This is a genomic window from Oscillibacter sp. 1-3, from assembly GCF_000403435.2.
Lineage (GTDB): Bacteria > Bacillota > Clostridia > Oscillospirales > Oscillospiraceae > Oscillibacter.
In genome coordinates, this window is the sequence record NZ_KE159703.1 from 846889 (window position 1) to 904559 (window position 57671).

The 57671-nt window shown below is 58.5% G+C and carries 55 protein-coding genes and 1 pseudogene (1 of these 56 running past the window's edge); 51 read left to right on the forward strand and 5 right to left on the reverse strand.

The window, feature by feature from the left end; translation table 11 throughout:
• Positions 1-3: 3 nt before the first annotated feature.
• The 13 genes from murJ to C816_RS04150 all read left to right on the forward strand — a co-directional run bounded on the left by murJ (position 4) and on the right by C816_RS04150 (position 18058).
• Positions 4-1542: a murein biosynthesis integral membrane protein MurJ gene (gene murJ / locus C816_RS04110; protein ID WP_016321153.1), complete on the forward strand. Its 1539-nt coding sequence runs from the start codon at positions 4-6 to the stop codon at positions 1540-1542.
• 121 nt (positions 1543-1663) lie between these two features.
• Entirely contained in the window at positions 1664-2710 is a 1047-nt protein-coding gene (locus C816_RS04115) for a sugar phosphate nucleotidyltransferase (RefSeq protein ID WP_016321154.1), read from the forward strand.
• Between the two features lie 424 nt (positions 2711-3134).
• Positions 3135-3767, forward strand: coding sequence for an acetyltransferase (locus tag C816_RS22395; RefSeq protein WP_016321155.1), 633 nt, complete (start codon positions 3135-3137; stop codon positions 3765-3767).
• Between the two features lie 6 nt (positions 3768-3773).
• A complete protein-coding gene (neuB, locus tag C816_RS04120) occupies positions 3774-4769 on the forward strand; it encodes an N-acetylneuraminate synthase (protein WP_016321156.1) in 996 nt (331 codons plus the stop codon).
• Positions 4770-4785: 16 nt separating this feature from the next.
• Entirely contained in the window at positions 4786-5961 is a 1176-nt protein-coding gene (neuC, locus tag C816_RS04125; protein WP_016321157.1) for a UDP-N-acetylglucosamine 2-epimerase, read from the forward strand.
• 3 nt (positions 5962-5964) lie between these two features.
• Positions 5965-6651 (forward strand): acylneuraminate cytidylyltransferase family protein, encoded by a 687-nt coding sequence (locus C816_RS04130; RefSeq protein ID WP_016321158.1) that lies wholly within the window; start codon positions 5965-5967, stop codon positions 6649-6651.
• Positions 6652-7235: 584 nt separating this feature from the next.
• Positions 7236-9044 (forward strand): polysaccharide biosynthesis protein, encoded by a 1809-nt coding sequence (locus tag C816_RS04135; RefSeq protein WP_196803609.1) that lies wholly within the window; start codon positions 7236-7238, stop codon positions 9042-9044.
• A 712-nt stretch (positions 9045-9756) separates the two neighbouring features.
• Positions 9757-9894, forward strand: a complete 138-nt coding sequence (locus tag C816_RS24715; protein ID WP_242832106.1) for a hypothetical protein — start codon at positions 9757-9759, stop codon at positions 9892-9894.
• A gap of 12 nt (positions 9895-9906) precedes the next feature.
• Positions 9907-10053: a TraX family protein gene (locus C816_RS25550; protein WP_371254350.1), complete on the forward strand. Its 147-nt coding sequence runs from the start codon at positions 9907-9909 to the stop codon at positions 10051-10053.
• On the forward strand, positions 10046-10168 hold the full coding sequence (locus C816_RS25300) for a hypothetical protein (RefSeq protein ID WP_256378380.1): 123 nt from the start codon (positions 10046-10048) through the stop codon (positions 10166-10168). The genes C816_RS25550 and C816_RS25300 overlap by 8 nt, the downstream gene beginning before the upstream one ends.
• A 624-nt stretch (positions 10169-10792) precedes the next feature.
• Complete coding sequence (locus C816_RS04140; RefSeq protein ID WP_016321160.1) at positions 10793-14098, forward strand: PD-(D/E)XK nuclease family protein; 3306 nt, start codon at positions 10793-10795, stop codon at positions 14096-14098.
• Position 14099: 1 nt separating this feature from the next.
• Complete coding sequence (gene addA / locus C816_RS04145) at positions 14100-17660, forward strand: helicase-exonuclease AddAB subunit AddA (protein ID WP_016321161.1); 3561 nt, start codon at positions 14100-14102, stop codon at positions 17658-17660.
• A 2-nt stretch (positions 17661-17662) separates the two neighbouring features.
• Positions 17663-18058, forward strand: a complete 396-nt coding sequence (locus tag C816_RS04150) for an SRPBCC family protein (protein WP_016321162.1) — start codon at positions 17663-17665, stop codon at positions 18056-18058.
• Positions 18059-18180: 122 nt separating this feature from the next.
• Here the strand turns inward: C816_RS04150 and C816_RS04155 are convergent, their stop codons facing one another.
• A complete protein-coding gene (locus C816_RS04155) occupies positions 18181-19491 on the reverse strand; it encodes an alpha-amylase family glycosyl hydrolase (protein ID WP_016321163.1) in 1311 nt (436 codons plus the stop codon).
• 234 nt (positions 19492-19725) lie between these two features.
• On the opposite strand from C816_RS04155, the gene rpmE reads away from it, so the two are divergent.
• The 6 genes from rpmE (at position 19726) to C816_RS04185 (ending at position 23462) form a co-directional block, all read left to right on the forward strand.
• The gene (gene rpmE, locus C816_RS04160) at positions 19726-19929 is read left to right on the forward strand and encodes a 50S ribosomal protein L31 (protein WP_016321164.1); all 204 of its coding nucleotides are present in this window, start codon (positions 19726-19728) and stop codon (positions 19927-19929) included.
• A 257-nt stretch (positions 19930-20186) separates the two neighbouring features.
• Positions 20187-20702 carry a flavin reductase family protein gene (locus C816_RS04165; RefSeq protein WP_016321165.1) on the forward strand — a complete coding sequence of 172 codons (516 nt, stop codon included), beginning with the start codon at positions 20187-20189 and terminating at the stop codon, positions 20700-20702.
• Between the two features lie 122 nt (positions 20703-20824).
• Positions 20825-22096, forward strand: a complete 1272-nt coding sequence (gene hflX, locus C816_RS04170; RefSeq protein ID WP_016321166.1) for a GTPase HflX — start codon at positions 20825-20827, stop codon at positions 22094-22096.
• Positions 22097-22149: 53 nt separating this feature from the next.
• Positions 22150-22380 (forward strand): hypothetical protein, encoded by a 231-nt coding sequence (locus C816_RS04175; protein ID WP_040654604.1) that lies wholly within the window; start codon positions 22150-22152, stop codon positions 22378-22380.
• A gap of 213 nt (positions 22381-22593) precedes the next feature.
• Positions 22594-22830 carry a helix-turn-helix domain-containing protein gene (locus C816_RS04180; RefSeq protein ID WP_016321168.1) on the forward strand — a complete coding sequence of 79 codons (237 nt, stop codon included), beginning with the start codon at positions 22594-22596 and terminating at the stop codon, positions 22828-22830.
• Positions 22827-23462 (forward strand): YigZ family protein, encoded by a 636-nt coding sequence (locus C816_RS04185; RefSeq protein ID WP_016321169.1) that lies wholly within the window; start codon positions 22827-22829, stop codon positions 23460-23462. The genes C816_RS04180 and C816_RS04185 overlap by 4 nt, the downstream gene beginning before the upstream one ends.
• Positions 23463-23494: 32 nt before the next feature.
• On the opposite strand, the gene C816_RS04190 is transcribed toward C816_RS04185, so the two are convergent.
• On the reverse strand, positions 23495-23722 hold the full coding sequence (locus C816_RS04190) for a heavy-metal-associated domain-containing protein (protein WP_016321170.1): 228 nt from the start codon (positions 23720-23722) through the stop codon (positions 23495-23497).
• Between the two features lie 304 nt (positions 23723-24026).
• On the opposite strand from C816_RS04190, the pseudogene C816_RS04195 reads away from it, so the two are divergent.
• From C816_RS04195 to C816_RS04245, 12 genes and pseudogenes are all read left to right on the forward strand, one after another.
• Positions 24027-24200 (forward strand): annotated as a pseudogene (locus C816_RS04195) (alpha/beta-type small acid-soluble spore protein); the annotation flags it as partial.
• A gap of 282 nt (positions 24201-24482) precedes the next feature.
• On the forward strand, positions 24483-25961 hold the full coding sequence (locus tag C816_RS04200) for an ATP-binding protein (RefSeq protein ID WP_016321172.1): 1479 nt from the start codon (positions 24483-24485) through the stop codon (positions 25959-25961).
• Between the two features lie 32 nt (positions 25962-25993).
• Complete coding sequence (locus C816_RS04205; protein ID WP_016321173.1) at positions 25994-27490, forward strand: class I SAM-dependent DNA methyltransferase; 1497 nt, start codon at positions 25994-25996, stop codon at positions 27488-27490.
• A complete protein-coding gene (locus tag C816_RS22410; RefSeq protein WP_155978926.1) occupies positions 27490-27705 on the forward strand; it encodes a restriction endonuclease subunit S in 216 nt (71 codons plus the stop codon). Before C816_RS04205 ends, C816_RS22410 begins: the two co-directional genes overlap by 1 nt.
• The gene (locus C816_RS22415) at positions 27657-27923 is read left to right on the forward strand and encodes a hypothetical protein (protein WP_242832107.1); all 267 of its coding nucleotides are present in this window, start codon (positions 27657-27659) and stop codon (positions 27921-27923) included. Before C816_RS22410 ends, C816_RS22415 begins: the two co-directional genes overlap by 49 nt.
• Before the next feature lie 280 nt (positions 27924-28203).
• Complete coding sequence (locus tag C816_RS04215; protein ID WP_016321175.1) at positions 28204-28515, forward strand: HU family DNA-binding protein; 312 nt, start codon at positions 28204-28206, stop codon at positions 28513-28515.
• Positions 28516-28569: 54 nt separating this feature from the next.
• Positions 28570-29193 (forward strand): TetR/AcrR family transcriptional regulator, encoded by a 624-nt coding sequence (locus C816_RS04220; RefSeq protein ID WP_016321176.1) that lies wholly within the window; start codon positions 28570-28572, stop codon positions 29191-29193.
• A 188-nt stretch (positions 29194-29381) separates the two neighbouring features.
• Positions 29382-30242: a tyrosine-type recombinase/integrase gene (locus C816_RS04225; protein ID WP_016321177.1), complete on the forward strand. Its 861-nt coding sequence runs from the start codon at positions 29382-29384 to the stop codon at positions 30240-30242.
• A 275-nt stretch (positions 30243-30517) separates the two neighbouring features.
• Positions 30518-31438 (forward strand): diguanylate cyclase, encoded by a 921-nt coding sequence (locus C816_RS04230; protein ID WP_016321178.1) that lies wholly within the window; start codon positions 30518-30520, stop codon positions 31436-31438.
• A gap of 183 nt (positions 31439-31621) precedes the next feature.
• Positions 31622-32176 carry a PilZ domain-containing protein gene (locus C816_RS04235; RefSeq protein ID WP_242832108.1) on the forward strand — a complete coding sequence of 185 codons (555 nt, stop codon included), beginning with the start codon at positions 31622-31624 and terminating at the stop codon, positions 32174-32176.
• 31 nt (positions 32177-32207) lie between these two features.
• Positions 32208-32501, forward strand: a complete 294-nt coding sequence (locus C816_RS04240; protein ID WP_016321180.1) for a hypothetical protein — start codon at positions 32208-32210, stop codon at positions 32499-32501.
• A gap of 138 nt (positions 32502-32639) precedes the next feature.
• Positions 32640-33185 carry a type I restriction-modification enzyme R subunit C-terminal domain-containing protein gene (locus C816_RS04245; RefSeq protein ID WP_371254351.1) on the forward strand — a complete coding sequence of 182 codons (546 nt, stop codon included), beginning with the start codon at positions 32640-32642 and terminating at the stop codon, positions 33183-33185.
• 96 nt (positions 33186-33281) lie between these two features.
• Here the strand turns inward: C816_RS04245 and C816_RS04250 are convergent, their stop codons facing one another.
• Entirely contained in the window at positions 33282-34517 is a 1236-nt protein-coding gene (locus tag C816_RS04250) for a hypothetical protein (RefSeq protein ID WP_016321182.1), read from the reverse strand.
• A 262-nt stretch (positions 34518-34779) separates the two neighbouring features.
• Here C816_RS04250 and C816_RS04255 point away from each other — a divergent pair, with 262 nt between their 5' ends.
• The 5 genes from C816_RS04255 to C816_RS04270 all read left to right on the forward strand — a co-directional run bounded on the left by C816_RS04255 (position 34780) and on the right by C816_RS04270 (position 39582).
• A complete protein-coding gene (locus C816_RS04255) occupies positions 34780-35766 on the forward strand; it encodes an AAA family ATPase (protein WP_016321183.1) in 987 nt (328 codons plus the stop codon).
• A 162-nt stretch (positions 35767-35928) separates the two neighbouring features.
• Complete coding sequence (gene mobC, locus C816_RS04260; protein ID WP_016321184.1) at positions 35929-36246, forward strand: MobC family plasmid mobilization relaxosome protein; 318 nt, start codon at positions 35929-35931, stop codon at positions 36244-36246.
• A complete protein-coding gene (locus tag C816_RS04265; protein ID WP_016321185.1) occupies positions 36234-37535 on the forward strand; it encodes a relaxase/mobilization nuclease domain-containing protein in 1302 nt (433 codons plus the stop codon). Before mobC ends, C816_RS04265 begins: the two co-directional genes overlap by 13 nt.
• A gap of 112 nt (positions 37536-37647) precedes the next feature.
• Positions 37648-37809, forward strand: coding sequence for a hypothetical protein (locus C816_RS23435; protein WP_016321186.1), 162 nt, complete (start codon positions 37648-37650; stop codon positions 37807-37809).
• 105 nt (positions 37810-37914) lie between these two features.
• Positions 37915-39582, forward strand: coding sequence for a recombinase family protein (locus tag C816_RS04270; protein WP_016321187.1), 1668 nt, complete (start codon positions 37915-37917; stop codon positions 39580-39582).
• A 52-nt stretch (positions 39583-39634) separates the two neighbouring features.
• On the opposite strand, the gene nifJ is transcribed toward C816_RS04270, so the two are convergent.
• Complete coding sequence (nifJ, locus tag C816_RS04275; RefSeq protein ID WP_016321188.1) at positions 39635-43213, reverse strand: pyruvate:ferredoxin (flavodoxin) oxidoreductase; 3579 nt, start codon at positions 43211-43213, stop codon at positions 39635-39637.
• 856 nt (positions 43214-44069) lie between these two features.
• On the opposite strand from nifJ, the gene C816_RS04280 reads away from it, so the two are divergent.
• From C816_RS04280 to C816_RS04335, 12 genes are all read left to right on the forward strand, one after another.
• Entirely contained in the window at positions 44070-45389 is a 1320-nt protein-coding gene (locus tag C816_RS04280) for an ABC transporter substrate-binding protein (RefSeq protein ID WP_016321189.1), read from the forward strand.
• Positions 45390-45483: 94 nt separating this feature from the next.
• A complete protein-coding gene (locus C816_RS04285; RefSeq protein WP_016321190.1) occupies positions 45484-46326 on the forward strand; it encodes a carbohydrate ABC transporter permease in 843 nt (280 codons plus the stop codon).
• Positions 46326-47159, forward strand: a complete 834-nt coding sequence (locus C816_RS04290; protein ID WP_016321191.1) for a carbohydrate ABC transporter permease — start codon at positions 46326-46328, stop codon at positions 47157-47159. Before C816_RS04285 ends, C816_RS04290 begins: the two co-directional genes overlap by 1 nt.
• A 67-nt stretch (positions 47160-47226) precedes the next feature.
• Positions 47227-48243 (forward strand): LacI family DNA-binding transcriptional regulator, encoded by a 1017-nt coding sequence (locus tag C816_RS04295; protein ID WP_016321192.1) that lies wholly within the window; start codon positions 47227-47229, stop codon positions 48241-48243.
• 24 nt (positions 48244-48267) lie between these two features.
• Entirely contained in the window at positions 48268-49758 is a 1491-nt protein-coding gene (malQ, locus tag C816_RS04300; RefSeq protein WP_040654606.1) for a 4-alpha-glucanotransferase, read from the forward strand.
• Between the two features lie 160 nt (positions 49759-49918).
• The gene (locus tag C816_RS04305) at positions 49919-50782 is read left to right on the forward strand and encodes a class I SAM-dependent methyltransferase (RefSeq protein ID WP_016321194.1); all 864 of its coding nucleotides are present in this window, start codon (positions 49919-49921) and stop codon (positions 50780-50782) included.
• Positions 50767-51300, forward strand: a complete 534-nt coding sequence (locus tag C816_RS04310; protein ID WP_081646257.1) for a rod shape-determining protein — start codon at positions 50767-50769, stop codon at positions 51298-51300. Before C816_RS04305 ends, C816_RS04310 begins: the two co-directional genes overlap by 16 nt.
• Positions 51301-51422: 122 nt before the next feature.
• Positions 51423-52031 (forward strand): VanZ family protein, encoded by a 609-nt coding sequence (locus C816_RS21570; protein WP_016321196.1) that lies wholly within the window; start codon positions 51423-51425, stop codon positions 52029-52031.
• Entirely contained in the window at positions 52024-52878 is an 855-nt protein-coding gene (locus C816_RS04320; RefSeq protein ID WP_016321197.1) for an energy-coupling factor transporter ATPase, read from the forward strand. The genes C816_RS21570 and C816_RS04320 overlap by 8 nt, the downstream gene beginning before the upstream one ends.
• Positions 52879-52891: 13 nt before the next feature.
• Entirely contained in the window at positions 52892-53278 is a 387-nt protein-coding gene (locus C816_RS04325; protein ID WP_016321198.1) for a hypothetical protein, read from the forward strand.
• A gap of 75 nt (positions 53279-53353) precedes the next feature.
• Positions 53354-54220, forward strand: coding sequence for an energy-coupling factor transporter ATPase (locus tag C816_RS04330; protein ID WP_040654901.1), 867 nt, complete (start codon positions 53354-53356; stop codon positions 54218-54220).
• Complete coding sequence (locus C816_RS04335; RefSeq protein WP_016321200.1) at positions 54214-55020, forward strand: energy-coupling factor transporter transmembrane component T family protein; 807 nt, start codon at positions 54214-54216, stop codon at positions 55018-55020. Before C816_RS04330 ends, C816_RS04335 begins: the two co-directional genes overlap by 7 nt.
• A gap of 5 nt (positions 55021-55025) precedes the next feature.
• Here C816_RS04335 and C816_RS04340 read toward each other — a convergent pair whose 3' ends face one another.
• Positions 55026-55268 (reverse strand): hypothetical protein, encoded by a 243-nt coding sequence (locus C816_RS04340; RefSeq protein ID WP_016321201.1) that lies wholly within the window; start codon positions 55266-55268, stop codon positions 55026-55028.
• A 166-nt stretch (positions 55269-55434) separates the two neighbouring features.
• Between C816_RS04340 and C816_RS04345 the strand changes: the two genes are divergently transcribed.
• From C816_RS04345 to C816_RS04355, 3 genes are all read left to right on the forward strand, one after another.
• On the forward strand, positions 55435-55662 hold the full coding sequence (locus C816_RS04345) for a helix-turn-helix domain-containing protein (RefSeq protein WP_016321202.1): 228 nt from the start codon (positions 55435-55437) through the stop codon (positions 55660-55662).
• Positions 55663-55943: 281 nt separating this feature from the next.
• Positions 55944-56699 (forward strand): tRNA pseudouridine(38-40) synthase TruA, encoded by a 756-nt coding sequence (truA, locus tag C816_RS04350; protein ID WP_016321203.1) that lies wholly within the window; start codon positions 55944-55946, stop codon positions 56697-56699.
• Positions 56692-57671 carry the 5' portion of a DUF5711 family protein gene (locus C816_RS04355; protein ID WP_016321204.1) on the forward strand. The gene runs 214 nt beyond the window's last position, so 980 of the gene's 1194 nt are visible here — the first part of the coding sequence; the start codon lies at positions 56692-56694; the stop codon falls past the right edge of the window. Before truA ends, C816_RS04355 begins: the two co-directional genes overlap by 8 nt.

Below are 57671 nucleotides of genomic sequence, written 5' to 3' on the forward strand. Positions count from 1 at the left end.
TCTGTGCAAAAGCTTTCCACCTCAGCTTTGGCGGTCACTTTATTGCTGATACTTTCTAAATTGCTAGGTTTTATACGGGAACTTACGTTGGCCTATCAGTTTGGAACATCCTATATCGTGGATGTCTACACCGCCTGCATTACACTGCCCAGTGTTCTGTTTGCCATGTATGCCTATGGGATTTCTGATGCCTATATCCCTGTATATATGCGGATAAAGGAGGAGCCGGACAGGGATGCTTTTTTCAGCAATGTACTATCTGTATTTTCCGTCATATCTGTTTTTGTCTCCCTCCTCTGCTTTGTTGGTGCGAAGCGGATATCCACTCTCCTCGCCCCAGGATTTGACGCACAGGCACAGGCGCTTCTGATTCACTTTATCCGGTTGATTTCGCCTGTTTTTCCGGTGCTGATGGGGCAGAGTCTTTTCTCGGCGCAGCTGCAGGCAAAAGAGCGCTTTGTCTTTACTAATTTTTGTGCTTTTATTGTCGTCAATATAGTTGAGATTGCTGGTATTCTTCTAGCGTCTAAGGCTGCTCCCGATATTATGATCTATGGCTATTTGCTCTCTGGCCTGACAGCGGTCATTCTTTTGAGCGGATATGCCATCCGTAAAACCGGGCTGCACTATACGCCATGCCTCCAGCTTCAAAATCCAAGATTTTTTCTTCTCTGCCGCATGGCTATCCCATTAGGTATTAGCCGGCTGGTTAATCAGTTGAACGGCGTAGTAGACCGTGTATTTGCCTCTACTCTGGGAGAGGGTGTTATCAGTGCGCTGAGCTATGCGGACAAAATTCAGCTGATTTTTTATTCTTTAACCACCTCTGTGTTTCTCTCTGTGTGCTATCCCAAAATTAACTCCTATTTTGCCAAAGGGAATATTGAAGGCGGACTGTACTTTATCCGGAAAGCGTTCATGTTGGCAGTCTATCTCTCGCTTCCGGTGATGGGAGGACTGTTCCTGTTTTCAAAACCATTAGTGGCGTTTTTGCTGGAGCGTGGAAATTTTTCTGCTGATTCTACTGCCATGACTGCCGGCTGTCTCGCCTTTTACGCTTTGGGAGTTCCTTTTTACGCACTGCGGCAGATTGGAACACAGGCGCTCTCCGCACATATGGAGCAGAGAAAGATTTTGAAAAATACCGTAATTTCTGTTAGCTGTAATATCTTATTGGATTTTTTGCTGGCATATTCTTTGGGTTATATCGGGCTTGCTGCGGCAACCAGTCTTGCCGGATTGATTGCGTCTATACTGGTACTTTTTGATCTTCGGAAGTTGGAAATGCGTGTGTTGGACCGAACGCAAATGCCGCAATTTTTGAAGATCATGACGGCATCGCTGATTAGCTTACTTCTGTGCTGGTGTTGTTATCATATTTTGTTGAATATTTTAGGAAACAGCTTGTCTTTGATGATCGCGGGCTGCACTGCGATTGTATCCTATATATGCCTCAGCGTTATGCTTCGAATCGAAATTTTTATTTGGCTATATGTCCGCCTTCCCGCCCGTTTTCAGATATTTTCTATGTTGAATCAATAAGTGGAACGAGAATACTCTAATCAAATAAATGTCGCTACTTCACCAGTTCTAAAATAGACCCTAGTGGAATTGTCCATTGCACTGGCTAAAAATTCATACTGGCAAAGGAGGCAGATGCACCATGAACCATTCCGAATTATGTGTATCCCACACAACGACAATCCGTGATGCTATGCGGCAGCTAAACAGCACGGCAAAAAAGATTATTTTTGTCTTAAATGATGACAAATTATATGGCACGCTAACTGATGGAGATATACGGCGCTTTTTGCTCGCTGGCGGCAGAATGGATGCGCTGGCGGCCGATGCAGCGCATCTCCATCCAAGAACGGCAGAGAATGCAGAACAGGCCCGCGCTCTCCTTCGCGGCGAGGGCGGAGATCTGACAGCAGTACCTGTTGTGAAAGCGGACAACACTCTGGTGGATATTTTGCTGGGACCGGACAGCGCTCAGACATCTCCGTTGCCTCAACTGGCTCTTCCTGTAGTCATTATGGCGGGGGGGATGGGAAAACGGCTGGACCCCTATACGCGTATTCTGCCCAAACCCCTGATTCCCATAGGGGATTTGCCGATTATAGAGCATATCATGCAGCGTTTTTTGCGCTATGGCTGCACAGAATTTCATATTGTGGTCAACTACAAGAAAGGACTGTTGAAGGCGTACTTCAACGACAGTCAACAGGATTATCATATTTGCTGGTATGACGAGGTGCAGCCGCTTGGCACTGGCGGTGGACTCTCCCTATTAAAGGGGCGTTTGGATAAGACCTTCTTTTTCACCAACTGTGATATTCTCCTTCGCTCGGATTACGCAAAGATGGCGGAATTCCACCAGACGAACCACAATGCAGTGACAATCGTAGGTGCATGTAAAAATATGACGATTCCCTACGGTGTCGTAGAGATGGGGAAAGGGGGTGTAATCACTGCATTTCGTGAAAAGCCAGAGCTGTCGTTTCTGACCAACACAGGGTTGTATCTAGTAGAGCCGGAGGTGTTGGAGGATATTCCCGAAGATAAGTCCCAGGGATTCCCGGATATTATTGAAGGCCAGCGGCAGAAGGGCCGTCGGACGGCGGTATACCCTGTCAGCGAGGAGGAATGGCTGGATATGGGACAGATGGAGGAATTGGAAAAGATGCGAAGACGATTTGGGGAAGGATAACAAAGCAATCAGACATATGAAAGACTTGACTTTGTTTGAAAGATGGCAGACTTCTAGGCCTTGTTTGAAAAATGGCGGAATGCCCAACGGCAAGAGATTTTTTCGCCAATCAAGGCAAATTTTTGCAGGTGGGCTGACGCCCGGCAAGAAAATTTAACGCAGAGTGGCGGATCAAGATCCACCGTTTGGGCGTTTTGACTTTTTTCAAACATGGCCTAAGTGCTGGCAGCATATTTTTGAATGAATTTGACAAATATATATTTTCCAGTCTATACAGTCATTTGTTGAAAGAGAAATCTCTCCTTGTGAAGACAGCCGTATTCCTTCATCGCCTGTCATGCAGAAGAGGTGGTATACTTGACTGCGCGACATGGCGTTTTTGCTTCCGGAATAGCTGTAATTGAAGTATAGAGGAGAAAAGTGCATGAAGGATATTGTTATTTTAGGTTCAAATGGATTTGCAAAAGATGTTTTGTGGCTTTTGGAAGCGCTGAACGAAGAAGATAAAAAATGGAATATTTTAGGATTTATTGATGAGGTATCAGGTGCTGAACCAGTTGCGGGATACGGTATACTTGGGAACGACGAATGGTTGCTGCAATATCCTCACCCCATCAGCGCAGCTTGTGGGCTTGGCGCACCGTCATTGCGGCAAAATGTGATGAAAAAATACAGGGGACACCAAATAGAGTTTCCTACCCTTGTGGCAAAACGTGCAGAAGTATCAAAGCATGTCCGCTTTGGAGAAGGCTGCATTGTTTGTCCGGGGGTACTAATTGCGCCAAATGTAGTTTTAGGAAATTTTGTCTCCTTAAATTTGGGTTGTACGCTTGGACATGATACTCGGTTGGAACATTTTATCATGGTTAATCCTGGAGCAAATATTTCAGGAAATGTCCAAATTGGCAGCGGCTGTGAAATTGGTACGGGAGCTTGCATTATCCAGGGAAAACAATTAGGTCCTAATACGGTTGTTGGGGCCGGAAGTGTGATTATTCGGGATGTCCCTGGTTATTGTACTATAGTTGGAAATCCCGGGAGAATTTTGGAGAGGTGAACTGCATTGAGTGTGTATATCATTGCCGAGGCGGGGGTTAATCACAACGGTAGTTTGGAAACAGCTTTCGCCTTAGTGGAAAAGGCGCAGGAGGCCGGTGCGGATTGTGTCAAATTTCAAACGTTTATTTCGGAAAATACGATTTGCCATCAGGCCGAGAAGGCGCCCTATCAAAAGGAGGCAACGGGCGGTGATGTTTCGCAGCTTGATATGGTGAAAAAATTAGAACTGCCATTTGAGGCATTTTTGAAACTGAGAGAGCGTTGTAACGAGATCGGAATCACCTTTTTGTCTACCCCCTTTGATTTGGACAGCATCATTTTTCTGGATACATTGGACATGCCCTTTTGGAAGATTCCCTCTGGCGAAATCACAAATCTCCCCTATCTGCTGGCCATTGCAAGGACCAATAAGCCGGTGGTGATGTCTACCGGAATGTGCGAAATGGAGGAGATCAGGACGGCAATTGACGTCTTGAAGGCCAATGGCACGCCTAAGGTCACTCTGCTCCACTGCAACACAGAGTATCCCACGCCCTTTTCGGATGCAAATCTGCGGGCTATGGAGACTATGAGGAGCTCTTTTAATGTGGAAGTCGGTTATTCCGACCATACTCCTGGCATTGAGATTCCGATTGCGGCGGCGGCTCTTGGAGCGTCGATCATTGAAAAGCACTTTACCTTGGATAAAAATATGGAGGGGCCCGACCACAGAGCCAGTTTGGAACCGCAGGAGTTGAAGGCCCTGGTGGAGGGAGTCCGCCATGTGGAGGCGGCATTAGGAGATGGTGTCAAACGGCCCAGTCCCTCAGAACAAAAAAATATCGACGTTGCCCGAAAGAGCATTGTAGCGCGGTGTGCTATTCAAAGAGGGGAAGTGCTGACAGAGAAAAATCTGGCTGCTAAGCGCCCGGGCAGCGGTATCTCTCCCATGCGGTGGTTCGAGGTGCTAGGCACTCAGGCTGTGAGAGATTTTGCGGCAGATGAGCTGATAGAACTGTGAGCAGGGGGAAGTCTTTGTGAAATATTCTGTGTGCGCTGTGACCGGCACCCGGGCAGAGTTTGGATTGCTGCGCCCGCTCTTGGAGAGGTTAGAGCTGGAACCATCCGTGGAGTTACAGCTGGCAGTAACTGGCAGTCATTTAAGCCAAACTTTTGGTGGAACCGTGTGCGAAATTGAGGAGGCCGGTTTTCTCTGCTGTGATAGGATTCCCATTTTACACGACGGAGACAGCAAAGTTGATATGGCCCAGATTACGGGAAAGGCGCTTTCTGCCTTTGCGGATTATTTTTCCCGGAAACGGCTGGATTTGCTGATAGTCCTGGGGGACCGGTACGAAATCTTTGCCGCTGCTTCTGCAGCTGCTATGCTGGGAGTTCCCATTGCGCATCTCTGCGGTGGAGAAACGACAGAGGGTGCTGTGGATGAGTTTTTCCGCCACTCAATCACGAAAATGAGTATTCTCCATTTTACCGGGTGCGAAGAATACAGGCACAGAGTAATTCAGCTGGGAGAGGCGCCAGAGCGGGTGTTTAACGTAGGTGAGCCCGGTGTAGAGAATGCCGCCAATTTAGCGGTTCTTACATCGGAGGATTTACGAATGGATATTGGCTTTCCAAGAGTGGGACGACCTTACGCCGTGGTAACCTTTCACCCGGTTACCATGGAAGATGGGAAAGCAGAAGAGCAGCTGCGAGAATTGATTCAGGCGATGGATGCTTTTCCGCAGCTAGATTATATCGTTACTTTGGCCAATGCGGATGCCGGGGGACGAATCATCAACCACATCTGGAAAGAAGAGAGTCGCTGCCACTCGAATTGGCTGGTGATTCCCTCTCTTGGTGCAAAACGTTATGTGTCTGCTATACGTTCTGCTGAATTTGTGTTGGGGAATTCTTCCAGTGGGATTGTGGAGGCTCCGTTTTTCCATACGCCTACTATCAATATCGGAGATCGCCAAAAGGGCCGCGTTATGGCGGAGAGTGTTCTTTGCTGTCAGCCCTCTGCCGGTGATATTGCGTTCGCCATGCGGCGGGTGATGACGCCCGAATTTCGGATAGCTGCGGCGCAGGCATCCAGTCCCTTTGGCGATGGGCATACATCTGAAAAGATACTTCCTGTGCTCTTGCGTTTTTTAGAATCGTCCAACAAGAGCCTGAAAAAAACGTTTTACGATGTTTCTTTTGAGGTATAGTTTATGAAAAATCTTGCCATTATCCCGGCTCGCAGTGGTTCCAAGGGCTTGAAAGATAAAAATATTCTTCCTTTGAATGGAAAGCCTCTACTGGCGTATTCCATTGAGGCGGCATTTTCCTCTGGCTGCTTTGACACGGTACATGTATCCACAGACTCTGAAGAATATGCCGACATTGCGCGCCGGTATAACGCGGATATTCCCTTTCTGCGGAGTACGGAAACGGCTGCGGATGATACGTCGTCCTGGGATGTTGTGCTGGAGGTTCTGGAAAAATATGCCCGTACAGAAAAATTTTTTGAAACAGTGGCTTTGCTTCAGCCCACTTCGCCGCTGCGGAAGCCGGACGACATTTGCCGCGCATATCAACTGATGGAGGAAAAACATGCCGAAGCGATTATTTCTGTTTGTGAGGTAGACCATCCCCCGCTCTGGTGCAATACCCTGCCAGAGGACGGTTGTATGGACGGTTTTCTCCTCTCTGAAAATCGTGGTCCACGTCAGATCCTGAGACCATATTACCGCATCAACGGCGCGCTGTATCTTCTGACAGTATCTGCGCTTCAAGCCCAAGGCGGTGTTGTGTACAATTCGAATTGCTATGCATATACCATGCCCAGAGAACGTTCCATTGATATTGACGTAAAACTGGACTTTTTGATTGCCGAAATGCTGTTGCGGCAATCCTGATCTTTTATAGAGCGGTTGATAGCTTGATTTTGCAGATGGCGCATAACCAGCGTACCAATATGACCAGGCGCTTTGCCGGGATTCCGGCGTATGTTGAGCGGCCTGGTTATAAATGGCGGAATGTATAGAAGCAAGAGATTTTTCGCGGGATAAAGCAAACGTTTATAGGAATTGTGGACTTGCATTTTCAATGAAGTCAGACCTCCCATTGGGCCGAGGATGGCGGACTTCAAGATTTTTTAACGTTGCACAGAGGAAAATTTCCGCTGTTTGAGACCATTTCCCTTTTCAACAAGGCCTGGACGGGTCTCCAGTGGAGTTCTGGAAATTTTCTTAACCCTCTTTTCAAAGTCAAAATATTGTGTTATATTATCATGCAAAGGTAACTTTGCGTTGCTTTTGCATGATTTCTGCTGTCTCCTATCGAAAAAGCAGATTACAGAAAGGCTGACTTTGTACTAATGAATCGTTTTCGGAATCTCTTTCTTTTTCTATGTGACGCCATAATTCTGGTGGGTGTGGCTCTTCCATTGGCCCTTTTTTCCCTGCGCTATTCTCTGTCGGACGCCGTAGGGACAGGAAATTTGATTCCACACCTGATTCTCCTCTATTTTTGTACGGTTGCATTTCAACTTCTGTTCCATACATACGATAGTCTTTGGCGCTACGCTGAGAGCCGGGAGTACCTCTCGCTGCTGATGGCTGCGCTCTGCGGCTTTGGTGCATATGAGGTCATCACCCACTTTGTTTTGAGCATTGGCGTTATCTTTTTCGTGCTCCTCACCGCCATCGCCGCGCTCTGGGTTCTTGGTATGCTGCTGGTTCGCTTTGTGTACCGCGTAGGCCGGGGACACCTCCAATACCGCCAGGGTTCACACCGGATCTCTATGGCCATCGTGGGCGCCGGCGCCGCCGGCGTGCAGCTGCTGGAGGAGGTCCAGAACAACCAGGACAGCCCCTACGCCGTCCAGTGTTTTTTCGATGATGACCCCGCTAAACAGGGCAGGCGCGTCCGGGGCGTACCGGTCAAGGGGCGTATCAGGGACATTCCTGCCCGGGTGAAGGCCATGGACATCCGGGAGATCGTGGTGGCCATTCCCTCTGTGACGGAGTCCCGGCGGCAGGAGATTTTGCAGGAGCTGTCCTCGCTGGACAAGGTGAAAATCCGGGTCCTGCCCAGCACCTTGGATATGCTGAGCCGGCGGCCTATTCGGGCCCAAATGCGGGATGTTCAGATTGAGGATCTGCTGGGGCGGGACCCGATCCAGTTGGATCCTGCTCCGGTGGATGCTTTCCTTGGCGGAAAGACCGTCATGGTCACCGGCGGCGGCGGTTCTATTGGTTCGGAGCTGTGCCGTCAGATTGTCAAGCATGCTCCCCGGCGGCTGGTAATCGTGGATATCTATGAAAACAACGCCTATGATATTCAGCAGGAGCTGCTGTACAAGTACGGCGGGCGGCTGGACCTTTCGGTGGAGATCGCCTCCATCCGAGATCAAGAGCGGCTGCGGCAGCTGTTTGCCCGATACCGGCCCGATGTGGTGTTTCATGCCGCCGCTCACAAGCACGTCCCCTTGATGGAGCAGAGCCCCCAGGAGGCGGTGCGGAACAATGTGTTCGGCACGCTGAACTTGGTGCGGACGGCGGACGAGTACGGCGTTTCCAAGTTTATCCAGATCTCAACCGACAAGGCGGTGAATCCCACGTCCGTCATGGGCGCTACCAAGCGGATGTGTGAGATGATCGTACAGTCTATGAAGGGGCGCAGCGAGACGGCCTTTGCTGCGGTGCGGTTTGGAAATGTGCTGGGCTCCAACGGTTCCGTGGTGCCCTTGTTCAAGCGTCAAATTGCCGAGGGCGGTCCTGTTACCGTGACGGACAAGCGGATCATTCGGTATTTCATGACCATCCCGGAGGCCGCCCAGCTGGTGCTGCAGGCCGGAGCCATGGCAGAGCAGAACGAGCTGTATGTCCTGGATATGGGCCGCCCGGTGAAAATTCTGGATCTGGCGGAAAATCTGATCCGTCTCTCCGGCTACACACCCTATCGGGATATTGATATTGTGGAGACTGGTCTGAGACCCGGGGAAAAGCTTTATGAGGAGCTGCTGATCGCCAGCCGTGATATTGAAAAGACGGAAAATGACCAGATCTTTGTGGAGCGTCAGCCTGCTGTTACAGCGGAGGAGCTGAAGGAAAAGCTGGCTGTTCTGGCGGCCGCCCTGGAAAAGAACGATCCCTCTGTGATTCGGGGGGCGCTGCACCAGGTGGTGCCCACGTTCCACGAGCCGGAGGAGCTGAACCGGGATCAGGGGCAGGAGGTTTACATTCCGGAACAGAGCCAGCAAAAGACGGGGAAGGTCTTGTCTTTCCGGCAGAGGGCGCACGGATAATTGGAGATTTCCCCGTAATTATGATGCACTCTGCGCAAAACAGAAGATCCGTCGTTTGGGCATTCTGCCATTTTTCAAACAGGGCCTAACTCCTAATGCAGGGATAGCCAGCAGGCTTCCAACCAGCCGAATCATAGATGACTGCTGAAGGATGGACTGACGCGACAACGGGTTTACAGCACTGAAAAATGTGCCGTACCCAGGGCGCACCCGTCCATGCTCCTGTTCTGATATTCAATATAGCCCTATGCTCGGGATTTGTCTACTGGGAACCTGCTGGCCAGGGCTTCTTTCCTATGCCAACTTGCCCTGTTCCTTAGTATAATTATACTAAGGGCGCACTTACTCACCACCAGCAAGCTGGCGGTGGTATGGCCTGCGGTCATCGTGCGCCCTCCGGGGGGCGGCTTCGCCGGGGGTTCTTCCCTGTCAGTATATACCAGCAGACGCCAACGGCGGCTTGTGCATCGGGCGGAGCTTCGCTGATGCACTGGGGGCTTGGGGGCCTTTAGCCACCAACAAGCGGCACAGGGTATATACATGTGCATTGCTTGCCACTACCATCAGCGTCCAAAAACAAGGGCTGAATATCGCCCATATCGATGCTATACTTTGCTCGCCACTACCATCAGCGTCCAAAAACAAGGGCTGAATATCGCCCATATCGATGCTATACTTTGCTCGTAACAATTCGACAAATCGGGCTGTTTGAATGGAAGGAAAATCACCCAAAATGACAGCGATACAGTTCAAGCGTCCCTTGACAGGTTTCCAGCTGAAGTTGATTGCCCTGGCAGCCATGATTGTTGACCATGTGGGTGCCGTCTTCCCCACGCTGGATGCTTTTTGAGTGATTGGGCGGATGGCTTTCCCAATTTACGCTTTTTTGATCGCAGAGGGATGCCGTCATACCAGAAACCGGCAACGCTATCTCGTTCGGCTGGGCTTGTTTGCTCTAATCAGTGAAATTCCATTCGATTTGGCCTTCGATGTCATTTTTAATGGGTGAGAGATTTCCCAAGGTGGACTTTCTGCGGCATACCAGCGTTTTCTACACACTGTTTTTTGCCGTTGCGGCCATTCACACCTACGAAACTCTGCGCTGCCAGCCTCGAAAGTTCTAGCTGGCGGGCGTAGCCTTCGGGCTCCTGGGGACATTCCTAGAAGGCTTGGCGATTGCGCTGACCGGAAACGCACTGATCTGCCTCTCTCTGGCCTACACATGGGTTTTGGGAACGCTGTTTCTGTACAGCAGACTGCCGGATGGTACACCCCAGCCGGACAGAAACTTCCTCTCATCCGTACTAGCGACAGTTCCTGTGTTGCTCATCAGCAATGGCGCTCTATTGCGGGCTTCCTGCATCCACTGCGCTATGGCTTCCGCCCTTGGTATCTAGTTTTCGCGCTGGCCGCTTCCGCGCTTGCTTTTTTCTACAACGGCCAGCGGGGCCGGAATTGTAAATGGCTCTTCTACTGGGCCTACCCTGTGCATATCGCCGTCCTTGCTGTCCTGCGGCTGCTACCTATTATGTGAACCATTTTCTCGCCGCTATTATTTTCAGTTTATCGGGGGATTTCATCTTTTGAGTGAAATCCCCCTTGACAAATGTTCTCTTGCTACAGCTTCTGAGAATACAAGCCAGAGCCCGCCGCCCCCGGCGGGTTTTTCGCTGTATGAAAAAATTTGCCCCGGCGGGCCGGATGTGCTATCATGGGGAAAACAGTCGAAACCAGGGAGGACAGGCCTTATGCTGCACATTCTCATCGGGCGGGCCAAGACGGGAAAATCGGATATGGCGCTCCGCCGCATCCGGGAGCTGGGGGACGGCGGGCGGCAGATTCTGCTGGTGCCGGAGCACGCCTCCCATCAGGCGGAGGTGGATTTGTGCAGGGCCTGCGGCCCTGCCGCCAGCCGCCATGCGGAGGTGCTGAGCTTTCGCCGGCTGTGCGAGCGGGTGCTGGCCATCACCGGCGGCGCGGCCCAGGTGACGCTGGACGCAGGCGGCAAGCTGCTGACGCTGCAAAAGGCCCTGCTGGAGGCGGCTCCGGAGCTGACGGTCTACCGCCGTCCCTCCCAGAAGTCCGCCTTTCTCCAGCAGCTGCTGGACCTCTTTGACGAGCTGCGGTGCTATGAGGTGACGCCGGAGATCCTGTACGAGCAGTCCCGGGAGATCGGCGGCGCCACCCGGGACAAGCTCCGGGACCTGAGCCTGCTGTACGGCGCCTATGAGGCCCGTCTCCGCCGTCCCGGGCTGGACGCGCGGGACCGGATGAGCAAGCTCTGCGACAATCTGGAGGACTCGGGCTACGCCCTGGGGAAGGACGTCTTCATCGACGGCTTCACCTATTTCAACGCCCAGGAGCGGCGGGTTCTGGAGGTGCTGCTGCGGCAGGCCCGGTCCGTCACCGTCACGCTGCTGGGAGAGCTGAACAGCCGGGAGGAGGTCTTCGAGCCCTCCCTCAAGACATTGGAGCGTCTGCGCCGCCTGGCGGAGCGGAGCGGCTGCGGGACGGAGGTCCAAGAACTTGCGGCGGAGGACGGGACCGCCCTGGGCCACGTGGAGCGGTACTTCTTCGGCGAGAACCGGACCTTTTCAGGGGACTGCGGCGCCGTCCGCCTCCGGGAGGCGGACACGGTGTACTCCGAGGTGGAGCGGACGGCGGCGGACATCCTGCGCCTGACGGCGGCGGGGAAGTGCCGCTTCCGGGACGTCACCGTGGCGGCCCGAAACCTGGGGGACTACGCCGGGACCATCGAGACCGTGTTCGAGCGGTACGGCATTCCGGCCTATCTGAGCCGCCGCAGCGACATTTTGGAAAAGCCGGTGGTGAGCCTCCTCACCGGCGTGCTGGCGGCCGTCGGCGGCGGGTATGAGTACGACGATATGTTCCGCTGGCTCAAGACCGGCCTTGCCGGCCTCACGCCGGAGGAGTGCGATTTGCTGGAGAACTACGTGCTCAAGTGGGAGGTCCACGGCGGAATGTGGCTGCGGGATGTGGACTGGGCGGAGAACCCAGACGGCTACGGCGCGCCCTGGAACGAGGCCCGGCAGGCCCGTCTGGACCGGGTCAACAGCCTGCGCCGCCGGGTGCGCCGGCCCCTGGCCCGCCTGGCGGAGGGCCTGCAGACCGGGGAGACGGCGGGGGAGAAGATCGCCGCCCTCTACGGCTTTATGGAGGAGCTGACGCTCCAGGACGCCCTGGAGGCCCAGATGCGCCTCCAGGCCGCCGCCGGACGGCTCCAGGACGCGGAGGAGACGGCCCAGCTGTGGGAGATTCTCTGCGGCGTGCTGGACCAGTTTGTGGAGATCCTGGGGCCGGAGCCCATGGGGCTGGAGGAGTTCACCCGGCTGTTCCGCCAGGTGATGACCCAGTACAGCGTGGGCACCATCCCCGTGTCGCTGGACCAGGTGTCCGTCAGCGAGATCACCCGGAACGACCGGCACACGGCAAAATACCTCTTCCTCCTGGGGGCCAACGACCACGTCCTGCCCTTCCCTGGCCAGGGGGGCGGCATTCTCAATGACGACGACCGGGACGAGCTGGCCCAGCGGGGTGTTGAGCTGGCCCCCGCCGGCATGGAGCGCATGGGCATTGAGCTCCAGAATCTCTACGCCGCCCTGGCCCAGCCCACCCATGGGCTGACGGTCAGCTACCCCACGGCGGACGCCGCCGGGGCGGAGCTGCGCCCCGCCTTTGTGATCGGGCGGCTGCGGACGCTGTTTCCGGACCTGCGGGTGGAGCGGGAGAGCGGCGGCCGGGAGTACCGCCTGACGGCGGCCGTTCCGGCGCTGGAGGCGGCCGTCCCCGGCGGGGCGCTTTGGCGCTACTTCGCGGAGCGGCCCGCCTTTGCCGGGCGGCTCTCGGCCATGGAGCGGGCCTCCCGGCTGCACCGGGGAAGCCTGTCCCCCGGGGCGGTGCGGGCGCTGTACGGCGAGCGGGCCGCCATGTCCGCCTCCCGGCTGGAGCGGATGCGCTCGTGCCACTTCGCCTACTTTATGGAGTACGGCCTGCGGGCAAGGCCCCGGACCCCCGCCGCCTTTGACGCGCCCCAGATCGGCACCTTTCTCCACTACCTGCTGGAGAACGTCACCCGGGACGTGCTGGCCCAGGGGGGCTTCGCCCGGGTGGAGCGGGAGGAGCTCCGGGCCCTGGTGCGCAGGTACATCGAGGAATACGCCGCCCGGGAGCTGCCGGACCTGGAGGGAAAGAGCGCCCGGTTCCGTTATCTCTTCGCCCGGCTGCGGAATACCGCCTACGCCGTGGTGGAGCAGGTGGCGGAGGAGCTGCGGAACTCGGACTTCATCCCCCTGGAGTTTGAGCTGTCCTTCGGGGACGGCGGGGACCTGCCCGCCGTAGTGATCTCCGAGCCCGACGGCGAGCTGCGGGTGGGCGGCAAGGTGGACCGGGTGGACGGCTGGGTGAAGGACGATAAGCTCTACCTCCGGGTGGTGGACTACAAGTCCGGCCGGAAGGCCTTCGATCTCTCCGCGGTGCGGATGGGACTGGACATCCAGATGCTGCTCTACCTCTTCACCCTGCAGAAGGAGGGAAGCGGCCATTTCGGCCGGGAGATCGAGCCGGCGGGCGTGATGTACCTCCCCGCCAGGGACGAGATCCTCTCCATGGAGCGGAACGTGGCTCCGGAGAAGCTGAAAAGCGAGCGGGAGAAGCAGCTGCGCCGCTCAGGGCTTTTGCTGGCGGAGCCGGCGGTGCTCCAGGCCATGGAGCACGACGCGCTCCGGGAGCCCCGGTATCTGCCCCTGCGGGTGAACCGGAGCGGGGAGCTCTCCGGCAGCATCGCCTCGGCGGCCCAGCTGGGCAGACTGGGGCAGTATGTGGAGCGCCAGCTGCGCCAGATCGCCCGGGAGCTGCGCCAGGGCAACATCGACGCCGACCCCTGGTGCCGCAGCGAGGACGACAGCTACTGCAAATACTGCCAGTGGGCCAGCGCCTGCCATTTTCAGGACGGGCAGGACGGCGACCACCTGCGCTACATCCTGCCGGTGAAAACAGAGGACTTCTGGCGGGAGATCGGGGAAGAGGAGGAATGACATGGGCGAGCTGAAACTGACGCCCCAGCAGAGGGCCGTGGTGGAGAACCGGGGCGGGAGCCTGCTGGTGTCCGCCGCCGCCGGCTCCGGCAAGACCAAGGTGCTGGTGGAGCGGCTGTTCCGCTATGTGACGGAGGAGCGCTGCAATGTGGACGACTTCCTCATCATCACCTACACCAAGGCCGCGGCGGCGGAGCTGCGGAGCAAGATCGCCGCGGAGCTGACGAAGCGTCTGGCGGAGAACCCAGGGGACGGGCATCTGAAGCGTCAGCTCCTGCGGGTGTATCAGGCGGACATCAAGACCGTGGACGCCTTCTGCACGGCGCTGCTGCGGGAGAACACCCACCTCCTGGCCCGGGAGGGGGACCGCCACGCCCTGACGCCGGATTTCCGGGTGCTGGACGAGAGCGACGCCGTTCTCCTCCGCCGGCGGGTGCTGAACCGGGCGCTGGAGCGGTTTTACGACGGGCTGACTCCCGGCGGGGAGCTCCTGGCGGACACCCTGGGGGCGGGGCGGGACGACTCCCGCCTTGCGGATCTGGTGCTGGAGGTCTACGGCAAGCTCCAGAGCCACGCCTACCCGGAGCGGTGGCTGGCGAAGAGCCGGGGGGCCTGGGCCGGCCTGGGAGCTGACTTTGACGGCACGCCCTACGCCGGGGAGCTGCTGGGCTTCGTCCGGCGGAAGGCCCTCCACTGGGCGGAGCTGCTGCGGCGCTCCGCGGCGCGGATTGAGGGGGACCCGGCTCTCTCCTCCGGCTACGGAGAGAAGTTCCTAGCCGCCGCCTGGGGCTTCCAGGCCCTGGGGGAGGCGGGGGCCTGGGAGGCGGCCCGCCGGGCGGCCCTGGAGATCGTTTTCCCCCGGCTGACCACGCCCAAAGGCCGCAGGGACGACCCGGAGGTGACCGCCCTGAAACAGGTCTGGGACGGCTGCAAGGCGGAGACGAAAAAACTTTTGGCCCTGCTGGATGTCAGCGGGGAGGAGGCCATGGAGGACCTGCGCTCCACAGCCCCGGCCATGGAGGCCCTGCTGTGCCTGACGGCGGACTTTGGCGAGGCGTACCGGACGGAGAAGCTGCGGCTGAACGCGGCGGATTTCTCAGACCAGGAGCATCTGGCCCTGGCGCTGCTGGTAGGGCCGGAGGGCGGCCCTACGGAGCTCGGGGAACAGATTGCGGGACGGTACCGGGAGATTCTGGTGGACGAGTACCAGGACACCAACGAGGTGCAGAACGCCATCTTCCGGGCCGTCTCCAGGGACGGGCAGAACCTCTTCACCGTGGGGGACGTGAAGCAGAGCATCTACCGCTTCCGTCTGGCAGACCCCACCATCTTCCTGGAGAAGTATGACCGCTTCAAGCCCTGGGAGGAGGCGGAGGAGGGGGAGGAGCGGAAGATCCTCCTGTCCAGAAACTTTCGCTCCCGGCGGGAGATTCTGGACGCCGCCAATTTCATCTTCGCCAACATCCTCTCCCCGGAGATGGGGGAGATGGCCTACGGGGAGGACGAGGCACTCCACTTCGGCGCGGCCTACTACCCGGAGCGGCGGGACTGTGAGACGGAGTTCCATCTGATCTCCGCCCATCAGCGGTCCGCGGCAAACGGCCGCCCGGTGAAAAAGCTGACGGCGGAGGCCCGGTTCATTGCCGGGCGCATCCGTGATCTGCTGGACGGGGAATACCCCGTCACCGAGGAGGACGGGACCTTCCGCCCCTGCCGGCCGGAGGACATCGTGATCCTCATGCGCTCCCCCGGCAGCCGCCTGGCCGCCTTTGCACAGGCCCTGGCGGAGCGGGACGTGCCCTGCTCCTTTGAGGAGAGCGAGGACTTTTTTGAGACCATGGAGGTCTCCGTCATGGTGGCCCTTTTGTCCCTGGTGGACAATCCCCGGCAGGACGTGCCGCTGATCGCCGTGCTGCGCTCGCCCCTCTTCGGCTTCACGGCGGACCGCCTGTCGGAGATCCGGGGCGCCAGCCGGGAGGGGGACTTCTACGACGCGGTGAAGGCCGCCGGCGGGGAGGACTGCGCCGCCTTTCTGGAGACCCTGGGGGAGCTGCGGCAGGCGGCCCGGGACATGGACGTCCACCGGCTGGTGTGGCACATCTACAACACGCTGAACGTCCTGGGCGTCTTCGGCGCCATGGACCGGGGCGCGGAGCGGCGGGAGAACCTCATCGCCCTGAGCCGTCAGGCGGAGCGGTTTGAGAGCGGCGGCTACCGGGGGCTCTTCGCCTTTGTCACCCACCTGCGGCGGCTGCTGGAGGCGGACGAGGCGCCCGCCGCCTCCTCCGCGGCGGCGGCAAACGGCGTGCGGATCATGAGTATCCACAAGTCCAAGGGCCTGGAGTTCCCCATCGTCATCCTGGCGGACCTGGACCACGCCTTCTCCCGGCAGGACTTTGACACGCCGGTGCTGGTCCACCCGGAGATGGGCCTGGGGCCCCGGCGGGTGGATCTGGAGCGGAAGATCCAGTATCCCACCCTGGCCCGGCGGGCGGTGGAGGAGAAGCTGCGGCGGGAGAATCTGGCGGAGGAGCAGCGGATTCTCTACGTGGCCATGACCCGGCCCAAGGAGAAGCTGATTCTGGTGGACGCCATGTACCACGCCGAGGGGCGGCTGCAGAAGCTCTGCGCCATGGCCTCCTGCCCGGTTCTGCCGGAGACGGCGGCGTCGGCGAAGTCCTTTGGAGACTGGCTTCTGCTGCCCCTGCTGTGCCGCCCGGAGGCCGCGCCTTTGCGGGATTTCGCCGCGGCGGAGACGGCGGCATGCTATGGGGGGGACGACGCCCCCTGGCAGGTGTTCGTCCACGACGGCGAGGACTTCCGCCCGCCCGCCGCCGGGACGGTTTTCCGGGAGGAGGCGCGGGAGGAGACCGGGGACTTTGACCCCGGCCTGCTGGAATTTGCATACCCCTATGGGCGGGAGACCCGCCTCCCCGCCAAGATCACCGCCACCCAGCTCAAGGGCCGGGCGCTGGATGAGGAGATTGCGGAGAACGCCGCCCATACGCCCTATCTCCGGCCCTTGTCCCAGCCGAAATTCCGGCGGGAGAGCTGCGGCCTGACCCCGGCGGAGCGGGGCACCGCCACCCATCTGGTGCTCCAGTACCTGGACTTTGGGAGCAGGGACGCGGCGGCCCAGACGGCGGCCATGGCGGAGCGGGCGCTGCTGACGCCGGAGCAGGCCGCGGCGGTGGACGTCCCGGCTCTGGAGCGGTTCCTGGCCTCCCCCCTGGCGGAGGAGATCCGGGGCGGGAAGAATGTTTTGCGGGAGTACCGCTTCACCCTGCTGATGGAGGCCCGGGCCTATGATCCTCAGGCCGCGGCGGAGGACGCCATGCTCCTCCAGGGCGTGGTGGACTGCTGCTTTGAGACGGAGGCGGGGCTGACGGTGGTGGACTTCAAGACCGACCGCGTGGAGACGGCGGCGGAGGTCCGGGCCAGGGCGGAGTACTACCGTCCCCAGCTGGAGGCGTACAGCCGGGCTCTGGAGCAGGTTCTGGAGAGGCCCGTGGCCCGGCGGGCGCTGTACTTCCTGCATCCGGGGACGACGGTGGAGGTGTAGAGATGGCAAGAGCGAAAATCACGGCGGAGCTGGCCTGTCCCCCGGAGCGAGTCTGGGAGACGGTGACGGACCTCGCCCGCCAGGGCTGGCGGGGAGATGTGGCGCGGGTGGAGGTCACCGGGGAGCGGACCTTTACGGAGTATGCGGCGGGCGGCTTTCCCACCGTCTTCACCGTCACCCGGCGGGAGCCGCCCTGCCGCTGGGCCTTTGACCTGGAGAATGAGAATATCAAAGGCAGCTGGGCCGGGGAGTTCCGTCCCGCCTCCGGCGGCTGCCGGGTGACGTTTACCGAGGACGTGACGCCGAAAAAGGCGTGGATGCGCCCCCTGGCGGGGCTGTACCTGAGACATCAGCAGCGGCAGTATTTGAAGGACCTGAAAAAAGCGCTGGACCTGTGACAAAAGCCCCCGGCGGACAAATCGTCCGCCGGGGGCAGTTTGTCAAAAAGTGCCGAAGAACTTCGTCAACGGAGAGGAAGGGTGTGCGCGGGAAACCCAAGAGGGGTTTCCTTGCGTCATATTCACCGTTCACACTTCCAATAGGCCACGCTGTAAGGGGGCAGCTCACTGCCGCCGCCGAAGTCGTGGAGCTTCCCGGTAAGGAGATCCACCGCCTGGCCGCAGCCGGCGTCAAAGTGGGCGGTGTAGGGCTGGCTGTCGGCGTTTACCGCCACCAGCACCCGTTCGCTATCCGTCCGGCGCTGGAACACGGTCTGCCGGTTGGTGAGCACCAGCTCATGGAAGTCCCCGAAGCACAGAGCCTCGCTCTCCCGGTGGGCCTTTATCATGGCGGCGATCCGGTCCGTCAGCTCCGTCCACTGGGGCGCGTCAAAGCAGGGCCGCAGGGCGTCGTCTCCCTGGGACTTGTCCCCCAGGGCGCCCCACTCGCTGCCGTAGTAGACGCAGGGAATGCCGGGCATACCGAAGAGAATACCGTACATCAGCGGCAGGTGGGCGGGATTTTGCAGGATGGAGGCCGCCCGGGTGACGTCGTGGTTGTCGGCGAAGCACAGCAGGTGCTTGCCCTTGTACAGCGTCCACTGCTCCGGGCCGAACTGCCGCTTGAGGCTGTGTACGATCTCGAAGAGGTTCATGGAGTTCAGGGCGGAGTACAGGCCCTTGTAGCACTCGTAGTTGGTGCAGGAGTGGAGCATCTCGCCGCCCACCCACTGGTTGTAGTCCCCGTGGAGTGTCTCGCCCAGCAGGAAGAACTCCGGCTTCAGTCCGTCGCAGAAGGAGCGCAGGCGGCGCAGAAAGTCCTTGTCCAGACAGTAGGCCACGTCCAGCCGCAATCCGTCGATGCCGAAACTATCCGCCCAGAACTTCACGCACTCCAGCAGGTAATCCGCCACCGCCGGGTTCCGCAGGTTCAGCTTCACCAGCTCGTAGTGGCCCTCCCAGCCCTCGTACCAGAAGCCGTCGTTGTAGTTGGAGTTGCCGTCGAAATTGATGTGGAACCAGTCCTTGTAGGGGGAGTCCCATTTCTTCTCCTGCACGTCACGGAAGGCCCAGAAGCCCCGGCCCACGTGGTTGAACACCCCGTCCAGCACCACTTTGATCCCATGGCTGTGGAGGGTCCCGCAGACTTTGGCGAAGTCCTCGTTGGTGCCCAGGCGGCAGTCGATTTTCCGGTAGTCCCGGGTGTCGTAGCCGTGGCGGTCGCTCTCAAAAATGGGGGAGAGATACACTGCGTCCGCACCCAAACGCCGGATCTGTTCCGCCCAGTCCCCGATTTTGCCGATGCGGCTGGCCAAGATGCCGTCATTCTCCCTGGGGGCCCCGCAGAAGCCCAGGGGATAGATCTGATAGAATACGCTTTTGTCCGCCCACATATAAAAAACCTTCCTTTCCGGCGTGATGCCGATAAATAACAGTATATCACAGATTGTTCCCCAGGTCGAGGGATTGGCAAAATCTCCGGCCGTTTTGCCGGATTTTGAAAAAAATTGGATTTCCAGAAGAAAAAGACTTGCATTTCCGCTTTCTCTGTGGTACACTTATTATCGCCTTTGTGAGGTGAAAGCTTTTCGGAGGTAGTCTGAAAGCGAAAGAGGTGAACGAGAGCAATGAAGGAAGGAATCCATCCCAATTATCAGCAGACTACGATTACTTGCGCCTGCGGTAATGTGATTGAGACAGGTTCTACCAAGAAGGATATCAAGGTGGAAGTCTGCTCTAAGTGTCACCCCTTCTTCACGGGTAAGCAGAAGCTGGTGGATACCGGCGGACGCGTGGCCAAGTTCAACAAGCGTTTTGGCCTGGACAAGTGAGAAGCGCGCAAAAGGGTCTGCTGCGGCAGACCCTTTTTCTTTGTGCGGGAGTGTCCGCTTCGCGGATTTTATGCGGGGGCCGGGCTCTGTCCCGTCCACCGGAAACCGGGCGTTTTGGGGAGAACGGGCGGGGACGGAGCCCCGCCCCTGCAAAGCCGAAATCGCGGTTGGACACCTCCTCTTTGCGCTTCGGTGTTTACTTTTTCCACCGGAGCGCATATACTGAATATGCGTTTATTTGAGAGGAGCTGGTAACTGTGAAACTGCACCCTGTGGACCCCAAGGAGCTGACCCCCGGATTGCTCCAGGCCTTCGGCACGAAGAACGCCCTGCTGACCGCCGGAGACTGGGAGCACTGCAACACCATGACCATCGGCTGGTGTCAGGCGGGCCGGCTGTGGAACCTGCCGGTGTGCACCGTCTATGTGCGCCCGGAGCGGTACACATATCAATTCATGGAGGATCAGGACTATTTCACGGTGTCCGTCCTGCCGGAGGGAGAAAAGAAGACCATGGCCCTCTGCGGCTCCAGAAGCGGCCGGGACATGGACAAAATCAAGGAGTGCGGCCTGACGGTCCGCTATGGCGCCGGAGGCGCCCCCTTCTTTGAGGAGGCGGAGGCCGTGCTGGTGTGCCGGAAGCTGTACGTCCAGGACATGGCGCCGGAGTGCGTCGTGGCCGGACAGGAGAAAATCCTCCCCTATTACGGCGAGAAGGGCGGCTGGCACCGGATCTACACCGGCGAGATCGCGGAGGCCTATTCCGCCGACTGAGAAGTTGTATTCACAGGCGTTCGGCACTTATAAATACAGCTTCTGGAAAACAGAAATTGGGATTGGGCGCGGAGTACGGGATAGATTCCAAAGGCCCCATTCCCGATCGATAAAGAGGTATTATGCGGCAAACAGAAGAGATTCGAGACAAAGTGGTGCTGGTGGGTCTGAACTCGCCGGTGCTGAAAAAAGAGGAGAACGCCAGCGAGGAGACCATGGAGGAGCTCTCCGCCCTTGTGGAGACCGCCGGGGGCGAGACGGTGGGCATCGTGCTTCAGAACCGCCCCGCGCCGGACCCCCGGACCTTCATCGGCGAGGGGAAGGTGGCGGAGGTGCAGCTCTACTGCGAGAATGTGGAGGCCACCATGGTCATCTTCGACAACGACCTCTCCCCCTCCCAGCAGCGGGTGCTGACGGACCTGCTGGGCGTCCAGGTGCTGGACCGCTGCGGCCTGATTCTGGACATCTTCGCCCAGCGGGCCCAGACAAAGGAGGGCCGCCTCCAGGTGGAGCTGGCCCAGTACCGCTATCTGCTGCCCCGGCTCACGGGCATGTGGACCCACCTGGAGCGTCAGGCGGGCACCAGCGGCAAGGGGCCCATCGGCTCTAAGGGCCCCGGCGAGACCCAGCTGGAGACGGACCGCCGCCACATCCGGCGGAAGATCGACAAGCTCCGGGAGGACCTGGAGGACGTGCGCCGGGTGCGGGGCACCCAGCGCCAGCAGCGGCGGAAGAACGAGATTCCGGTGGCGGCCATCGTGGGCTACACCAACGCCGGCAAGTCCACGCTTTTAAACCGCCTCACCGGGGCGGGCATTCCGGCCAACAACCGTCTCTTTGACACCCTGGACACCACCAGCCGCCTGCTGGCGGTGAACGACACGCTGGACGTGGTGCTCTCCGACACGGTGGGCTTCATCCGTAAGCTCCCCCACCAGCTGGTGGAGGCCTTCAAGGCCACGTTGGAGGAGCTGGAGTACGCCGATCTGCTGCTCCACGTCATCGACGTGTCCAACCCGGAGTGGCAACTCCAGGCCCAGGTGGTGGAGAGCTTGATCGCCGAGCTGGGGGCCGGGGAGCTGCCCCGGATCGACGTGTTCAACAAGTACGACCGGCTTCCCGTGGGGGAGATCATGCCCCACGGGGAGGACATCTGCGCCATCTCCGCCAAGACCGGCGAGGGTGTGGACAGGCTTCTGGAACTCATTGGCCGGAAGCTGGACAAGGGCGTCCGCCGGGTGGTGCTCCGGATTCCCTACGACAAGGGCGGTCTGGTGGACACGCTGTACCGGGAGGCCAAGGTGGAGAATGTGGAGTACGGCGAGACCATCGTTGTGACGGCGGTCTGCGGCCCCAGGACACTGGGGCGTATGGAGCCCTTCATTGTGGAGTGAGGGGGGGCCACCCTCGGCCCAGAGGAACGAGCCTCGGGAGACCCGGCGGGAGTATGCCGGGCTGGTCCCTTTCTGGTGCGGAAGCTCAGGACGAAGGCGTGGACGGCGGTGAACTCCAGGCACTTGTCCAAATCTTTCGGGACGGAGGGCGGCAGATCGTTTTTGACAAGGTCGAAATGAGAGCGGTAGTCCTCCGGCGGAACGGCGTCCAGCTGGAAGCGGATGAAGTTGGCGTGGAGCCAGAGCATGAAGCCGAACATGAAAAATCCCTCCAATACAGATGATGATTTCTGGTCAACATTAGGCCATGTTTGAAAAGAGTCAAAACGCCCAAACGGTGGATCTTGATCCGCCACTCTGCGTTAAATGTTCTTGCCGGGCGTCAGCCCGCCTGCAAAAATTTGCCTTGATTGGCGAAAACATCTCTCGCCGTTGGGCATTCCGCCATTTTTCAAACAAGGCCTAACTGTGTTTTTGCATGCTGCCAAGGGGGTCACATGGAAATTGGAAAAAGATTAAAAGCGCTTCGCAAGGAGCTGAAGGCATCACAGGAAAAGGCTGCCAGGGCAATTGATATTACCGCTCGCAACTATTACAGAGTTGAATCCGGAGAGGGGCTTCCGGTTCTCTGCGCCTTGGCGGATCGCTTTCAGGTGAACGCGGATTACCTGCTTGGCCGGACCGGCGTGCGGGAGATGCTTCCTTCCTCTGTCCAGGGGGAGGATGTCCCATGAGCGGCTATCTGGTGCCATATCAGGACAGCGAGAGCGAGTTTGTGGAAAAGCGTTCCCGCTTTATCAGCCAGCTCTGGCGGGTGGAGACCGAGGCGGAGGCCCGGGCCCATCTGGAGGCGGTCCGGAAGAAGTACTATGACGCCCGCCACCATTGCTGGTGTTACCTACTGAAAGACGGGGCCGTCCGTTACTCCGACGACGGTGAGCCCCAGGGTACCGCCGGCCAGCCCATGCTGAACGTATTCCAGCGCCAGGAGGTCACCAACGTCTGCTGTGTGGTGACCCGGTACTTCGGAGGAATTCTGCTGGGGACAGGAGGATTGACCCGGGCCTATACCCGGGGGGCCAGGGATGCCCTGGAGGCGGCGGGGGTGTGCCGGGTGAGCCTTTGGACGCTGTGGGACGTCCCCTGTACGTATCCGCTGCTGGAGCGGGTCAAGCTGGAGATCGCCGCCTGCGGCGGCGTGGTGCGGGACACGGTTTACGGCGCGGACGTGACGCTGCGGGCGGCCTTTCCCGCCGGGGGAGCGGAGGACTTCATCCCCAGGCTGACGGAGCTCTCCGCCGGTACGCTGGAGATGGCGGCGGCGGGAGAGGAGTACCTGCCCGGTTCCAGAGAAGAGGCGAAATAGCGGCGGCGCGTGCCAAAGGCACGCGCCGTTTTTTACTCTCCGTCCAGATGATCCCGCAGCTGAAATCCCAGCTCCTGGACCTTTTGCATAATCTGTTCCTGCCGGACGCCGGAAGTGTCATAATCCACCGCCAGGCACCCTCCACCGCTGACGCTGACGGAGGTGACTCCCGGCAGGGTATCCAGCTCCCGTTTCAGCAGCGCCGCGTCGTGTTTTCCGGCGGCGTCCTCCAGAGAAAAATAAGCGCTCAGACGAGCCAAAGCAATCACTCCTTTGAGGATAGGATGTCCCGCGGGAGCGAAAAGATGTAAATGAGGAGCGCGTGAAGCTGATATACTGTAACCGGTGCAATTGAAAAGGCGCAGTTGTTCTTCAACAGCGCTGACTATATTATATGAAGATTCGAAAGAAACAGCGGGCAGCGGAAAACCTAGGCTTGGTTCACAAAAATTTCCGGCAGAAAGAGCGGATATTCCCGATAGTTCGAGTCAAACTATGCAGGCGATACCCAATGGACCCGCACGCGAATCAACGAGTATGATTGATGAAAAGGAGAAATTGACTATGTCCAGCAAGAACAACAACAAGATCAATGTTCCCGAGGCCCGTGCCGCTATGGATAAGTTCAAGATGGAGGCTGCCGCTGAGGTTGGCGTCAACCTGAAGGAGGGCTACAACGGCGACCTCACCAGCCGTGAGGCCGGCTCCGTGGGCGGCCAGATGGTCAAGAAGATGATACCCATAAGAACTGCGAGCTTTGCGCGGGCGGACAGAACGGCTATAGGGCATCGGGTGATGGTTACATATCGGGCGGGACTATACCTGTAAAGTGAATAGAAAGAGAACTCACCCGCAGGGAAACAGCTCTCTGCGGGTGAATTGTGCATTTTCGATTGATTTTTCTTCTCTTGTCTGTTATGATGTTTCTAGGAACACAACAACATAAGAACTAATATAAGAAAAGTCTTACTTATCCCCTTTCTTTCTTATGTTCTTGCGGCTTAAATAAGGAGTGTGCTTATGCTGGAAGAAGAATTTGGAAAACTGCTTTTAAGAGTTCAGCAGCGAAATTGCGAGGAACAGACCCTGGAGGTCAAGGCCGCCAACAAGGGATGTCCGGAGCGGCTCTATGACACGTTTTCTGCCTTTGCCAACCAGAACGAGGGCGGGATGCTTTTATTTGGTCTGGATGAAAAACAAAGGTTTGCCAAGGTCGGGGTCTATGATGCCCAGGACCTGCAAAAGAAGCTGATGGAGGTGGGCGAATCCATGACACCGGTGGTGCGTCCTGTTTTGTCTGTCTATGTGGAGGGGGCTATGCTGTTTGTGGCGGCGGAGATTCCCCCCCTGGATCTGGCAGAGCGGCCCTGCTTCAAAACAGCCCGGGGCCGGCTCAAGGGTTCCTTCATCCGGGTAGGAGACGCGGATAAGCCTATGACGGAGTATGAGGTTTACAGCTACGAGGCCTACCGCAAGCGGAGCCGGGACGATCTGCGTCCGGTGGAGGGGATCTCATTGTCCGCACTGGATCCGGTTCAACTGGAGCAGTACCTGCTGAAGCGCAAGCTGGATCGCCCCAATTTTGCCTCTGTTCCGACGGAACAGCTCTATGAACTGACCGGACTGCAAAAGGAGGGACAGTTTACCCTCACAGCGGTCCTGCTGTTTGGCCTGTATCCCCAAGCCTATTTTCCGCAGCTCAGCATTATTGCATCCCGTGTGCCGGGTACTGAGATGGGTGAAGTGGATGAAACAGGGCAGCGGTTTCTGGACAGCAAACGCATTGAGGGCAGTCTGGTGGAAATGCTGGAGGGTGCGGTCAGCTTCCTGCGAAGTAATATGCGCATGGCTGTGCGCATTGATCCTAAAACAGGAAAGCGGCAGGATATGCCGGAATATCCCCTTGACGCCCTTCGGGAAGCGGTTTTGAACGCGCTGGTCCACCGGGATTACAGTACCCATACAGAAAATATGCCCATCCAGCTGATCATGTTTTATGACCGGGTGGAAATTCGAAACCCTGGCGGACTTTATGGGCGTTTGACGGTGGATCAACTGGGAAAGATCCAGCCGGATACCCGAAATCCGGCCGTGATCACCGCAATGGAAGCCTTGGGACAGACGGAAAACCGCTATTCCGGTATCCCAAGAATCCGCCGTGCCATGGCGGAGGCCGGCCTGCCCGAACCGGTATTCCGGGATGACCGCTGGGAATTTTCCGTCTGCCTCTATAACAAGGAGGCGGCAGAACAGCCTCCAGAACGCAAACCGGCGCTTTCCGCTGAAAAACTGCCCTTGGACGACCGCGGACTGCTTGACTTTTGCAGGACGCCCCGCACGCGAAAGGAAATTGTGCGTTTTTTGGGGATTGCCTCCGGTCAGTACGCTACCCGGCGCTACCTGGAGCCGCTGGTGAAATCCGGGATGATTTTGATGACCCTCCCGGACCGGCCCAAAAGCCCGAAGCAGACCTACCAGACAAATCCGGATATCCGGTGATCAATCATAAAAACCAGAAAGAGAGAACCGCTATGATTACAGGCGAACTGAAAAACAAGATCAACGCCCTCTGGGAGATCTTCTGGACGGGCGGCATTACCAACCCTCTGGACGTGGTGGAGCAGATGACCTACCTGATGTTCATCCACGATCTGGATGAGACAGACAATCTGCGCGCCAAGGAGAGCGCCATGCTGGGCTTGCCCTACAAGAGTATGTTCGGGGAGGAGGTCCAAATTGGGGAGCGGACTGTCCCGGGCAATCAGCTCAAGTGGTCGGTATTCCACGACTTCCCCGCCGGGAAGATGTACACCGTGGTGCAGGAGCAGGTGTTCCCCTTCATCAAGAACCTCCACGGGGACAAGGGCAGCGCCTACGCCAAGTACATGGACGACGCCATCTTCAAAATCCCCACACCGCTGATGCTGGACAAGGTTGTCACCGCCCTGGACGAGATCTACGCCCAGATGGCCCAGCTCCGGGACGGCGACGTGCGGGGAGACGTGTATGAGTTCCTTCTGTCCAAAATCGCCACCGCCGGGGTGAATGGCCAGTTCCGCACGCCCCGGCATATCATAAAAATGATGGTGGAGCTGATGGCCCCCGGTCCAGACGAGGTCATCTGCGACCCGGCCTGCGGTACGTCGGGCTTTCTGGTGGCGGCTGGGGAGTACCTGAAAGCCAACCGCAAGGAGGAAATCTTCTTCAACCGGGAGAAGAAAGCCCACTACATGAACGCCATGTTCCACGGCTTCGACATGGACCGCACCATGCTACGCATCGGGGCCATGAACATGATGACTCACGGGGTGGACAACCCCACCATCGAGTACCGGGACAGCCTGTCCGACCAGAACCCGGACCGTGAAAAGTACTCCCTCATCCTGGCCAATCCCCCCTTCAAGGGCAGCCTGGACGCGGATATCGTGTCCGCCGACCTGCTGAAGCTGTGCAAAACCAAGAAGACTGAACTGCTGTTTTTGGCCCTGTTTTTGAAAATGCTCAAGGTGGGCGGGCGGTGCGCCTGTATCGTTCCGGACGGCGTGCTGTTCGGGTCGTCCAAGGCCCACCGGGATATCCGCCGGGAGCTGGTGGACAACCACCGCCTGGAGGCGGTTATCTCCATGCCCTCGGGGGTGTTCAAGCCCTACGCCGGGGTGTCCACCGGGGTACTCATCTTCACCAAAACCGGCCACGGCGGAACGGACAAGGTGTGGTTCTACGATATGCGGGCGGACGGCTTCTCCCTGGATGATAAGCGGTCCCCCGTGGCGGAGAACGACATCCCCGATATCGTCGCCCGGTTCCATGACCTGGCCGGGAAGGAGGCCCGGGAGCGCACCGAGCAGTCCTTCCTGGTGCCCAGGGAGGAGATTGTGGAGAATGGCTACGATCTGTCCATCAACAAGTACAAAAAGACCGAGTATGTCCCCGTGGAGTACCCGCCCACCAGCGAGATTTTCGTCCAGCTGCGCCAGCTGGAAGCCGAGATTCAGAAGGGACTGGAGGAATTGGAGGGGATGGTGTGATGGCGAGATTGGGGGACATTTTTACAATATCTTCTGGTGGAACACCAGATAAAAGACAGGCGAAGTATTATGAAAATGGAACTATTCCATGGGTGAAAACAGGAGATTTAAAAGAAAAATATGTTTCACATATAAATTCTACAATTCTCCTGCCGATTACGCCCGTATGCGTGAGGTGTCAGACCGGCTTTGCCGGGAGTACGCTATTTCTGTGATAGAGAACCCCGGCGAGCGGGCCAAAAACTACGCAGAATGGCAAGCCGAGCAGAACGGCAAGCCCACCCACCGGGGCACCATCCGGGCCGACATTGACCGGGCCATCCTCGCCTCCACCACCGAGCGCGACTTTCTGCAGGTGATGGCTGGCAGTATCACCGCCGATATGAACCGGCTCTTTGCCGCCCAGGAGAAAGCGCAGAAATACTCTTTCTGATATTGTTATCCATGGCCAGACCCAGGACAGGGCGGCTTTTTTCATTCCTCAAGCAGCTTTGAAACGGGAACTTCGAGCGCATCCGCAATTCTGAACAGCGTCTTCATCGACACGCCAAAAGTCTGTGTCTTTGACGCTGCCTTGATGCTTTCCAATACATAAATTTATTGACACTCCTGATGTTCAACTATATAATGCAGATTTGTCCAGTCTTTTACTTGATTGGACACACAAAATGTTATTGGCAAAGGGGTACTCTTTGCCAGAATAGGAGGAAAATATGAATAAGCAGGAATTGATCGAACGTATGGCGGGCAAGACCGGGATGGCAAAAAAGGACTGTGGTATTGCCTTGGATGGTATGCTGTCTGCAATCACAGAGGCTTTGCAAAAGGATGACAAAATAAAGCTGACTGGCTTTGGCACTTTTGAGGTGAAGCACCGGGCCGCCAGAACAGGCCGCAATCCGCAAACCAAGGAGACTGTGGAAATTCCGGCGCAGAGCGTTCCGGTGTTTAAGGCGGGAAAGGTCTTGAAAGAAAGCATTCTTGGTAGCAGCGAGAAAAGAGTATTGTCAAAAGCTGCGCTTTAGTATATAATTCCTCTGTGAATAGGTGACAGGAGAAGTGGTTATTGCAGGGGGGAAGTGATTACACTGGATGACACCAAGACCCGGATCATCGTTGCCGCAATCAAGGCTGTACGGCAGTATGGCCTGGAAGGGGTGCGCATCCAGAACGTCAGCGAGCTGGCGGGGATTTCATCAGGAGCGATTTACCGCCACTTTGACGGCAAGGATCAACTGCTGGTGGAGTGCTTCACTTATGTGGACAAGCAGGCGGCGGCAATCTTTGAACATTTGAAATTCAACCCGCTGCTTATGCTCACTGACCCTATGGGTGCGGTAAAGGCGCTGTGGGTGCCCTATTTTCGGTTTTGGACATCCCGCCCGGACGAAACAGTTTTTTATCACCGCTTTCGGGACAGTACGTTTTTCCCCCAGTATGACAAGAGCCGGGATGTGACCTATTTCAAGACGTTTATTGGAATGGTTGACGTTTTCAAAAAGGTATTTCCAAGCCTGGACAAAATCAATCAGGATTTATTGTGGCTCCACGTCCTCACATCCACTGTTATGTACGCAAAGTATGTGGTGGAAGGGACGCTTCCAGACAATCAGGAAACCGAGGACACTGTGTTTCAGTTGTTAACCACTGGACTGAGCGGCTATTTGAAACCGGAGAAGCCTAAAAAATCAAGACGAAAATGAAAATGTGCCGCTGGAGGCGGTTCATTTTTAGTAGTTTGATAATGAACGTTCACTATCATACCGGTTAAAGGCACGCTCGGTTCTCAAATTTTTTTGGCGCTAAGGGGGGGTGAACATTCACTAACTTTGGAATAACCTTCTTTCTATTCGGAAAACTATCTGCATCGAATACAAAGGAGATTATTGCCATGTTCAGCCAGGAAGCAGCTTTCACAATTACCGCCGACCACATTTCCCAATATGCGGCGCACCTCCAGGAACAAGAGAGAGCCAAGAACACTGTAAAGAAATATGTTCATGACCTTAACGATTTCATGTTGTTTCTGAATGGGAAAGCCGTCACAAAGGTGGCCGTGATTGCGTGGAAAGAGCATCTGGCTGATACCTATACCCCAGCCACAGTCAATTCCATGCTGGCAGCGGTCAACAGTTTTTTCCAGTTCATGGACTGGCCGAAGCTGTCTGTCAGGCCGCTGAAAGTACAGCGTCCCCTTTTCTGTGATGAAAGCCGGGAAATGACCCGCGCTGAATATGTCCGTTTGGTGAACGCGGCCCAGCGGCAGGGAAATGAACGGCTGTCCCTGCTCCTTCAAACAATTTGCGCCACAGGCATCCGGGTATCAGAACTCCGATTTATCACCGTGGACGCTGTGACCCTGGGCCGTACAGTGGTCACGAACAAGGGAAAACGGCGAACTGTCTTTCTGCCTGGGAAGCTGTGCGGGCTGCTGAAAAAGTATCTGAAAAAACAAAAAATCACCGACGGATCGGTGTTTGTGACGCGGACGGGCAAACCCCTTGACCGCTCCAATATCTGGCGGGATATGAAGGCTCTGTGTGAAAGCGCCGGGGTTGAGCCAGACAAGGTGTTCCCCCACAACCTGCGGCATCTGTTCGCCCGGACGTATTACTCGCTGGAAAAGGATTTGTCCCGGCTGGCGGATATTCTGGGCCATTCCAATGTCAGCACCACCCGCATTTATACCGCAGAGAGCGGTTTTGTTCACGCCCGACAGATGGAACGGCTGGGTCTGATCCTTACAACATAATTTTTGTTATGTTGTTGTTTAGACCGCAACAGGTCAATATACATATCGCATTATACAGGAAAAACGGCTTTCTGACAAGTCCTTTTACAACTTAGGCATGAAGAAACTGACGGGATGCTCTCTATATTTATCTCGCCTGTCTTTTCTTGCACTTTTTTCAGATTCTCTGCGTCCTTACAGTGAAATTGGGGCGGTTGGGCTTCACTCTAATACAACATAACAAAAATTAAGTTGTTAATAGGCAGCTTGAGTTAAATATAGTGAGGGATATGAGTATGGAAAAAATATTGATCGTGGACGACAGCATTGTGCAGGCAGCACAGCTAAAGTCAATTATAGAAGATGAGTATGATATTACCGTCGCACAAACTGCGGAGGACGGGCTGCGTTTAGTGAGCGAGGGGGATTTTTCCCTCATTCTGCTGGATGTCGTGATGCCTGGAATGGACGGTTTTACGCTGCTGAAAATGTTGCAGGAGCAAATCGTGACTCAAAGCATCCCGGTCATCTTGATTACCAGCCTTGCAGATGTGACGAATGAGCAGCGTGGACTTGTTTTAGGAGCTGTGGATTATATTACAAAGCCATACATTCCCCTGATCGTTAAGGCAAGGGTCAACACACATATCAAACTCTACAAATATCGCAGACAGATTGAGCAGCAATCCATGACCGACCAACTGACAGGAATTGCCAACCGGCGTCGGTATGAACAATACAGCGCGACAAAATGGAGAGAAGCGATCCGCCTGCACGTTCCGTTCTCCATCTGTATGTTTGATATTGACCGCTTCAAAGTGTATAACGATACCTTTGGCCATCCTGCCGGAGATAAGGTGATCGCTTCCGTTGCTCAGACAGCGGCGTCCTATTTGAAACGCAGTACGGATTTTCTTGCCCGCTATGGCGGCGAGGAATTTGTGGCATTGTCCCTGGGCGACAGTTCGCAGCAGATTTTTGAACACTTGAAGAAAATCCGACAGGCAGTAGAAAACCTGCACATCCCCCATGATCCGTCTGTGGCTGAATGGGTCACGGTCAGTGTCGGAGGGGTCACGATTGTTCCTGATACGGAAAGCGCCTATGATTTTTACTTAAAAATCGCGGACACCATGCTGTACGATGCAAAGAAAAACGGCCGGAACCGGGTCGTTTGGGCCAATGAAAGGCTGAAACAGTTGTGGGAAAAAAGGTAGTCTGACTGACATCAAAATATCAATTCATATGGGAGGTATATTGTGAGCTTATTGGAGCTTTTCAGAAAAAGGGCAAAAGAACGGCCACCTCAAGAGGATAAAGATACAAATGGCACAGAAGAACTCGATATTTATTCGGGTATGCGGGTGGAAGTAACAACCGCCGCAGGACAGATACTCTTTGTGGCAAAGCTGATGGGCCTGCATGGGGACAAGGCGGAGCTGCACCAATATTCGGAGGCCGCGATTGTCAAGGATGTTGAAACCATCCATGCCAGGATCAGAGGATATAGCGACTATGAGCGCAAAGCGGTCTATATGGAGGGCATAATTACACCCGGCCCCAAGCATATATGGCAAGTGGAGGAGCTGACCATCGTCCGCGTGGGAAATGACCGTGCCTTTTTCCGCCTGACCACAAACCTTGACGCCACCGCCACCATGTTCAGCGGATTGGCAATGGGAGAAAAGCCCTGCAAGCTGCTGAATATCAGTGTGGGCGGGGCCAGCGTCAGCTCGGAGTACAGATACCACGAGGGAGACAAATTTCTGCTGAAGGTCAGGCTGTTGGAGGACAGGCCGGAATCGGCCATGTTCAGCCAAATCGTGCGCGTTGTAGAAAAGGACGAGGGAAAATTCGAGTACGGGTGCCGATTTTTGGAATTGACCGAAGTCGATCAGGAACAAATAACACGGAATATTTTTGCAGCCCAGCGCCAAAAAAGGGGACGTTCCTAAACATTCGTGAAAACATAAAGGAGAGTAGAAAATGAGTATGTTCTATCGCCATAATCGCGGCGGCAAGCGGCTCCAAAGAAAACCAAAGTCTGAAAACAATTCAGGAGCACGGCTTGCCGCGCTCCTTTTGTGTTTGTCCATGCTGATGGGCTTTCTCCCCGCGCTGGCATCTGCGGCAGACGATGAGGAAAAACTTTCCAGCATTGTGACGTTTGAAAGCATTTCCCTTCACTACGCTGGTGCTGACGGTCAGCCGGAGGCTGCTGCCATTCAAAATGGCGCATTGATCGGACGAGATAAACAGTTAGCTTTGCGTTATACATAGTGTAGCCAACATCCCGGCGATTCAGAAGCAGGCTCCGCTGATTGACAAGCTCCTCCATACCAACTAACTGGACGATGCGGAGATCTATGAGTTTGAACACATCCGGGAGAGACTGCGGGATCTGATCAAGTATATCCCGTGGAACTGGCTCATTATACCACTAATTTTGACGATGAAGTTTTGTCCATGGACTGGAAGAAGTCAGAGCTGGAGAACAATGATTTACAGAACTACAAAGCCAAAGCGGAGTTCTATGTCCGCCAGCACCAGGACGAGGTGGTGATTGCCAAGCTGAAAGGAAACGTCCCACTGACCCAGGAGGACGTTGGAGCGCTGGAGCGCATCCTCTGGAGCGAGGTGGGCTCCAGAGAGGACTATGAAGCGGAGGTCGGCGCCAAGCCCTTGGGGGAGTTCGTCCGGGAGATCGTGGGCCTGGACATGAGAGCGGCGAAAGAGGCCTTTGCGGATTACCTCAATAACGCAAATCTGGACAGCCGGCAGATTTACTTTGTCAACCAGATCGTGGAGTACATTGTGCGCAACGGTATGATGAAAGACCTGTCCGTTCTCCAGGAACCACCCTTCACCGACCAGGGCAGCGTGGTGGAGGTGTTCACCGACCTGTCCCTGTGGCTGGGAATCAAAGCGGTGATCGACAGGATCAACTCCAATGCCGCAGTGTGAATGTAACAATTTAAAGACCTGGGGCTGGATCACATTGATCAAAACCCCAGGTCTTTATACTTAATCACAGATCTGATTCGGTGAAACGTATTCCGGCTATTTGCTGTATTGATCTTTCAAACTCTGGTGTCCCTCCTGATCCTTCCGGATTAGTTCCTCCGCAGTCAAATACTGCCACTGTGGATCGTCACTCGGCTTACTGAGATCAAGGAGCATTAGCGATGAGGGGTATTGCCGCTCAGGGTCAAAGTCCAGATCGGCAGCTACCCGTTTTTGCCAAATGCTTTCCTCTGGCGGCAGCTCCTGCTTGAGCGTATCATAGCTGGTCAGCTCGTGAGTGGTGTCGATACGGCGCAGAAATTCTCTGGCCTCAATTTTTCCGGCCATATAATCCCGGCGTGCTTGACGGGCGTTTTTCTCCCACACATCGTACTGTATCACTGTCATAGGAATCAGCCGGTCCCGCTGATTCTCCGGCGCGTCCTGATAGCGCAGCATTCTGGCATACATCCGGTCCCGCAGCTGCTTGAACAGTTTGAGGGCATCGTCCTGCTCCGGACCTTTTTTGCGTTTGAGGTTGGCCCCCCGCTTTTTACAGCTTTGACCGTCAAAGATTCGGTCACAGTAGCGGGTTGCCGCCTGAGTTCTGGGGATGAAATAATTCCAGCAGTAATCACACCGGGCAATGCGCTGTTTCTCCTGCCGAAAGTACAGCAGAAGTTCGATCAGGCGAAGCTGGAACACAGAACCAACACAAAGTTGTAGAGGAGCATCCCCGTACCCGTCCAGATGGGCGGGGTCACAGAATGCGGCAATCTCAGGATACGCGTTATGCAGTTTCGCAAACCGCTCCTGCTGGGTGGCCCGCTCCGTCCCGTCGAAGGTCATCTCCATGATATTGCGAAGCCGGATCTGTGTGCGGATGGGAAGTTCCAAAACCTGGAGCAGGCGCTGTCCGGCCCGGAGGAGAAAGATGGGCGAACCGTCATCCTGCATCCGCAGCGCCTGATCCAGCAAGCTCCCCAGTACAAAAAAGCTGAGTGGGTCGATTTCCCGGAGCGTGGAGGGGAGCAGCAGCGCCTCAGCGGTCAAGTCCTCCAAATCCGATTCCGGTACATCCAGCCGTTCTGCAAAGAGCGGATGTTCCTCATACAGCCGCTGGATTTCCCGGCGGTAGGCTGTGTAGTCCATCTCCGCTGCGGCAACCAGGTCTTCCGCGGGAGTGATCAAAGGAAGGTGCTTCTCTGGTCCATACGCTCCGGACATCACAACACAAAATTTTCCGTCAACCCCGGTCTCGATCCAGAGGCCGGGGGATTTTTTGTCTGCCATACCGCTCCCTCCCCAAAGTCACTTCATGATGTAAAGACGGCTGAAATTATTGTAGCATGACAGCGAGGAAAAAGAAAGTCCGGACGAACCTCGACAACTGAATACCCGCCACCAGAGAGGATATGTCTCCGGCCCAAGTATCGCCACAACTCCGCAGACACGGACGAGCGTACCAGGAGAGAACACTACGCGGCAGGAAAGGCCCTGGCGCAGGAACAGGTATGGTGTGTGGCCAAAACAAATAAACAGAGGAGGAGCAAATTTGAACAAGCTGAAACTGCTCACCATGAGCGACATTCCGGCGGAGGAGGTGCGGTGGCTCTGGTATCCGTATCTCCCCAGAGGCAAGATCACGATTATCCAGGGTGACCCCGGAGAGGGCAAGACCACCTTCGTGTTGGCGCTGGCGGCTCTGCTTACACGGGGACTGCCAATGCCTGGCTGTACGGAAAGTAGACCGCCCATGAACATCATCTATCAGACGGCGGAAGACGGCCTGGCGGATACGGTCAAACCCCGGCTCACAGCGCTGGGAGCGGATTGTTCCAAAGTGCTGGTCATTGACGAGAGTGAGCGGGAGCTGACGCTGAGTGACCGACGTCTTGCCCAGGCCATCCAAGAAACGGATGCGGGACTGTTCGTCCTCGACCCCATCCAGGCGTACCTGGGAGACGGCGTGGATATGCACCGGGCCAACGAGGTGCGCCCCATCTTCAAACGGCTGGGGCAGCTGGCGGAGCAGACCGGATGCGCCATCGTACTGGTGGGGCACATGAACAAAATGCAGGGTGTCAAGTCCGCATACCGTGGGCTGGGATCCATCGACTTCCGGGCGGCGGCGCGGAGCGTACTGCTGGTGGGGCGCTCCAAGGATGACCCCGAAACCCGAGTGGTGGTACACGACAAGAGCAGTCTGGCTCCGGAGGGGGCGTCCATTTTGTTTTCTCTGCATTCAGATACAGGTTTTTCCTGGAGCGGGTTTTGCGATACCACCGCCAGCGAACTCCTCTCCGGCAGCGGCCCCGGTGTGACCAAGACAGAACAGGCGGAGCGTCTACTGTTGGAGCTGCTGAAAGGTGGTGAGGTCGCTTCTGAAGAACTGCTGAAACAGTCCTCTGCCCTTGGCATCTCTGAGCGAACACTGAAGATCGCCAAGCAGAACCGTGGCGTGATCTCCCTCCGAAGGGGCGACCGCTGGTATGCCAAGCTGCCGGACACAGGTCAAGAGGGTAAGGGGGTAACGTGTTAAAGACACTGCCCGGTTGCCCTCTTATGCAGCAGGCTGGGAGGAGCGAAATTTTCTCCTTTAGGAGAAAGCCAGCATCGCGTTTGTCTGGACGCCGGCTTCCGCCGCCGCCCACCAAATGCCAATGTGGGGCGCCGCCCCACACCCCGTAGAACAGGAGGAACAATGAACAAAGATACCACTTTCAGTATCCGGATTGCCTCCAGGGATTTGGATACCATCAAGAAGAAAGCAAAGCAGGCCCGACTGTCCCAAAGCGATTACGTCACTCGGTGCTGTCTGGGCCGCCAGGTGGTGGTGATCGAGGACTTAAAAGAGGTTGCCAAGCAACTCCGGGCCATTGGCAACAATCTGAACCAGCTGACCGCGCTGTCCAATATGGGCCGCGTCAGTATCGTCAACCTGGACGGCATGACACAGGAACTGGCCGGGATCAGTGCCGCCCTGCGGGAGATCCAGGAGCGTGGGAGGTGGAGCAGATAGCCATTATCCACTTTACCAACTATCCCAAGGGCCAGAGCCGCGCCTGTATGGGAGCGGTGATAAGGTACACACAGCAGGAGAAAAAAACACTGTGGGAAGATCGCCGGCTGGTCAGCGGAATCAACTGCCGTCCGGAGAGCGTCTACGATGACTTCCTGCGTACCAAGCTGCTGTACCACAAGGAGGGCGGCACGATGTTCTATCACATGGTGCAGTCCTTCCCGGCGGACGAGAAGGTTGACCCTGTCGTCGCTCACGCCGCCGCACTGGAGCTGGCCGAGTGGTTCCAAGGGCGGGAGGTGCTGGTCTGTACCCACGTGGATCGGGACCACATCCACTCCCACTTCCTCGTTAACAGTGTCAGCTTCGAGGACGGAAAGAAGCTGCACATTAGTGAACCGGAGCTGGCGGAGTTACGTCAGCGCAACGACCAAGTGTGTATGGATTTCGGTCTGCCGGTGTTCCAACCTCAGAAAAAGCGAAAGGGTAAGTCTATGTCCGGGGCGGAGTACCACACTGCCGTCAGGGGAGAGAGCTGGAAGTTCCGGCTGATGAACACCATCGACGCATGTATGCGGTACGCCCGCAGCAGGGAGGAGTTCATCACACTCATGCGTAGTGAGGGCTACGATGTCCGCTGGACGGACAGCCGAAAGAATATCACCTACACTACCCCCAGTGGCATGAGGTGCAGGGACGACCGACTCCACGACGAAAAATATTTGAAGGAGAGGATGGAGCTTGAGTTCAGAATCCGACAGGCAGTTATCCATGGAGGAGCTGCGCCGGCGGAATATGCAGAAGCCGCCAACAGAGACACTGCATCCCACAGCGGAGGAGTGGCAGAGGTTGACCGCTGCACTGACGGCAATGGGAGAACTCCTGGCGGAGCAGGTGCTTCTGCTGGAGAAGATAGCCGCAAGGCCCAATCCCTGGGCGACACAGGAACAGATGACGGAATTGATTCGAGAGGCAAGGGAGATACACCGCCTGTTGGAACAGGCTGGGAAGAAGAGAGAGCGGCGCTTTTCTCTGCCAACGATCCGACTTCCCCGTCCTTCATCGGAGTGGCTATTGATTCCGGCGGTGCTGGTGGGATTGCTGGCGCTGTGGTACGGTTGGGCCGCGCTCTGGAACGGTCTGACAATCCTGTTCCCATAAGCGACGCCACAACTGCACACAAGCACGCCGACAGCAAGACACTCCGCAGAGAGCGAGAAAAGAAAATTGCCCTCGGTCACAAAGAGGACGACCACGAAGATACGCAAACCTGGCAGCAGACCATGTGATGATGGTCTGCTTTTTGTTATCCCGTTGGTGCGGGAAGAAAGGAGAAGCCTATCGACAGCCGTATAAATCAGGTAAAATACGGAAATTATTTTATAGAATGGAGGGACAGTCATGTCTGAGCAAAAGTCCACTGAACAGCGCAGGAAAGAGACAGCGGCAAAGATCTGGCTGTCCTACTACAACCGGGTGCTGTATGAAAAGGGAGTCATCACGGAGCGGGAGCGCAACAAGATGGCGCTGAAAATCGACGGCTGGAAAATGACCATGAGCTGACAAACAGGGGGACCGCAATTGTTGCGGTCCCCCTTGCTTTGCTTCATATTCTGTGATATACTGCAAGATAAAAAATGATAAAACGAACTACAAAGGAGACGAGCCATGGATATACACAGCATTCGTCAGGCCTTGCGCACAAAATCCGTCTACGATATCCCTCTTCGGGTGACCTTCTACGCCCGGGTATCCTCCGAGAGCGACGAACAGCTCAACTCCCTGGGCAATCAGGTGAGCTACTACGAGGAGTTCATCCGCAAAAATTCCGCCTGGGAGTATGTGCCAGGCTATGTAGACGAGGGTCTGTCCGCCGCCACCACCAAGAAGCGGGAGGACTTCCACCGCATGGTGGAGGACGGTAAGGCGGGACTCTTTGACCTTATCATCACCAAGGAAATCACCCGTTTCGCCCGAAACACCTTGGACTCCATCCTCTACACCCGGGAGCTGCTCAGCGCCGGAGTAGGGGTGTTCTTCCAAAACGACAACATCAACACCTTTGACGAGGACTCCGAACTGCGCCTGACCATCATGTCCGGAATCGCCCAGGATGAATTGCGCAAGCTGTCGGGCCGTGTGAAATTTGGCCATGCGCAGGCAATCAAAAACGGCGTGGTGCTGGGCAACAGCCGCATCTTCGGCTACGTCAAGGATGGCGGGCGGTTGATAATCGACGAGGACGAGGCCCCTATGGTCCGGGAGCTGTTCGAGCTGTACGCCTCCGGGGACTACTCCATGAAGCAGATCGAGACGCTATTCTGGGATAAGGGCTATCGCAACCACAACGGAAAAAAGATTGCCCACACCACCATGTCGGGTATGATCTCCAATCCGAAATACAAGGGTTACTATGTAGGGAACAAGGTGAAGGTCATCGATCTGTTCACCAAGAAGCAGAAATTCCTTCCCCCGGAGGAGTGGGTGATGTTCAAGGATGAGAGCGGCGAGATCGTCCCGGCCATCGTCTCTGAGGAGCTGTGGGACAAGGCCAACGCCGTCCTGAAAAAGCGCAGCGAGGACGTGAAGGGCCGCCAGGGCATCTGCAACCACGCCAACCTCCTCACAGGCAAGCTCTACTGCACCCACTGCGGCGCGGCTTACTACCGGCGGGAGTCGGTAGACCGTCAGGGGAACAAAAACAGCAAGTGGGTGTGTTCTGGTAAGATCAAAAACGGGGCGGACAGCTGTCCCTCCTTTGCCGTCTATGAGGAGGAGCTGAAGCCCCTGCTCTTTGAGGTGTTCCGGGAGACCGAGGCAGACGCCCAGGCCCTGGTGGAGGAGTACATCGAGATGTACAAGGCACTGGGGGATGGGGAGGACACCGCCAAGCAGATCGCCGCACTACATCAGCAGATCGAGCTGGCCCAGAAGAAAAAAAGCAAGCTCCTGGGGTACAACGCCTCCGGCCAGCTCTCCGACCGGGATTTCCTCTCCATGAACAAGGACTGTGACCGGGAGATCAGCGAGGCGGAGCGGCAGATCTACGACCTGGAGCAGCAGCAAATGTCCCGAGAGGATTTCCGCAAGCAGATTGAGACCATCCGACGGGTGCTCCGGGAGGCGGCGCGGGATGCCGCTCAAGGGCTTATCAGCAAGGAGTTTGTGGACAGGTATATCGACAAAATCTTTGCCACCCCGGAGGAGGACGGTTCCCTGAGATTGCAAATCAAGGTTTTCACCGGCGAGACCACCGACAAATACCTTGCAAATCTCCGAAGTCGTACGGGTCACACGTTCAAGAGGATGATTGAGTCCTACGAGAAGTCCCTGTAACTTCCCGCTGGAATCAAAGGGCGGGCCGGCAAAAGCTGGCCCGCCCGCTTCGTTATGCTTCTGCCGCGCCCGCTGCCGGCTCCGCAATGGGATAGTCCTCCAGCACATCCAGCAGGCGGGAGTAGTCCTGGGCCGCCAGATGGGTATACCGGGCCCAGCGGTTGCGGCACTGGTTCCGGGCCTCCGCCAGCAGGGCCTCCGCCGCCTCCGGGAAGGTCCTGTGCAGGGAGTTGAACCGCACCTCGCCCATGAAGAACTCCCGCAGGTCGTATTTGGGGTCCGTGAAATCCAGGGTGAAGGGATTTTTCCCCTCCTTTTTCCGCTTGGGATCGTAGCGGTAGAGGACCCAGTAGCCGCTTTTGACCGCCAGTTTGGCCTCCTCCTGGGCCCAGGCCATGCCCTTGACGATGCCGTGGTTGATGCAAGGGGCATAGGCCACGATCAGGGACGGTCCGTCGTGGGCCTCTGCCTCCCGCAGGGCCTTAATGTACTGGGCGGGGTCCGCCCCCAAGGCGACAGACGCCACATAGACGTTCTGATATTGCGAAGCCAGCATCCCCAGGTCCTTCTTCTCCGTCCGCTTGCCCGCGGCGGCGAACTGGGCCACCGCGCCGAAGGGCGTGGCCTTGGAGGACTGCCCGCCGGTGTTGGAGTAGACCTCCGTATCCACCACCAGAATGTTGACGTCCTCCCCGGAGGCCAGCACATGGTCCAGCCCGCCGTAGCCGATGTCGTAGGCCCAGCCGTCGCCGCCGTACATCCACATGCTCTTTTTCACCAGCTGGTCCTGGGCTCTGCGGACGGCCTCGATCCGTTCTCCAGTCTCAGAGGTGGCCTTCAGGGCGGAGATCACCATATCGCTGACCTCAACGGTCCGCTCCTTGTTCTCAAAGTTGGCCTGCCAGGCAAAGAGGGCGTTTTTCAAATTCTCGTCCTTCGTTTCCTTCAAGAGCGCCAGGACCTCGTTCAGGAGGCGGAGCCGCTGCTGGCGGACGCTGAGGACCATGCCCAGGGAGTACTCGGCGTTGTTCTCAAAGAGGGAGTTGGACAGGGCCGGGCCCCTTCCGTTGGGCTTGGTGGTATAGGGGTAGCTGGGGACGCTGAATCCCCACGCCTGGGTGCAGCCCGTGGCGTTGGCAACCACCATGCGCTCGCCGAAGAGCTGGGTGAGGAGCTTCATATAGGGTGTCTCGCCGCAGCCGGCGCAGGCACCGGAGAACTCCAGCAGGGGCTGCTCGTACTGACTGCCCCTGACGGTGAACTTGTCCATGGGGTTTTCCTTGGGGGACAGGGAGAGGCTGTATTCCCAGTTGGCTTGCTCTGGCATCTGGCTTTCGATGGGCTTCATAACGATGGCCTTTTCTTTGGCGATGCAGGCGGAGGCGCAGGTGCCGCAGCCGGTGCAGTCCAGGGGATCGATCTGGATGCGGAAACGCAGACCCTCGAAGCCTTTGCCCCTGGCCGCCTTGGTTACATAGCCCGCCGGGGCCGTTTGAGCCTCCTCCTCATTTAAGAGGAAAGGACGGATGGCGGCGTGGGGACACATGAGGGAGCACAGGTTGCAGCCCACGCAGCTCTCCGGAAGCCACTTGGCCACATGGGAGGCGAAGCCCCGCTTTTCGTACTTGGAGGTGCCCATGGGGACGCTGCCGTCCGCTGCGTCCTTGAAGACGCTCACCGGCAGGCTGTCGCCCTTCTGTGCGTTAACCGCCCCCATGACCGTGCGGACATACCAGGGGGAGGCGGTGTCCTGGGGTTCCGGTTCATCGGGGAGTCCCGCCCAGGCGGCGGGGACGGGGATCTCGCGGAGTCCGGTGAGCCCCGCGTCCACGGCGGCGCAGTTCATATCCACCACCTTGTTGCCCTTGCGGCCGTAGGTCTTCCGGATGGCGGCCTTCATGTACTCCACCGCCTCCTCCACCGGCAGCACGCCGGAGAGCTTGAAGAAAGCTGCCTGGAGGACGCTGTTGGTCCGGTTTCCCAGGCCGATGGATTCGGCGGCGGCATTGGCGTCAATGGTGTAAAACCGGGCCCGGCGCTCCGCCAGAAGGCGCTTGACCTTGTTGGGAAGACGGGCCTCCAGATCTGCGGCGGACCAATTGCAGTTCAGAAGGAAGGTTCCGCCCTCTTTCAGCTCGTTTACAATATCATATTTGGCGATGTAGCTCTGGTTGTGACAGGCGATGAAGTCCGCCATGGTGACGTAGTATGTGGAGAGGATCGGGGTGTGTCCAAAGCGGAGATGGCTTTTCGTCACGCCGCCGGACTTCTTGGTGTCGTACTCAAAGTACGCCTGGACGTACTGGTCCGTGTTGTCGCCGATGATCTTGATGGAGTTTTTGTTGGCCCCCACAGTGCCGTCGGACCCCAGGCCCCAGAACTTGCAGCTGATGGTCCGGGCGTCCGCGGTAACCACGTTCTCCCCCACGGGCAGGGAGCGGTGGGTCACATCGTCGGTGATGCCCACGGTGAAGCAGTCCCGCTGCTGGCCGGCCATGTTGTCGTAGACGGCGATCATCTGGGCGGGGGTGACGTCCTTGCTGGAGAGGCCGTACCGTCCCCCCAGGACCCGGATCTGCCGCCCGCCCTGCTGGAGGACAGAGCACACGTCCTTATAGAGGGGCTCGCCGCCGGCACCGGGCTCCTTGGTGCGGTCCAGCACGGTGAGAAGTTTGCAGCTCTCCGGCAGGGCCGCCAGGAAGCGGCTGGCGCTGAAAGGCCGGTACAGCCGGACCTGGAGGAAGCCCACCTTCCGGCCCCGCTGATTCAAATATTGAACCACCTCCCGGAGGCAGCCGGATACGCTGCCCATGGCCGCTACAACCTGCTCTGCCTCCGGGTCGCCGTAGTAGTTGAAGAGCCGGTAATCCCGGCCCGTCAGGGCGGACATTCGGGCCATGTACTCCTCCACGATTCCGGGGACGGCGTCGTAGTAGGGGTTTACCGCCTCCCGCAGCTGGAAGGCCGTGTCCGGATTAATGACGGTGGAGCGCATGAGGGGGTGCTCGCTGTTCAGCGCGCCTGTCCGAAAGCGGTTTAGGGCCGCTTGGTCCACCATTTTGGCAAGATCGCCGTAATCCAGCACGTCGATTTTCTGGATCTCGTGGGAGGTGCGGAAGCCGTCGAAGAAGTGCATGAAGGGTACCCGGCTTTTGATGGCGGAGAGGTGGGCCACGGCCGCAAGATCCATGCACTCCTGCACGCAGGAGGAGGCCAGCTGGGCAAAGCCCGTCTGGCGGCAGGCCATCACGTCGGAGTGGTCGCCGAAGATGGAAAAGGCGCTGGTGCCCACGGTCCGGGCCGCCACATGGATGACGCCGGGCAGCAGCTGCCCCGCAATGCGGTACAGCGGCGGCACCATCAGCATCAGGCCTTGGCTGGCGGTGTAGCTGGCGGCGAGGGCTCCGGTTTCCAGGGAGCCGTGCATGGCTCCGCAGGCTCCGGCCTCGCTCTGCATCTCCATGAGCCGCACGCTCTGGCCGAAGATGTTTTTCATCCCGTTGGCCGCCCAGGTGTCCACGTGCTCCGCCATGGGGCTGGAGGGCGTGATGGGATAGATCGCCGCAACCTCGGTAAAGGCGTAGCTGGCGTAGGCGGCGGCCTCGTTTCCGTCCATAGTCTTGCGTTTCATATTGCTCCCCCTGTTCTGATTTTCCCGGAATCCGTATTCACAACCGTTGAACGCCGCCTGAATGGGAGCCCCGCCATACTGCGCCAGATCCCCCGTGGTCTGTCAGCCTCAGCGGACTTCAAAGCTCTTAGAGCAGTGTCCCAAAATACTGAGAAACGTTCGGCGGTCCGGAAGACGCATGACTGTATTGACGTCTTTGACGGGCGGCAGCCTGCCTGCATCCTCCGTCTTGTTCTGCGCGCCCCGTTCTCGCTCCCCTTTTTCTCGCGATTTCCGGGAACTGCGGGAAAGGCGTGAATCCCTGCGGAAAATTTCCCTGTCTGGCGGGAAAATTCCCGGTTCGTCCGGCATCTCTGGTTAGGCCTTGTTTGAAAAATGTCAAAACGCCCAAACGGCGGATCTTTTTCCGCCACTCTGCGTTAAATGTTCTTGTCAGGCGTCAGCCCGAGTGCAAAAATTTGCCTGGATTGGCGAAAACATCTCTCGCCGTTGGACATTCCGCCATTTTTCAAACAAGGCCTAGGAATACTGGTTCTCAGTTTCCGCGGATTGCAGGCTGTGTTATCATATGTCCATTATAGAAGTCTGACATCATACTGTCAAGGGGAAAAGAGCGCGTCAAGGGAAATGTCGGAGATATTTTACGCACAGTTCCGTACGGCTTGCGTAAGGATCAGCAAATTGTACAAAATAGATGGGGCGCTTTTTTCTGATTCTCCGAATTTGGAGAAATCGCTCAGTTTTTTCTTGCATCCTGCGCCTAGATGCAGTATTATAGTCACAAGGATTGGAAACGTTACCGGTAACGTTTCCAAAGCGCGTCCAGCCTTAAAACAATAAACAGGAGGAACATGAAATGAAGAAGAGACTCTTGACCCTGGCCCTGTGCGGCGCCATGGCGCTGTCCCTGGCCGCCTGCGGCGGCGGAAACAGCGGCAGCAACCCGCCCGCCGACAGCGGAAGCTCCGACGGTGGCAATTCCGCCTCCGGCTCCGTGTACTACCTGAACTTCAAGCCCGAGCAGGACGGCGACTGGCAGGCCCTGGCCCAGGCCTACACCGCCGAGACCGGCGTAGAGGTGAAGGTCCAGACCGCCGCCTCCGGCCAGTATGAGGCTACCCTCATGAGCGAGATGGCCAAGACCGAGGCCCCCACGCTGTTCCAGGTCAACGGCCCCGTGGGCCTTGCCAACTGGAAGGATTACTGCTATGACATGTCCGGCTCCGCTCTGGCAGGTGAGCTCTCCAGCGACGACTTCGCCCTGATGGACGGCAGCTCTATGTCCGGTATTGCCTACGTCATCGAGACCTACGGCATCATCGTCAACACCAAGCTGCTGGGCGACGCCGGCTACACCATGGATGACATCAAGTCCTTTGCCGACCTGAAGCGGGTGGCCGAGGACATCACCGCCCGCTCCGGCGAGCTGGGATTCTCCGCCTTCACCTCCGCCGGCATGGACGGTTCCTCCGACTGGCGCTTCAAAACCCACCTGGCCAACCTGCCCATCTACTTTGAGTATGAGGCCGACGGAATCGGCGACACCGACGCCATCAAGGGCACCTATCTGGACAACTACCGGGCCATCTGGGATCTGTATATCAACAACTGTACCTGTGCGCCCACCCTGCTCTCCGCCAAGACCGGCGACGATTCCGTGGCGGAGTTTGTCACCGAGCAGGCCGTGTTCTATCAGAACGGCACCTGGGCCTACGGCGACGTGGCCGACGTGGGCGAGGAGAACCTGGGGATGCTGCCCATCTACATCGGCGTGGGCGACGAGGCCAACCAGGGCCTGTGCACCGGCACCGAGAACTACTGGTGTGTGAACAAGAACGCCTCCCCGGAGGATATTCAGGCCACCCTGGACTTCATGTACTGGTGCGTCACCTCCGAGACCGGCCTGGAGTACCTGTGCTCCGGCGACCACATGGGCTTCGTCATCCCCTTCAAGGGCAACCTGGAGTCCAGCAACCTGCTGGTAAACATCGCCAACGACTATGTGGCCAACGGGACCACCAGCATCAAGTGGTGCTTCCCCACCATGCCCTCTGAGGAGTGGAAGAACGTCCTGGGTTCCGCCCTGACCAACTACGCCGCCGATCAGACCGACGCCAACTGGGAGACCGTGCGGGCCGCCTTCGTGGACAACTGGGCCGCTGAGAAATCCAAGTAAGAGACAATGCCATGTCGGGGCGGACGGAAATGATCCGCCCGCCCCGGCCGTTTTCGCCTCACTACACTCTGAGATCAAGGAGGCTGCGTAAGCCATGGAAAAATCAATCAAGCGCTATTTTCCCGTCTTCCTGGGCCCCACGTTTCTGGCCTTCATCATCGGCTTCATCGTTCCCTTCATCATGGGGCTGTACCTGTCGCTGTGCGACTTCCGCACAGTGACGGACGCCAAATTCGTGGGCCTTTCCAACTTTGCCAAGGCGTTCCAGGATGCGGAGTTTCTCCACGCCTTCCTCTTTACCGCTGCCTTTACCGTGGTGACGGTGGTGCTCATCAACGTTGTCGCCTTCGCGGTGGCCATGGTGCTGACCCAAAACATCCCCGGCACCAACATCTTCCGCACCACGTTTTTCATGCCCAACCTCATCGGCGGCATTGTGCTGGGCTACATCTGGCAGCTGATCTTCAACGGAATTCTGGCCCGGTATGACCTGGCGCTGAAAATCAGCGCGAAGTACGGCTTCTGGGGCCTTGTGATTGTGCTGTGCTGGCAGCAGATCGGCTACATGATGATTATCTACATCGCAGGGCTCCAGTCCATCCCCGGGGACCTGAACGAGGCCGCCCAGATCGACGGCGCCAACGGCTGGCAGCGGCTGTGGAACGTGACTATCCCCAACATGATGCCCTCCATCACCATCTGCACGTTCCTGACGCTGACCAACGGCTTCAAGCTCTTTGACCAGAATCTTTCCCTCACCGCCGGCGAGCCCATGAAGCAGACCGAGGGGCTGGCCCTGAACATCTTCAACACGTTCTACACCCGTGTGGGCTGGCAGGGCGTGGGCCAGGCCAAGGCCGTGGTGTTCTTCATTCTGGTGGTGGGGCTGGGACTGCTCCAGCTGCGGATGACCCGCTCCAAGGAGGTGCAGCAATAATGAAAGCAAAGAGAAAGGGCTGGATCGCCACCGCGATTCTCACCATTGTGGCGGTCTTCTACGTCTCGCCCCTCTTCATCGTTCTGATGAACTCCTTCAAGAAAAAGGCCTTCATCAATCTGGAGCCTTTCCATATGCCCAGTGAGAAGACCTGGATCGGCGGGGAGAACTACGCCAACGCCATCAACGACTACGGCTTTTTGAAGGCCGTGCTGTGGACCCTGGTCATCACTGTGGGCTCGGTGGTGGTGATTCTGATCTGCACGTCCATGTTCGCCTGGTTCATTACCCGGGTGAGCAACCGGACCACCAAGACACTGTATACCCTGTGCGTGTTCTCCATGGTAGTGCCCTTCCAGATGGTGATGTTCACCTTGTCCCTGGTCACCGACCGGCTGCGGCTGAACACCCCCTGGGGCCTTATCATCATCTATCTGGGCTTCGGCGCGGGCCTGGCGGTATTCATGTTCTGCGGGTTTGTGAAGTCCATTCCCATCGAGATTGAGGAGGCGGCCATGATCGATGGCTGCTCTCCCCTGCGGACCTTCTTCTCCGTGGTGCTGCCCATCATGAAGCCCACCTATATCTCCGTGGGCATTCTGGAGACCATGTGGATCTGGAATGACTTCCTGCTCCCCTATCTGACCCTGGACCTGAACAAGTTCAGCACCATCTCCATCGTCATCCAGCGGATGCAGGGCTCCTACGGCCGGGTGGACATGGGCGCCATCATGGCCTCTCTGGTGCTGGCCATCATCCCCATCATCATCTTCTACCTCAGCTGCCAGAAATATATCATCAAGGGCGTGGCGGCCGGCGCCGTGAAAGGGTGAGGCTTGCGTTTTACTAGCCGGTATGATATAATTATTGGCCGAATTATAAGGAGGGAGGGGATACGGTGTGACCATCAAGGATATTGCCCGGCTGTCCGGGTGCGGTGTGGCCACCGTGTCCCGGGTGCTGAACCAGCACCCAGACGTCAGCGAGGAGACGAGGCGGAAGGTGCTGGCTGTGGTGGAGGAGTACGGCTTCCAGCCAAACAACAACGCCAAGCACCTGAAACAGCAGAGCGGAACCGGCATCATCATCCTGGTGAAGGGCACCCAGAATATGCTCTTCGCCGACCTGGTGGAGCGGGTGCAGACGCTTTTGCAGGAGAACAACCGGGAAGCCGTGGTCTACTATCTGGACGAGGACGCCGACGAGGTGGGCTACGCCCTCCAGCTGTGCCGGGAGCGCAAGCCCATGGGGATTTTGTTCCTGGGCGGCGACGTGGAGATGTTCGGGGCGGAGTTTTACGGCATCAGCGTGCCCTGCGTGCTGCTGACCAACACCGCCGCGGAGCTGGAGTTTGAGAACCTCTCCTCCCTCACCACCGACGACGGCGAGGCCGCCGCCCAGGTCATTGCTTTCCTGGCGAAGCGGGGCCACCGGCGCATCGGGGTCCTGGGAGGCAACTGGGCCTGCTCCCAGATCAGCTACCGCCGGTTAAAGGGGTGCGAGAGGACCTTTGCCCGGCTGGGCCTGCCCTTTGACCAGGACCGCCAGTGCGAGCCCTGCCGCTACTCCATGGGGGAGGCCTACGCCGCCACGCTGCGGCTGCTGGGCCGCTGCCCGGACCTCACTGCCATCTTCGCCATGAGCGACGTGATGGCCATGGGCACCATCCGGGCATTGCGGGACCTGAACAAGCGGGTGCCAGAGGACATCTCCGTGGTGGGGTTTGACGGCATCTCCATGGCCCGCTACTCCGTGCCCCGGCTCACGACCGTCCGCCAGGACACCCAGAGGCTGGCGGAGCGGGGGGTGGACATCCTGCTTCACAACATCGAGCGGAAAAACCGCCCGGTTCATGAGGTGGTGCCCTTCCAGCTGATTATGGGCGAGAGCGTGGCCCGGCTGGACGGGGCCGTCTGATTTTATAGGAAAGGGGATTCCAACGTGAGAAGAGCCGGAATCCTGATGCCCATATCCGCCCTGCCGTCCCCTTACGGGATCGGGACGCTGGGGGCGGCGGCCCGGGAGTTTGTGGATTTCCTGGCCGATGGGGGGCAGTCCTGCTGGCAGATTCTGCCGGTGTGCCCCACCAGCTTTGGCGACTCCCCCTATCAGTCCTTTTCCTCCTTCGCGGGCAACCCCTATTTCATCGACCTGGAGGACCTGGCGGCGGAGGGACTGCTGGAGCCGGGGGAGTTTCGGGACCTGAACTGGGGGGACGACCCCGCCCGGGTGGATTACGGGCTGCTGTATGAGACCCGCTATCCCGTGCTGAGAGGGGCCTGCCGCCGCCTGCTGGAGCAGGACCCGCCGGACTTTGCCCAATTTCGCCAAGAGCACGGGGACTGGCTGGAGGATTATGCCCTGTTCATGGCGCTGAAGGAAAGGCACGGGGGCGTTTCCTGGTTCCAGTGGCCGGAGGAGGAGCGGCTCCGCCGCCCCGGGGCGCTGGCCGCCGCCCGGGAGGAGCTGGGGGAGGAGCTTGCCTTCTGGCGGGCGGTGCAGTACCTGTTCTTCCGCCAGTGGAAGAAGCTGAAGGCCTACGCCAACGGCAAGGGCATCTCCGTCGTCGGGGACCTGCCCATCTACGTCTCCGGGGACAGCGCCGACGTGTGGTCGCACCCGGAGCAGTTCCAGCTGGACGGGGAGGGACGGCCCACCGAGGTGGCGGGCTGTCCGCCGGACGGCTTCTCCGCCGACGGCCAGCTGTGGGGCAATCCCCTCTTTGACTGGGAACGGATGGAGGCCGACGGGTACCGCTGGTGGATTCGCCGGATCGCCAGCCAGTTCCAGCTCTATGATGTTTTGCGGATCGACCACTTCCGGGGCTTTGACGAGTATTACGCCATCCCCTATGGAGAGACCACGGCCCGGAACGGCCGCTGGCGGCCCGGCCCCGGCATCGGATTTTTCCGGGCCATCGAGGCGGCCCTGGGGCCCCGGGACATCATCGCCGAGGATCTGGGCTTTCTCACCGGCTCCGTCCGGAAGCTGCTGGCGGAATCCGGCTACCCCGGTATGAAGGTGCTGGAGTTCGCCTTTGACAGCCGGGACACCGGCGGAGGGTACCTCCCGCATTGCTACACCCCGCACTGCGTGGCCTACACCGGGACCCACGACAACGACACCATCCAGGGCTGGATGTCCTCCGCCCCGGCGGAGGACGTGGCCCTGGCAAAAGCCTACCTCCGCCTGAACGAGCAGGAGGGCTACCACTGGGGTATGATGCGCTCCGCGTGGGCCTCCGCGGCGGATCTCGCGGTGATGCAGTTTCAGGATCTGCTGGGCCTGGGCAGCGAGGCCCGGATGAATATCCCCTCCACCCTGGGAGGAAACAACTGGCGCTGGCGGACGCTGCCGGGAACCTGCGGCGGGGAGCTGGCCCGGCGGCTGCGGCGGGAGATGGAGATCTACCAGAGACTCCCGGCCCAATAGGCGCATGAGAGGCGTAAACGGACTGATTTTCAGATGTTTCTCTGAAAGTCAGTCCGTTTTTTGTTGACGGGAGCGGGTGATTGGCGGTATAATAACATGATTTACTATGTCAACCGTTTCTGCCGTCTCCGGAGAGGCGGCGGGAGAGAGAGGAAACAATATGTGGATTGCGGACAAGTGGGAGGACTATGAGCTGCTGGACTGCGGCTGCGGCGAGCGGCTGGAGCGCTGGGACAGCCGGGTGCTGGTGCGGCCGGACCCCCAGGCCATCTGGGAGACGCCGCGAAAAAATCCGGCTTGGAAGCAGGCGGACGGGCGCTATCTCCGCTCCCGCACCGGCGGCGGCCACTGGGAGAAGAAGGCTCTGCCGGAGAACTGGAAGATTCACTATGGAGAGCTGACCTTCCAGGTCAAGCCCATGAACTTCAAGCACACCGGCCTCTTTCCGGAGCAGGCGGCCAACTGGGATTTTGTCATGGAGAAGATCCGCGGCGCCGGGCGGCCCATTCGGGCGCTGAACCTCTTCGCCTACACCGGCGGAGCCACTGCGGCCTGCGCCAAGGCCGGAGCCAGCGTGTGCCACGTGGACGCCGCCAAGGGCATGGTGGCTTGGGCGAAGGAGAACGCGAAGCTCTCCGGCCTGGAGGAGGCGCCCATCCGCTGGATCGTGGACGACTGCGCCAAGTTCGTGGAGCGGGAGATTCGCCGGGGGCGGCAGTACGACGCCATCATTATGGACCCGCCCAGCTATGGCCGGGGGCCCGGCGGCGAGGTGTGGAAGCTGGAGGAAAATCTCTATCCCTTTGTAAAGCTCTGCGCCGGAGTGCTGTCGGACAGGCCACTCTTTGTGCTCATCAACTCCTACACCACGGGGCTGGCTCCGTCGGTGCTGGGGTATCTCCTGAATATTCTGGTGGCGGAGAAGTACGGCGGGAAGTGCGCCTGGGACGAGCTGGGGCTCCCCGTCACGGAGACGGGGCTGGCCCTGCCCTGCGGAGCCACAGGAAGATGGTTCAGCGAGTGAGGCCGGGGATGCGGGATGCTTTTTATGAGGGCGGCCGGCCGGTTTTGGAGGATTGGCGCCGCACCTTCGCCCCGGCGGAGATCATGGTCCGCTGTTTCAAGACGGGGAAGCAGGTGCGGGAGCCGTCCCTGGTGGCCGCCCAGGTCCGGGCGGAGGACGGGGTGATGGAACGGTGCCTCGCCGCCGGAGAGGCGGCCCGGACCTATGCGGATGTTCCGGGCGCGGTGGTGTTTTCGCCTCTGCGGGAGGGGCAGGTGGCCTGCTACGACGGGGCGCGGTTTTTGTTCAAGGCGCTCCTGCGGCAGATGGGGCCGCCCCTGCCCAAGCCCCTGGTCTGCGTCCGGGTGCAGGACCGCACCACCCAGGTGGAGGAGATCGCCCTCACGGACGCCCTGATCCAGGCGGGGGCCCGGAAGGTGCTGCTGTACCGCGGCCCTCTCTCCGAGGCGCTGGACCGGGCGGCGGAGCGGAAGGAGCTGCGGCACGCCCTTGTGATGCATATTGAATCCGGGATGTAGGATTACAGAGAGAAAAATTTGGGTTTATTTTTACCGTTTGTATTGACAAAAGCTGTCCGCCGCGCTGGCTGGATCCCTCTGGACATTCTGACGGCGGCCGATAGAAAGAGAGAAGACTGCCTATGCGTGTGATTCTCCAGGTTCTGGAGTACCTGAGGGGCATGCTGCCGGGAGCTGCGGCGGCGCTGGCGCTGTTCGTCTGCCTGCTTCCCTGGAGGAGGCGCTGTCTCAGGAGGCGGGGACTCACCAGCGGCGGGGCGCGGGAGGCGGGATTGCTGCTGCTGGCGATGTTCTCCGGCGGCATGGCGGTGCTGACGCTGTGTCCGCATCCGGCGTGGCTGCGGGCCGGGCTCCAGGGATATTGGTCGCCGTATTTCGGCGGCCGGGCTCTCCCGCTGGCTCACCGGGTGAACCTGATCCCCTTCTCCCAGGGGGACAGCCTTTTCAATATCGTCGGAAATGTGGTGATGTTCCTGCCCTTCGGCTTCCTGGCCGCCCTGCTCTGGCGGGGCTGGACCGGGCGGCGGGCGCTGTGCGCGGGACTTGGAATCACGGCGGGTATCGAGTGCTGGCAGGTATTGGTGGGCCGTTTTTTTGATATTGACGACATCATTTTGAACGCCCTGGGCGTGTTCTGCGGCTTTCTCCTCTGGAGAGGGCTGAGGCGGCTGGCTCCGGGGTTGGCGGGGAAATTCCATGTGGATTTGAATGAGGAAAATGTCCATGAATGAGATGATCGAAACTGAGAGCCTGCGCTTCGCCTACCCGGCGGACGAGGGCGGGGAGCCGGTGTTCGCCCTGCGGGGCGTGGACCTGGCCATTGAAAAGGGCAGCTTTGTGGTGGTCCTGGGCCACAACGGCTCCGGGAAGTCCACCCTGGCCAAGACCTTCAACGCCGTGCTGCTGCCGGCGGGGGGCAAGGTCTACGTGGAGGGCATGGACACCCTGGACGAGAGCCTCCTGCTGGCCATCCGCCAGCGGGTGGGCATGGTGTTCCAAAATCCGGACAACCAGATTGTGGCCAACGTGGTGGAGGAGGATGTGGCCTTCGCCCCGGAGAACCTGGGCGTTCCCTCGGAGGACATCCGGCGGCGGGTGGACGAGGCGTTGAAAACGGTGGGCATGTATGAGTTTGTCCGCCACGCCCCCCACCTTCTCTCCGGCGGGCAGAAGCAGCGCATCGCCATCGCCGGGGTGCTGGCCATGGAGCCGGAGTGCATCGTTCTGGACGAGGCCACGGCCATGCTGGACCCCGTGGGGCGGAAGGAGGTGCTGAGCACCGTCCACCGGCTGAACCGTGAGAAGGGCATCACCGTGGTGCTCATCACCCACCACATGAACGAGGCGGAGGAGGCGGACCGGGTCATCGTTATGGACGACGGAAAGGTGGCCATGGACGGCGCCCCGGCGGAGGTGTTCACCCAGGTGGCGGACCTGCGGCACATGGGCCTGACGGTGCCGGACACCGTGGACCTGCTGGACCGCCTGCGGCGGGCCGGGGTGGACGTGCCCCTGAACGCGCTGACGGTGGAGGCGTGCGCGGACGCCATTGCGGCGGAGATTGGAAATTTGAAATAGGGGGAATTGAGAAATGAAGCGATGGATGCGGGCCGGTCTGCTGCTGGCGCTGGTTCTGGGTCTGTGCGGCTGTTCCCAAAATCCGGAGGTCACGGTGGTCAATACGTTCGCCGCCACGCCGGAGGAGCTTGTCTCGGAGCGGATCGAGCAGGGCGAGGAAGTTACCACGCAGACCTACTACGAGCTGAGCGACGGCACCTGGAAGACGGATGACTGCGCCTATCAATACAGGCTGGTGGTGACGGGGCGGCTGCATAACGCCGTGAGGGACACCAGCTACACGATTCTCAGCAACATCGAGGAGATTACCTTCGACCAGGCGTGGAAGGCCAGCGGACTGAGCAGCAATTTGGAGGACTACTTTCAGGCGGAAGACGCGGTTTTTGTGGCCATCCAATAGGAGGCGCGGGAACTTTTGGAATATCAACGCGCAGGGGACACCCGCGCGGGAAGGGAAGAGACTGCCTTGGAGACCATGCAGCCCATTTTACAAGTGAAAAACCTGACCCACACCTACGGCGTCGGCACGCCCTTCCAGCGCAGCGCGGTGGAAAACCTGAGCTTTGACGTGCAGGCCGGGGAATTTCTGGGTATCATCGGCCACACCGGTTCCGGGAAGTCCACCCTGATCCAGCACCTCAACGGCCTTCTGCGCCCTACCTCCGGCCAGGTGCTGCTGAACGGCAGGGACATCTGGGCGGAGCCCAAAAAGATCCGGGACGTGCGGTTCCAGGTGGGGCTGGTGTTCCAGTACCCGGAGTATCAGCTCTTTGAGGAGACGGTGTACAAGGACATCTCCTTTGGCCCTGCCAACCAGGGAAAGACCGGGGCGGAACTGGACCGCGCCGTCCGGGAGGCCGCGCGGCTGGCGGGCATCCGGGACGAGCAGCTGATGAAGTCCCCCTTTGAACTCTCCGGCGGGCAGAAGCGCCGGGTGGCCCTGGCGGGGGTGCTGGCCATGGAGCCAGAGGTGCTGGTGCTGGACGAGCCCACGGCGGGCCTGGACCCGGCGGGCCGGGAGAACCTGATGGCCAACATCCGGGACTTCCACCGAAACCGCCGTACAACCGTGATTCTGGTGAGCCACAGCATGGACGAGGTCGCCCGGAATGTGGACCGGATTCTGGTTTTGAAATCCGCCCATGTGCTCATGAGCGGCACGCCGGCGGAGGTCTTTGCCCAGGCGGACGCGCTGATGGCCGCAGGGCTGGACGTGCCCCAGGTGACGAGGGTTGCCATGGCATTGAAGGCCCGGGGCCTGGACGTGGACCCGGCGGTGTACACCGTGGAGGACCTGGAGCGGCAGCTGCTGGCGCTGCGGAAGGGAGGGGCCCCATGCTGAAAGACATCACTCTGGGCCAGTACTTCCCGGGCGATACCCCGGCCCACCGGCTGGACCCCCGGACGAAGATCCTGCTGGTGCTGCTGTATATCATCGCGCTGTTCTGCGCCAAGGGGGCGGCGGGCTACGGCGTGCTGGCTCTGACGCTGGCGGCATGCGTCCGCGTTTCCAAGGTGGGCCTCAAGGCGCTGGTGCGGGGGTTGAAGCCGGTGCTGTTCATCATCATCTTTACGGGGCTTTTGAACCTGTTCTTTACGCCGGGCACCCGGAACCTGGCGGAGTGGGGGCCGGTGCGCATCTCGGACACCGGCGTTCACAACGCCGTCTTTATGGTGCTGCGGATCATGCTGCTGATTATGGGCACCTTTCTCATGACCTACACCACCAGCCCCATCAGCCTCACCGACGGGCTGGAGCGGCTGCTGAACGGCCTGAAACGGCTCCGTGTGCCGGTCCATGAGCTGGCCATGATGATGTCAATCGCCCTGCGGTTCATCCCCACGCTGATCGAGGAGACGGATAAGATCATGTCCGCCCAGAAGGCCCGGGGGGCGGACTTTGAGAGCGGGAACCTGGTCCAGAAGGCCAAGGCCCTGATCCCCATTCTGGTGCCCCTCTTTATCAGCGCCTTCCGCCGGGCCGACGAGCTGGCCACGGCCATGGAGTGCCGGTGCTACCACGGCGGCGAGGGGCGGACGAAGCTCCATGTGCTCAAATACGAGGGGCGGGATTATATCGCGCTGGCCATGGGGGCCGTCATTCTGGCGGGGGTCATCGTCCTGGGGCACTTCGGCATCTGAGTCCCTCAGTCCCGTGGGGGCTGGTGGAGGGGCTGCAGCAGAGAGAGCCCCAGGCAGAGTCCGGTGGAGAACGCCGCCGTGGACCAGCGGAGGTAATAGCTGGATAACAGGTCGCAGACCTCGAACTGACTCCCCTGGTCCAGGGGCAGCTTGTGAGCTGCCAGGATCTCTGCCTTGTCATATATGCCCTGCTCCCGCAGGACCGTGTCGCCATAGGTGTTAAACAGCTTTTCCAACAGAGATTTCATGAAAATTCCTCCTTTGTGTGGCCGTTGTTCCGGAGTTGATTTTGTGATAAGGTATTTCGAGGAAGATCGATGATAACCATTATGCAACGTGAATTCTCGTAAATTGATAGAAAATACGATAATTCGCGTAAAATTGGCAAGCGTACAGACAGGAGGGCGGTTTCTGATGGATAATGCGCGTTCTGCCGCGCTGATTAAGGCTCGCTGCAAAGAAAAAGGGATTTCTGTCAGTAGGCTTCTGGCGGAATGCGGCGTCCGAAGGGGCTTGATTTACGATATGGAGAGGCGGGACTGGACGCCATCTCCCGCGATTTTGGAAGAAATCGCCGACTATCTGGACTGCTCCGTGGACTACCTTCTGGGCCGTACGGACAATCCGGATGTTAACCGCTAGAAGAAACCCGCCGTTCCAAACGCCAGAGAAAGACAGCGGGGAGAGAGGTAAACAGAGTCCGGTACCTCCCGGGCCCCAGGGCCCCCCAAGGCCACCGTGTCCTTGCCTTACTCCCATGCGGAACAGCCAGCCATCCTCCACCGGCGGCCGGAGGTACGCGCCTGGAGCGGACGACCCGTCGCAGCCTTTTTTCACTGGCCGACAGCCGCTTTTCTGTTTCACGAAAAAGAAAAGCGGGGGGCGGATTCCCTCCGGGAATCTCGGAAGAGTAGGAGACGCTTATGCGCAACATCGCACTGAAACTCATGTACAACGGCACCGCCTACCACGGCTGGCAGGTACAGAAAAACGCCGACTCTGTCTGCGAGACGCTGCAAAAGGCCCTGGAGAAGATCACCGGGGAGAAAGTGCACCTCACCGGCTGTGGCAGGACCGACGCCGGCGTCCATGCGGAGCGGTACATCGCCAACTTCCGTACCGAGAGCCGCATCCCCGTGGACCGGCTGCCCTTCGCCGTCAACACCCACACGCCGGAGGACATCGCCGTGGAGTCGGCCTACGAGGTGGCGGAGGATTTCAACGCCATCGGCTCGTGCCTGAAAAAGGAGTATACCTACCGCATCTACAATTCCCGGTTCAAAAACCCCTTTTATGTCAACCGGGCCTACTTCTACCCCAAGCGGCTGGACGAGGAATTTCTCAACCGGGCGGCCCATATGTTCGTGGGCACCCACGACTTTCGGGCGGTGCGCTCCGTGGGGACAGAGACCAGGTCCACGGTCCGCACCATCTATTGGTGCGACGTCGCCCGCAGCGGGGAACTTTTGGAATTGAAGGTCTGCGCCAACGGATTTTTGTATAACATGGTACGGGCCATCACCGGCACCGTGCTCTACGCGGCGGAGGGGAAATTCACCCCGGAGGACATTCCCGCCATATTAGAGAGCGGCGACCGGACCCTGGCGGGGCCCACGGTGCCGCCGGGGGGACTGTACCTCTCAAGACTTTGGTATGAGGATGAACGGCTCAATGGCTAACAGGACGAGGGACATCTGGAATGACGACGACGGCGCGGGGAAGGCGGAGCGGCGCTCCGGACCTCTGCGGCGGTTTCTCATTTTTTTCCTGGCCCTGGCGGCGGTGCTGGCGGTGGCGCTGGCGGCGGCCTACCGGGACGGCACCGGGTTTGACGTGCTGCGCCGGTATTTGAACTACGGCGGCTCCGCCAGCTCCGGCGAGGAGCGGTACCGCTACGCCGCCTCTCCAACCAGCCGCTTCGCGGTGCTGGGGGACCAGCTGGTGGTGCTGTCTGAAAACTCCCTGAGCCTTTTGAACCGGGACGGCGGAGAGACCTGGTCCGCCCAGGTGAAGATGTCCGTCCCGGCCCTGACCTGGGGCGGCGGCCGGGTGGCTGCCTATGACGTCGGCGGCAGGTCGCTGTACGTTCTGGACCAGAAGGGCGAGGTGTTCCACCTGGAGACGGAGGAGGATGAGCCGCTGATCTCCGCCACGCTGAACGGCAAGGGAATTCTAACGGTGACGGCGGAGCGGCGGAATGCCAAGGGCGCCGTGTACGCCTATAACGCGGACATGACGCGGGTGATGTTTGACATGACCTCCGGCGAGCGGTTTGTCACCGAGGCCCGGGTCAGCGACGACGGGAATACCCTGGCGGCAGTGCGGCTGGGGCAGGAGGACGGCGTGTTTGTCAGCAACGTGGTGCTCTACGACCTGCGGGAGGCGGGGGAGAAGGAGCCCCTTGCCAGTTACAGCATACCCAATGGGATGGCGCTCGCCTCCGGCGAGCAGGATGGCAGCCTTGTGGCCGTGACGGACACCTGCGTGGCCTGCGCCTCCTATTCCGGCAGGCTGGAGGCCAGCTATGACTACGGCGGGGCCTACCTGCGCAGTTACAGCCTGGGGGAGGAGTTCACTGCGCTGCTGCTGAACCGCTACCAGGCCGGAAACGTGGGACGGCTGGTCACGGTGGACGCGGAGGGCGCGGAGCT

Excerpts from the sequence above, each read along its gene's own strand:
- C816_RS23435 (WP_016321186.1), top strand. The coding sequence starts at position 37,648 with ATGTCTGAGCAAAAGTCCACTGAACAGCGCAGGAAAGAGACAGCGGCA.
- C816_RS04250 (WP_016321182.1), bottom strand. The coding sequence starts at position 34,517 with ATGGCAGACAAAAAATCCCCCGGCCTCTGGATCGAGACCGGGGTTGAC.
- C816_RS04200 (WP_016321172.1), top strand. The coding sequence starts at position 24,483 with ATGCTGGAAGAAGAATTTGGAAAACTGCTTTTAAGAGTTCAGCAGCGA.
- mobC (WP_016321184.1), top strand. The coding sequence starts at position 35,929 with ATGAACAAAGATACCACTTTCAGTATCCGGATTGCCTCCAGGGATTTG.
- C816_RS21570 (WP_016321196.1), top strand. The coding sequence starts at position 51,423 with ATGCGTGTGATTCTCCAGGTTCTGGAGTACCTGAGGGGCATGCTGCCG.
- C816_RS22395 (WP_016321155.1), top strand. The coding sequence starts at position 3,135 with ATGAAGGATATTGTTATTTTAGGTTCAAATGGATTTGCAAAAGATGTT.
- C816_RS22410 (WP_155978926.1), top strand. The coding sequence starts at position 27,490 with ATGGCGAGATTGGGGGACATTTTTACAATATCTTCTGGTGGAACACCA.
- C816_RS04180 (WP_016321168.1), top strand. The coding sequence starts at position 22,594 with ATGGAAATTGGAAAAAGATTAAAAGCGCTTCGCAAGGAGCTGAAGGCA.
- C816_RS04325 (WP_016321198.1), top strand. The coding sequence starts at position 52,892 with ATGAAGCGATGGATGCGGGCCGGTCTGCTGCTGGCGCTGGTTCTGGGT.
- C816_RS04150 (WP_016321162.1), top strand. The coding sequence starts at position 17,663 with ATGGCAAGAGCGAAAATCACGGCGGAGCTGGCCTGTCCCCCGGAGCGA.
- C816_RS04205 (WP_016321173.1), top strand. The coding sequence starts at position 25,994 with ATGATTACAGGCGAACTGAAAAACAAGATCAACGCCCTCTGGGAGATC.
- C816_RS04280 (WP_016321189.1), top strand. The coding sequence starts at position 44,070 with ATGAAGAAGAGACTCTTGACCCTGGCCCTGTGCGGCGCCATGGCGCTG.
- C816_RS04140 (WP_016321160.1), top strand. The coding sequence starts at position 10,793 with ATGCTGCACATTCTCATCGGGCGGGCCAAGACGGGAAAATCGGATATG.
- C816_RS04270 (WP_016321187.1), top strand. The coding sequence starts at position 37,915 with ATGGATATACACAGCATTCGTCAGGCCTTGCGCACAAAATCCGTCTAC.
- C816_RS04185 (WP_016321169.1), top strand. The coding sequence starts at position 22,827 with ATGAGCGGCTATCTGGTGCCATATCAGGACAGCGAGAGCGAGTTTGTG.
- C816_RS25550 (WP_371254350.1), top strand. The coding sequence starts at position 9,907 with ATGGCTTTCCCAATTTACGCTTTTTTGATCGCAGAGGGATGCCGTCAT.
- truA (WP_016321203.1), top strand. The coding sequence starts at position 55,944 with ATGCGCAACATCGCACTGAAACTCATGTACAACGGCACCGCCTACCAC.
- C816_RS04215 (WP_016321175.1), top strand. The coding sequence starts at position 28,204 with ATGAATAAGCAGGAATTGATCGAACGTATGGCGGGCAAGACCGGGATG.
- rpmE (WP_016321164.1), top strand. The coding sequence starts at position 19,726 with ATGAAGGAAGGAATCCATCCCAATTATCAGCAGACTACGATTACTTGC.
- hflX (WP_016321166.1), top strand. The coding sequence starts at position 20,825 with ATGCGGCAAACAGAAGAGATTCGAGACAAAGTGGTGCTGGTGGGTCTG.
- C816_RS04175 (WP_040654604.1), top strand. The coding sequence starts at position 22,150 with ATGCCGGGCTGGTCCCTTTCTGGTGCGGAAGCTCAGGACGAAGGCGTG.
- C816_RS04225 (WP_016321177.1), top strand. The coding sequence starts at position 29,382 with ATGTTCAGCCAGGAAGCAGCTTTCACAATTACCGCCGACCACATTTCC.
- nifJ (WP_016321188.1), bottom strand. The coding sequence starts at position 43,213 with ATGAAACGCAAGACTATGGACGGAAACGAGGCCGCCGCCTACGCCAGC.
- C816_RS25300 (WP_256378380.1), top strand. The coding sequence starts at position 10,046 with ATGGGTGAGAGATTTCCCAAGGTGGACTTTCTGCGGCATACCAGCGTT.
- C816_RS22415 (WP_242832107.1), top strand. The coding sequence starts at position 27,657 with ATGCGTGAGGTGTCAGACCGGCTTTGCCGGGAGTACGCTATTTCTGTG.
- C816_RS04330 (WP_040654901.1), top strand. The coding sequence starts at position 53,354 with ATGCAGCCCATTTTACAAGTGAAAAACCTGACCCACACCTACGGCGTC.
- C816_RS04285 (WP_016321190.1), top strand. The coding sequence starts at position 45,484 with ATGGAAAAATCAATCAAGCGCTATTTTCCCGTCTTCCTGGGCCCCACG.
- C816_RS04310 (WP_081646257.1), top strand. The coding sequence starts at position 50,767 with ATGGTTCAGCGAGTGAGGCCGGGGATGCGGGATGCTTTTTATGAGGGC.
- C816_RS24715 (WP_242832106.1), top strand. The coding sequence starts at position 9,757 with ATGGAAGGAAAATCACCCAAAATGACAGCGATACAGTTCAAGCGTCCC.
- C816_RS04320 (WP_016321197.1), top strand. The coding sequence starts at position 52,024 with ATGAATGAGATGATCGAAACTGAGAGCCTGCGCTTCGCCTACCCGGCG.
- C816_RS04130 (WP_016321158.1), top strand. The coding sequence starts at position 5,965 with ATGAAAAATCTTGCCATTATCCCGGCTCGCAGTGGTTCCAAGGGCTTG.
- C816_RS04345 (WP_016321202.1), top strand. The coding sequence starts at position 55,435 with ATGGATAATGCGCGTTCTGCCGCGCTGATTAAGGCTCGCTGCAAAGAA.
- C816_RS04335 (WP_016321200.1), top strand. The coding sequence starts at position 54,214 with ATGCTGAAAGACATCACTCTGGGCCAGTACTTCCCGGGCGATACCCCG.
- addA (WP_016321161.1), top strand. The coding sequence starts at position 14,100 with ATGGGCGAGCTGAAACTGACGCCCCAGCAGAGGGCCGTGGTGGAGAAC.
- C816_RS04240 (WP_016321180.1), top strand. The coding sequence starts at position 32,208 with ATGAGTATGTTCTATCGCCATAATCGCGGCGGCAAGCGGCTCCAAAGA.
- C816_RS04340 (WP_016321201.1), bottom strand. The coding sequence starts at position 55,268 with ATGAAATCTCTGTTGGAAAAGCTGTTTAACACCTATGGCGACACGGTC.
- C816_RS04115 (WP_016321154.1), top strand. The coding sequence starts at position 1,664 with ATGAACCATTCCGAATTATGTGTATCCCACACAACGACAATCCGTGAT.
- C816_RS04305 (WP_016321194.1), top strand. The coding sequence starts at position 49,919 with ATGTGGATTGCGGACAAGTGGGAGGACTATGAGCTGCTGGACTGCGGC.
- C816_RS04290 (WP_016321191.1), top strand. The coding sequence starts at position 46,326 with ATGAAAGCAAAGAGAAAGGGCTGGATCGCCACCGCGATTCTCACCATT.
- C816_RS04230 (WP_016321178.1), top strand. The coding sequence starts at position 30,518 with ATGGAAAAAATATTGATCGTGGACGACAGCATTGTGCAGGCAGCACAG.
- C816_RS04155 (WP_016321163.1), bottom strand. The coding sequence starts at position 19,491 with ATGTGGGCGGACAAAAGCGTATTCTATCAGATCTATCCCCTGGGCTTC.